The following is a 56,558-nucleotide window of genomic DNA, read 5'->3' on the forward strand; positions in this document are numbered from 1 at the left end:
TGCTGCATGAAGCTGACCGGCGCAAAGAGGCCCACCAGCAGCAAGAGCGCGCCGCCGCCGGCCAGCATGGTGACCTGGCTCTTGGTCTGCGCCTTGAAGGCCTCAACCTCCTTGGCGCGTTTTTCCTCCGGTGTCAGCTCCGGCACGGCCTCCTTGGGCTTGGCCGCAATGGCCTGCACCTTGGGCGGCGGCGGCGGGAAGGTGATCTCGCCCTCGAACGTGACGGTGGCACCGCGGATCACGTCGTCTTCCATGTCGTGATTGACCTGACCGTCTTTCTCCGGCGTCAGGTCAGCCATCATGTGGCGGATGTTTGTCGCGTAAAGGCTCGAGGACTGCGCCGCCATGCGGCTGGGGAAGTCGGTGTAGCCGATGATGGTGACGCCATTGTCGGTGACGATCTTCTCGTCCATGACGGTCAGCTTGCAGTTACCGCCCTTCTCCGCTGCCAGGTCGACAATGACCGAGCCGGGCTTCATTGCGGCAACCATATCCTCGGTCCACAGTTCCGGCGCCTCGCGGTTCGGGATCAGCGCGGTGGTGATGACAATGTCCACCTCCGGGGCCAGCTCGCGGAACTTGGCCAGCTGTGCTTCGCGGAACTCCGGGCTGGAGACCGAGGCATAGCCGCCGGTGGCAGCGCCGTCCTGCTGCTCCTCCTCGAAGTCGAGATAGACGAACTCGGCGCCCATCGACTCGACCTGCTCAGCCACTTCGGGGCGCACGTCGAAGGCATAGGTCACGGCGCCCAAACTGGTCGAGGTGCCGATGGCGGCAAGCCCCGCCACCCCGGCGCCGACCACCAGAACCTTTGCCGGGGGCACCTTGCCTGCCGCGGTGATCTGGCCGGTGAAGAAGCGGCCGAAGTTGTTGCCCGCCTCGATGACAGCGCGGTAGCCCGCGATGTTCGCCATCGACGACAGCGCGTCCATCTTCTGCGCGCGCGAGATCCGCGGCACCATTTCCATGGCGATGACATTGGCCTTCTTCGACTTGGCCAGCTCCATCCCCTCTTCATTCCCTGCCGGGTTGAAGAAGGAGATCAGCGTCTTGCCCTTGGTCAGCCGCTTCAGTTCGGTGGCATCGGGCTGACGAACCTTGGCGACGATATCCGAGGCCTTCCACAAGGCTGCCGGGGTCTTGATGACCTCAACGCCTGCCGCCTCATAGGCCGCATCGGAAAAGCCCGCAGCGGCGCCCGCCCCGGCCTCAATCGCGCACTCATAGCCCAGCTTCTGCAGCTGCTTCGCCGAATCCGGCGTCATCGCAACCCGGTTTTCACCCGGGAATGTTTCTTTTGGTGTACCTATTTTCACCTTTTGGTTCCCCTCGTCTTGCCCGCGCCAGCAACGCCCGGGTTCGGATCACAATAATTCTCTCTACATTGCGCAATATTATTGCGCAAGGATTTTGCCGCATTGCCGCAAAGTTATGCCGCATCGCCGCATTGACGTCACACCCAGCGGCGCACTTTCTTCTCGTACCGGGCCCACTCCGCCCGGAATTCGCGCCGCATCCGGTTTTCCTCCGGGATGACAAAACGCTTCTCCAGCAGCCACAGGAAGATGGGGATCAGCGGCAGCGACAAGACCGCATCGAACCACAGGATGAGCCCCGCCAGGATCAGCACATCGCCCAGGTAGATCGGGTTGCGGCTGCGGCTGAAGATGCCCGATTGCACCAGCCGGCTGGGCGTCCGGTGCGGGATCACGGTGGTTTTCTGGCGCCGCATTTCGGTGATTGCCAGCAGTGCCAGCACGATGCCGCCGCCGGTCAGGATGCCCGCCAGAAATTCCGCCCAGGCGCCGCCAAAGGAAACACCCAGAGCAAAATGGTCCGCTTGCAGCCAAGCCGCGGCAACAAAGACAGCCAGCCAGACCGGCGGCACATCCAGCCACCGCATCACGCTCTGCCCTCTTGCAGACATCTGTTTGAAACACCACGCATCGCGGGCAACCTTCCTTTAACCGGCCTGCTCGTCCAGCCCGCTTTGGCCGGGATTGAAAGAAAAGGACAATTTGCCCCACATGCCGCGAAAACGGCGAATCCGTTCCCGCTTGCGGCATGATCCTGCATAGTTTCGTCCGGATGCCTATGTATTTCTTCGTGTACTGTTTGGCATCCGCAGCCCGGTTGCCTGCGCGGCCGCCTCAGAAGCACGTATTTCGTCCCCCAAAGCGGCCGTGACGGCACGGCGGTCTTGCCAGATGGCCGCCCCTCGATAGGCTGACCGGAAAACAGGGAGGCCGGATATCATGACTTTGCAAGGCAAACACGCGCTGGTGACCGGCGGCGGCACCGGGATCGGGCTGGCAATTGCCCGGGCCTTGGCGTCGGAGGGGGCGCAGGTCACCATTACCGGACGCAGGCAGGAAGTGCTGGAGGATGCTGCAACAGAAGGGCTGCATCCGCTGATAATGGACGTGCGCGACGAAGAGGATGTGGCGGCCAAAGTGAACGTGGCGGTGGAGGCCCGCGGCCCGGTCCAGATCTGCGTCGCCAATGCCGGCGTTGCCGAAGGTGCGGCGCTGCACAAGACCTCGATGGAGTTCTGGCGCAACATGATGGCAACCAACCTGGACGGTGCCTTCCTGACCATCCGCGAGTGCTTCACGTCAATGCGGCAGACCGATTGGGGGCGGGTTATTACCGTCTCATCTGTCGCGGGCCTGCGCGGGCTGAAGGGCGGCGCCTGTTACACCGCCAGCAAACACGGGCTGGTCGGGCTGACCCGCGCCCTCAGCGAGGATTACCTGGGCACTCCCTTCACTTTCAACGCGCTGTGCCCCGGCTACGTGGACACCCCGATTGTGGAGCGCAACATCACCTCCATCGCCCAGCGCGCCGGTATGAGCGCGGTGGAGGCACTAGACGTGATGGTCAATGCCAACCGCCACAAGCGGCTGATCGAGCCGGAGGAAGTGGCCGCCGCCGCCCTGTGGCTCTGCGGGCCCGGGTCCGGATCGGTCAACGGCCAGTGCATCGAAATCTCGGGCGGTCAGATGTGATGGACCGCAAGGATTTCAATGAGTTCTGCGCCACCTTTCCAGCAGCCGAACATGTGGTTCAATGGGGCAACGCAGACGTCTGGAAGGCGGGCGGCAAGCTGTTCGCCGTCTGCGGCTGGGCCGATGGCAGGGATGCCTTCACCTTCAAGGCCGGCGACATCGCCTATGAGGTGCTGCAAGAGCGCCCCGGGGTCCGACCGGCGCCCTATCTGGCGTCGCGGGGCATGAAATGGCTGCAGCAGTTTGATGAAAACGGGCTGACGGATGCGGAACTGAAGGAGCAGATCACCCTGTCCTATCAGATGGTCACAGCCAAGCTGTCAAAGAAGAAACGCGCCGAGTTCGGGATACCGGATCCGCAGCCGGCGGGCGGCTAGGCACTGGACAGAACGTCCAGGATAGGATAGCAAACCGGCAAAGCTTCAAGCTTAAAATACCCATCAGACGCGAGGCCCTCCATGACCGATTTTGCCGCAACCAAGGCGATGTTCGACCTGCCCGAAGGTGTGATCTATCTGGATGGCAACTCGCTGGGCCCCCTGCCCCGCGCTGCCAAAGACCGTGTCGGGTCGATGATGCAGGACGAATGGGGGCAAATGCTGATCACCGGCTGGAATAAGGCCGGCTGGATGGACAAGCCCAAGGCGCTGGGGGACAGGATCGGGCGGCTGATCGGGGCGGAGCCGGGCCATGTGGTGATGGGCGACACGCTGTCGATCAAGGTCTACCAGGCGGTTGCCTCGGCACTGGAGCTGAACCCGGGCCGCAAGGTGGTGCTGTCGGACAACGGCAACTTCCCAACCGACCTCTATATGGCCAGCGGGCTGCTGAAGTCGCTGGGGCCGGACTATGAGCTGCGGGTGGTGGACCCGGAAGCGGTTGAAGACGCCATCACCGATGAGATCGCGGTACTGATGATCACCGAGGTGGATTACCGCACCGGCCGCAAGCACGACATGAAGGCGCTTACTGAAAAGGCCCACGCCCATGGCGTTCTGACGGTCTGGGATTTGGCCCATTCTGCTGGCGCGGTGCCGGTGGATCTGGCCGGGTGCAAGGCGGATTTCGCCGTTGGCTGCACCTACAAGTATCTGAATGGCGGCCCCGGCGCGCCGGCCTTCATCTACGTCTCGCCGCGCCACGCGGAGACCGCCCGCCCCGCCCTGTCGGGCTGGCTGGGGCATGAGGCACCCTTTGCCTTCGACCTCGACTACCGGCCCGGCAGCGGCATCGACCGGATGCGCGTCGGCACCCCGCCGATCCTGCAGCTGACCGCGCTGGAGGCCGCAATGGATATCTGGGACATGGCGGATATGGACGCGGTGCGCGCCAAGTCCATTGAGCTGTGCGACCTGTTCATTGCCCTGGTTGAGGAAAGCTGCCCGCAGCTGGAGCTCGCCTCCCCCCGTGACCCTGCGTTCCGCGGCAGCCAGGTGTCGTTCAAGTTCGACGAGGGCTATGCCGCGATGCAGGCGCTGATCGCCCGCGGCGTGATCGGCGATTTCCGGGCGCCGGATATCATGCGGTTCGGCTTCACCCCGCTGTATATCGACGAGGGTGACGTGCGCACGGCGGCTGAGATCATCACGGATGTCATGACCAACGCCCTGTGGGACCGGCCGGAATACATGGTCCGCCACGCGGTCACCTGATGCGCCTGCGCCGCGCATACCATCTGCCGCTCTGCCGCCCGGCGGGCTGGGTCGCGCTGTGGCGTCGCCTGGCCCAATGCGGCACCCTGAACCGGAGGACGCATTCCTTTCCCTGACATATACTGACACTAGGAAAAGGAACGATCCGATGAGCAAACCCTACGATCCCGCCGAAGACGGCGCCCAGATGTCCTTTGACGGGCGCATGTCCTATGGCGATTACCTGTCGCTCGACATGCTGCTGAACGCGCAGAAGACATGGACCAATACCCATGACGAAATGCTGTTCATCATCCAGCACCAGACCTCCGAGCTGTGGATGCGGCTGGCCATTCACGAACTGAGCGCCGCCCGCGAGCGGCTTCTGGGCGGTCAGGCGCGGCAGGCGTTCAAGATGCTGGCGCGGGTGGCGCGCATCTTTGAGCAGCTCAATTCCGCCTGGGATGTTCTGCGCACCATGACGCCGTCCGACTACACTGCGTTCCGGGATGAGCTGGGCCAAAGCTCCGGCTTTCAGTCCCATCAATACCGGCAGATCGAATTCATGCTCGGCAACCGCAACAAGGCGATGCTGCGCCCGCACGCCCACCGCCCGGACATTCTGGCGCTGCTGGAGGCGGAACTGGAGCAGCCGTCGCTTTATGATGTGGCGCTGAAGGCGCTGGCGCAGAGCTTTGCGCTGCCGGATGAGGTGGTGAACCGGGATGTGTCGGAGGCCTATCAGCCGCATGAAGCGGTGCAGGCCGCCTGGACCGAGGTCTACCGCGACACCGAAACCCATTGGGAGCTCTATGAGCTGGCCGAAAAACTGGTGGATTTCGAGGACTACTTCCGCCGTTGGCGTTTCAACCATGTGACCACGGTGGAGCGCGTCATCGGCTTCAAGCGCGGCACCGGCGGCACTGGCGGCGTCAGCTATCTGAAACGGATGCTGGAGGTGGAGCTGTTCCCCGAGCTGTGGCACCTGCGCACCGAGCTTTGAAACTTCGGCGGGTCGGATACTCCGGCCCGCCTCACCGCGGCGTCAGCCCCGCCCCGGCAAGGGCCGCCAGCTGGCGCACCCCGTCCTGGTAAGCCTCGTAATCCGCGGCAGTTTGCTTGATCCCCTTCAATGAGGCGCAGAGGGTCCGGGCAATCACCGACGCCTCGCCGCTCAGCACCGCCCGCCCGGCCGCAGCCTCCTGCTTCAGCCAATCCGCATAGATCCCGCTCAGGGCAGCCTCGCCCTCGGCGATCACTTCGCCCGCAACGCTTTTGGTGATCTCGAACAGCTCCATCCCGTGCGGTGAGGACATCATCATTTGCACGCCCTCCCCGGCCTGGCCCTGGAACGCCGCCAGCAGCCGCTCCGGCAGCGGCCCCGGTTCTGCCAGCGCCGCCCGCACCCCGGCAGCCGCGTTGCCGTAATAGGCGGCCACCAGCGCCCGGAAAATCGCGTCTTTGTTCTTGAAATGCAGGTACAGCGCAGGCCGCGACATGCCCGCGCCCTTGGCGATGTCATCCATCGAGGTCTTGCGGAACCCGTAAGTTGAGAACGCCATCCAGGCGGCCTCGAGGATTGCCTGCTGTTTCGGATCAATGCCTGCCATGTTCATATTTCCGCTTCTGACATTGTTTGTAAAAAATGTCAATTGACACACTGACAAAACTCGTTATTTTTGTCAGAAGCACAGCAACGGAGTCCCGCCATGCCAACAGACCTGCGCATCAATGGAAAAACCCATCAGGTGAATCTGCCTGATGATGTGCCCCTCCTCTGGGTTCTGCGGGATGAGGTCGGCCTCACCGGCACCAAGTTCGGCTGCGGCGTGGCTGCCTGCGGCGCCTGCACCGTGCATATTGACGGCGAGGCAGTACGCTCCTGCCAGGTGGCGCTTTCGGACGTGTGGGGAGAGGTGACCACGATCGAGGGCCTCGGCACGCCGAGCGCCATGGCGGCAATCCAGCAGGCCTGGGTGGAGCATCAGGTAGCCCAGTGCGGCTATTGCCAGTCCGGCCAGATCATGCAGGCGGCGAGCCTGCTGGCAGAGAACCCGGCGCCCTCCGATGCGGAGATTGACGAGGCGATGCAGGGCAACCTGTGCCGCTGCGGCACCTACCCGCGCATCCGCGCAGCCATCCATTCTGCCGCCCAGAAGATGCAGGAGGCGTAACCTATGGCCAGTTTCAAGAAAATTGCCCGCCGCAGCTTCCTGATCGGCTCTGCCGCCATTGTCGGCGGCGTTGCTTTCGGCGCCTATTACGTCAGCCGACCGGCCCCGAACCCGCTGAAACCGGCAGATGGCGAAGCGGCGTTTAACCCGTTTGTGATGATCTCACACGAAAAGATCACTCTGATCGCCCCCCGCGCCGAGATGGGCCAGGGCGTGCACACCACCTGGGCCGCATTGATCGCCGAGGAACTGGACGTGACTCTGGACCAGGTTGAGGTCATCCACGGTCCGGCCGCCACCGCCTATTACAACTCCGCCTTGCTGGGGGAAGTGATCCCCTCCAAGGGATACGACAAGTCCCGCTTTGTGCATTCGCTGGGCGAGGCGCTTGGCCATGCGGGCAAGCTGATGGATATGCAGGTCACTGGCGGCTCGTCCTCGATGAAGGACGGGTATGAACGGATGCGGGCCGCGGGCGCCTCTGCCCGGGAAACGCTGAAGCTTGCCGCCGCCAACCGGCTGGGCATTGCCAGCAGCCAGCTGTCGACCAAGGACGGCAAGGTAATTGCCCCCGGCAGCATCGAGATTGCCTATACCGATCTGGCTGCTGAAGCCGCCGGGCTGGAACCGGTCGAGGCCCAGTTGCGCCACCGCAGCGAGTGGAAACTGCTGGGCAAAGCGCAGCCGCGTGTGGACATGCCCGGCAAGGCCACCGGCACCGCAGAGTTTGGCATCGACGTGCGTCTGCCCGGGATGAAGTTCGCAGCCCTCAAGGCGAACCCCCACCTTGGCGGTGCCATGAACGGTTTTGATGCCAGCGAAGTACTGCAAATGCCGGGCGTCGAGCAAGTTGTGGACCTGGGCAATGCCTTTGCCGTGGTTGCAAACAACACATGGCTCGCCATCCAGGCCGCCGAGGCGGTCGCCGCAGACTGGGGGCCTGCCCCCATTCCGGACACGCAAGCGGAAATCCAGGACGCCATCCGCGCGGCCTTTGACGCTGAGCCGAACTCCACCCTGCGCGACGATGGCGATGTCTCCGCACTTCCCCAAGGGGCGCAGGAAGTCTCCGCCGAATACGAGGTGCCCTTCCTTGCCCACGCGACGATGGAGCCGCTGAACGCCACCGCACTCTACGACGGCAGCAAACTGCAGCTCTGGAGCGGCAACCAGGGGCCGCTTCTCACCCGCAACCACTGCGCCGATGCGTTGGGGATCGACCCTGAACAGGTCGAAGTGAACACCTCTCTGATGGGCGGCGGCTTCGGGCGGCGCGGCGAGATGGACTTCTCGGTCTATGCCGCCAAGCTGGCGCGGCAGATGCCGGGCACCCCGGTACAGCTCACCTGGAGCCGGGAAGAAGACATGACCCATGATTTCTACCGCCCCGGTGCCATGGCCCGGATGCGGGGCGCGGTGAAGGACGGCAGCGCGGTCCTGCTGGACGGTCAGATCGCCAGCCAAGCGCTGACCCCGCAGCTGATGAGCCGCTGGTTCGGCATGACACCTGCGGGTCCCGACACAACACTTGTCGACGGCGCCTTCAACCAGCCCTACGGCATCCCCAACTACCGCATCCGCGGCCACGCCGCGGACCTGCAGGTCCCGATCGGCGCCTGGCGGTCTGTCGGGGCGTCCTTCAACGGCTTCTTCATGGAAAGCTTCATGGACGAGATGGCCCATGCGGCCGGAGCCGATCCGCTGGAATTCCGGCTGGCCCTCACACGCCAGGAATGGGCACCTGCAGCCAAGGTGCTGGAAGCGGTCAAGGAGATGTCCGGCTGGACCGGCAACACGCCTGACGGCGTGGGCCGGGGCGTTGCCATGACCTATAGCTTCGGCACGCCCGTGGCACAGGTGATCGAGGTGACGGCGGAAGGCGGTCTGATCCGCCTCAGGAAGGCCTGGATCGCCGCCGACCTGGGCATTGCGCTGGATCCGCAGAACCTGGAAGCACAGATGTTCGGCGGCATGGCCTATGGGCTGTCAGCTGCCATGTTCGGCGAGATCACCTTTGCCGAAGGTGCGGCGGAGCAAGGGAATTTCCCCGACTACGACGCCATCCGCATGCACACGATGCCTGAAGTGGAGGTGCGCATTCTGGAAGAGCAATCGCATATCAGCGGCGCAGGCGAGCCCGGCACCCCGCCAGCGGCTCCGGCGCTGGCCAATGCGCTGTTTGACCTCACCGGCAAACGCGCCCGGCGGCTGCCGCTGATGCATGACTTCGATCTGCTGATCTGACACCTGCGCGGCCTGCCCTGCCGGGGCGGGCCGCAAATTCTCAGGCGAGCGGTTTCACCATGCGGTAGTTGTGGAGCGTCACACCGCGGCGCTCCACCTCACGCCGCCGTTCAACGGCAAACCCCTGCCGCTCAAAGAACCCGCGCGCGGCCTCGCTGGCATTCACGTATAACTGCACCAGCCCTTGCCTTTGCGCTGCGGCCTCCAACTGCCCGTACAAGGCTGCTGCAACGCCCTGCCCCGCAGCCCGCGGATGGCAGAACAGCATGTCGATATGGCCGTCTGCCTCCAGGTCGATGAAGGCCGCAGCAACATCCGCCTTGTCCGCGGCCACCCACAGCTTGCGGCCATCGCAAACCCGCTGCCGGAACAGCTCCGGCGGCGGAGCCTCCGGACACCAGGCGGCAATCTGCTCCGGAGTATAATGGCGGCTGGCAAGGCCATGCACCGCTGAATGGAATACATCCGCCAGCGCGGCTGCATCTTCAGCCCTGCCGCGCCTGACAGTGAACGCCCGCAGCCCCGAGGCAGCGCCGCCTGCACCTTCTTGTGTCATGAAAGAACCCTATGCCGTCTTCTGAAGACCAGCCTGCGGGCCGCCCGCGGCCCAGGCTTGCACCGCAGCGCCAAAGGCTTCGAACAGCGGCCGCGAAACCGGGTCCGCCGCCGCCTCCCACTCCGGATGCCATTGCACCGACAGGGTGAACCCCGGCGCGTCCTTGATATAGACCGCCTCCGGCGTGCCATCAGGCGCGTGGCCGTCGATGACAACCCGCGCGCCGGGACGCTTGATGCCCTGGCCGTGCAGGGTGTTGGTCATTACTTCCTCCGCGCCGAACAGGCGGTGAAACACCCCGCCGGAGCTGAATTTGACCGTATGGCGCAGGGCGAATTTCTCCTCCAGCGTGCCGTCCGGCGGCATCCGGTGATTCATCCGCCCCGGCAGGTCGCGGATTTCCGGGTGCAGGGTGCCGCCCATCGCCACGTTCACCTCCTGGAAACCGCGGCAGATGCCCAGAAACGGCTGGCCGCGCTCCACGCAGGCGCGCACCAGCGGCAGGGTGATCGCGTCGCGTGCCCGGTCAAAGGCACCATGCGCCTCCGTCTCGGCCTCGCCATATTCATTGGGATGCACGTTGGGCCGCCCGCCGGTCAGCAGAAAACCGTCGAAGGTATCCAGCAGTTCCGCCACCGTCACGAACCGCGGGTCCGAGGGGATCATCAGCGGCATGCAGCCCGCCACCTCGGCGATTGCCTCGGAATTCATCGTCCCGCCCGCATGCACGGGATACTGATCGTTCAGCAGATAGGAATTGCCGATGATGCCTACTTTGGGTCGCGCCATGATCTGCCTGTAAATCCTTGTCCTTTAGAAAAACCTAGCTCTGCCACTGCCCGGGTTCAACAGTTCCTGCGGCGCAACAGATTGTTCACATGCGCACACGCCTCCGCCTCAACTGCCCTCCTGGCCTGCCACATTGCCGCCGGACACGACAGTGATCACCTTGCATCTCTGGCCGCCTGCAGCCCGGTAGCTGTGTTCGAAACCCGCATCGAAGTAGACCGAGTCGCCCTTCTGCAGCACTTCGGTTTTGCCATGAATGGACAGTTGCAGGCTGCCCTCGATGACATAGAGCATCTCCGCGCCCTCGTGGCTGTGCGGCTTGCTTTGCACCGCCGTTGCCGGAAACTCCGCCAGATAGGCCTGAAACCGGCTTTTCGGGACCGGGAAATCCAGGCTTTCAAACAGGTAGGACACCGGCCCGTCGGTCTTGTCCCCCAGTTTCAGGCGGTCGCGCGCCCGCACCACCTCAAACACCGGATCCTCCTCTCCGGGGCCAAAGAAATGATCCAGCCCGACGCCAAACACCAAGGCGATGCGCAGCAGCGTTGCCAGTGTCGGGAACACCTGCCCGCGCTCGATCCGCGACAGCATGGCCGCCGACAGGCCGGTATGCTCCCCCAGCTGCGCCAGCCCCATGTCCTTGGCCAGGCGCAGGGTCCGTACTTTCGGACCGATTCGATAGGCCTCCAGCCCGTCCTGCAGGGTGTCTGACAGCGCTGTCCGGTTCACGGTTTCACCTCCAGAGCAAACTTGCGCTCTTGATTTTAACATCATGCAAAAATTATGCACATCACACAAATGTGCACTGTATGCAAAATTCTTGCATGAAAAGCTGCATTCACCAAGGGGCTTTCCGCTCCTGCCAGTGACAGAAAGGATCATCCAAGATGTTTAACCGCCCTTCCCTGACGGCTCTCGCAATCGCCATCGGACTGGCCCTGCCTGCCGCCGCGCCTGCCGCATCCAAGGACATTGTCGACACTGCAGTTGAAGCCGGCAGCTTTGAAACCCTGGCCGCCGCGCTGACCGCCGCGGACCTGGTGGGCACGCTCAAGGGCGACGGGCCTTTCACGGTCTTCGCCCCGACTGATGAAGCCTTTGCCGCCTTGCCCGAAGGCACGGTCGAAAACCTGCTCAAGCCGGAAAACCGCGAGCAGCTGACCCAGATCCTCACCTACCACGTTGTGCCGGGCAAGGTGATGTCGTCCGATCTGAGCGATGGGATGAAAGCGGAAACCGTGATGGGCAAGGAGATTACAGTCTCCATGAACGACGGCGTCAAAATCAATGACGCGACAGTGACCACCGCGGATATCGAAACCGCAAACGGCGTCATCCATGTGATCGACACCGTAATCCTGCCCTAATAGCGGCCTTCCCCTCTTGCCCTTAGTTTAGGGCAGTAAGACCGCTTGCAGAGCATCCCCTCCCGTCCCTGCGGGAGGGGCACTTTTTCAGATTTCGCCCTTGAGGCCCGCAGCTTCGATGCCCGCCATAGCCGCAATGGCGTCGTTGTCCGAGGTATCGCCGGTCACGCCGACCGCTCCGATCACTGCGCCATCGGCACCGCGCACCAGCACACCGCCGGGCACCGGCACCACCTGGCCGCCGTAAACGCCATTCACCGCTGCCATAAAATAGGACTGCGCCTCTGCCCGCGCCATCTGGGCGCTGCCGGCCATTCCCAGCATCACCGAGCCATAGGCCTTACCGTGGGCAATCGGGAAGCGGCCCGGCGCGGCGCCGTCTTCACGCTCAAATGCCTGCACATGGCCGCCGGCGTCCAGCACCACTACCGACAGCGGTTTCAGGTTCAGCTCATGCCCCTTCTCCAGCGCCACGCGGATGATGGTGCGCGCCTGCTCCAGTGAAATCCCAGCCATCAGTTCAGCCTCCTCTCCTGACGTTACGGAACAGAAAAGGAGGCCAAAAGGCCCCCTTTGACTACCCCTTTTTGCAGGGAAACTGTTTCATCCGGTCAGTTTGCCGCGGTCAGGCCGCGGCTTCCTGGGCCTTCAGCTCCAGCCGCCGGGCGTGCAGCACCGGCTCGGTATAGCCAGAAGGCTGCACCCGCCCCTTGAAGACCAGATCGCAGGCCGCCTTGAAGGCGATGGTGTCATACCCCGGTGCCATTGCGCGGTAGGTATTGTCGCCGCGGTTCTGCTCATCCACCACCTTGGCCATCTTGCGCAAAGAGCCCATCACCTCCTCTTCCGAGACGACGCCATGGTGCAGCCAATTGGCGATGTGCTGCGCCGAAATCCGGCAGGTGGCGCGGTCCTCCATCAGGCCGACATCATTGATGTCCGGCACCTTGGAGCAGCCGACGCCCTGATCCACCCAGCGCACCACATAGCCCAGGATGCCTTGCGCGTTGTTGTCCACTTCGCGGGCAATCTGGCGCGGGGTCCATTTGCGGTAGGTGGCCAGCGGGATTTCCAGGATACCGTCCACATGGGCGCGGCGGCCGCCCTCTTTCAGCTTGGCCTGCACCGCCAGCACATCCACCTTGTGGTAATGCAGCGCGTGAAGTGTGGCGGCAGTCGGGCTCGGCACCCAGGCGCAATTGGCGCCGGATTTCGGATGCTCGATCTTCTGCTCCAGCATCGCCGCCATCATGTCGGGCATCGCCCACATGCCCTTGCCGATCTGCGCCTTGCCGGACAACCCGCATTCCAGGCCAATGTCGACGTTCAGGTTCTCATAGGCGCCGATCCAGCCCTTGCGCTTGATGAAATCCTTGCGGCTGAACGGCCCCGCCTCCATCGAGGTGTGGATCTCGTCACCGGTGCGGTCGAGGAAGCCGGTGTTGATGAAGGCCACCCGGTGCTTGGCGGCACGGATGCATTCCTTGAGGTTCACCGAGGTGCGGCGCTCCTCATCCATGATGCCGATTTTCACGGTGTGGCGCGGCAGGCCCAGGATATCCTCGACCTTGCCGAAGATGCGGTCAGTGAACGCCACTTCCTCCGGCCCGTGCATCTTGGGTTTCACCACATAGACAGAGCCATGGGCAGAGTTGCCGCCCTCGCGCTTCAGGTCGTGTTTGGCGATCATCACGGTGATCAGCGCGTCCAGCAGGCCCTCGTATGCCTCGTTTCCGTCCTGATCCAGCACCGCCGGGTTGGTCATCAGGTGGCCGACATTACGCACCCACAACAGGGCGCGGCCCTTGACGGACATGGCGGATCCGTCCGGGGCGGTATAGCCGAAGTCCGGGTTCAGGCGGCGGGTGATGGTCTTGCCGCCCTTCTCCAGTTCCGCCTCCAGATCGCCCTTCATCAGGCCCAGCCAGTTGGAATAGGCCTGCACCTTGTCCTCGGCATCGACGCAGGCGACCGAATCCTCGCAGTCCATGATCGCCGACATCGCGCTTTCCAGCCGCACATCGGCCAGCCCGGCCTGATCGCGGGCGCCGATGGCGTGGGCGCGGTCAAAGACCAGCTCCACATGCAGCCCGTTGTTGCGCAGCAGCACCGCTTCCGGCGCCTTTGGGTTGCCGCGGTAGCCTGCGAATTTCTCCGGCTGCGCCAGCGGCAGGTCGTCGATCAGCAGCTGGCCGTCCTGCACGTGATAGCGGCGCACGTCGGCGTGGCTGGCGCCATTGATCGGGAAGGCCTCGTCCAGAAACACCCGCGCCCGCGCCACAACCCGCGCGCCGCGGCCCTTGTCATAGCCGCCCTTGGGGGCCGGGGTGCCCATCGCGTCAGTGCCATAGAACCCGTCATAAAGGCTGCCCCAGCGCGCATTGGCCGCGTTCAGCGCGTAGCGGGCATTGGTGATCGGCACCACCAGCTGCGGCCCCGGCACCTTGGCAATCTCCGGGTCCACGTTCTGGGTTTCGATCTCAAAATCGCCACCCTCCGGCAGCAGGTAGCCGATCTCTGTCAGAAACGCCTTGTAGGCCTCGTGGTCATGCGGCTTGTCGCGGTTGGCGATATGCCAGGCGTCGATTTTGGCCTGGATGTCCTCGCGCTTGGCCAGCAGCGCCCGGTTTTCCGGGCCAAAGGTGTTCACCAGCTCCGCCAGGCCTTTCCAGAACGCCTCCGCCTCGATCCCGGTGCCCGGCAGCGCCTGCTTCTCGATGAACTCCGCCAGCTCCGGCGCAACCTGAATTCCCTGTTTTTCGACCCGGTTCATGCTCTGCTCCTTCCGGCGGTACACCACTGTATGCTGACACCTGTCTAGGATAGAGGTTTCCGATCGGCAACAAAACAGGCGCCTTGTGAAACCGAACTCAATTTCTTGATTTTCAAGAAAGTGCTGCGGATTTTCCGGAAGCCGCATTTCAACCGCCAATCCGCTTGCAGTCCCGCCCCTATCCTCTACACCTGAAAAGAAGCAGTGCAGAGGAGAACGAGAATGGCCAAAGACACGCCCCAGACCTTCTACCTGAAAGACTACACGCCCTTTGGCTATGACGTCGAAAGCGTTCACCTGACCTTCCGCCTGGCGCCGGAAACCACCCGCGTCCTGAGCAAAATCCGCTTTGCCCCGAAACCGGACGCGGCAAACAAGACCTTCTTCCTGCACGGCGAGGATTTGCAGCTGATCTCGGCCAAAATCGACGGCCAGGCGGTGACCCCGGAACTGGTCGAGGGTGGCCTGAAATGCGATGTGCCCAGCGCCCCCTTCACCTGGGAAGCCGAGGTGGAGATCAACCCGGCCGGCAATACCGCGCTGGAAGGGCTATACATGTCCAACCGCATGTACTGCACCCAATGCGAGGCCGAGGGCTTCCGCAAGATCACCTATTACCCCGACCGCCCCGACGTGATGTCCACCTTCACCGTGCGGATTGAGGGCGACGAGCCGGTGATGCTGTCAAACGGCAATCCCATGGGCCAGGGCGAAGGCTGGGCCGAATGGCACGACCCCTGGCCGAAACCGGCCTATCTGTTTGCGCTGGTGGCCGGCGATTTGGTGAACCATCCCGGCAGTTTCACCACCATGTCCGGCAAGGAGGTGGAGCTGAACATCTGGGTCCGCCCCGGCGACGAAGGCAAATGCGCCTTTGGCATGGAGGCGCTGAAGAAGTCGATGAAATGGGACGAGGACGTCTACGGCCTGGAATACGACCTGGAGCTGTTCAACATCGTCGCCGTCGACGACTTCAACATGGGCGCGATGGAGAACAAAGGGCTGAACATCTTCAACTCCTCCTGCGTTCTCGCGTCGCCCGAAACCTCCACGGATGCCAATTTCGAACGCATCGAGGCGATCATCGCCCATGAGTATTTCCACAACTGGACCGGCAACCGCATCACCTGCCGTGACTGGTTCCAGCTGTGCCTGAAGGAGGGCCTGACCGTCTTCCGCGACGCCCAGTTCACTGCCGACATGCGCTCTGAGCCGGTGAAACGGATCGACGACGTGATTACGCTCCGCGCCCGCCAGTTCCCCGAGGACAACGGCCCGCTGGCCCATCCGCCGCGCCCCGAAGCCTTCCAGGAAATCAACAACTTCTACACTGCCACCGTCTATGAAAAGGGCGCCGAGGTGATTGGCATGCTGAAGCGGCTGGTGGGCGATGACAACTACTACAAGGCTCTGAAGCTCTATTTCGAGCGCCACGACAGCCAGGCCTGCACCATCGAGGACTGGCTGAAAGTGTTCGAGGATGCGACCGGCCGCGATCTCCAGCAGTTCAAGCTGTGGTACAGCCAGGCCGGCACCCCGCGGGTCAAGGTCTCGGAAGATTACGCCGATGGCACCTATACTCTGACATTTGAGCAATCGGCGCCGCCGACGCCGGGCCAGCCCGACAAGGCGCCGCGGGTCATTCCGGTGGCGGTGGGCCTGTTGTCCCCCAACGGCGGCGAGGTGCGCGGCACAGAAGTGCTGGAACTGACCGAAGCCAAGCAAAGCTTCACCTTCGGCGGCCTCGCCTCCAAGCCGGTTCCTTCTATCCTGCGTGAATTCTCCGCCCCGGTGATCCTGGAGCGCGAGACCACCAACGCCGAACGCGCCTTTTTGCTGGCCCACGACACCGACCCGTTCAACCGCTGGGAGGCCGGCAATGCGCTGGCCAAAGAAACCCGCGTGGCGATGGTGCTGGACGGGGCCGCGCCCGATGCCGCCTATCTCGACGCGCTGGAAAAACTGGTGCGCGACGACGATCAGGATCCGGCGTTCCGCGCCCTGGTGCTGTCGCCGCCCAGCCAGTCGGACATTGCCCAAACCCTGCATGAGCGCGGCTATACCCCCGATCCGCAGAAGATCTACGACGCCGCAGAGACCTTCGCCCAGACCCTGGCGCAGCAATTGGAAACCAGCCTGCCCCGGCTCTATGCAGCCACCACCGTCGAAGGCCCCTATTCCCCGGATGCCGAAAGCGCCGGCAAACGCGCCCTCAATGGCCGCATCCTGTCGCTGCTGACCCGGCTCGACGGCGGTGAACAGGCCGCGCGCCAGTATGCCTCTGCCGACAACATGACCCAGCAGTCTGCCGCGCTGGCTGCCCTGATGAAGGCGGAGAACGGCGAAACGCAAAGCCAGGCGTTCTTTGATCAATGGCAGGACGACCGGCTGGTGATGGACAAGTGGTTTGCCCTGCAGATCGCCTGCGCCGCGCCGGAGAAGACAGCTGCAACCGCTGCGGCGCTTACCAAACACCCGCTGTTCGACATGAAGAACCCAAACCGCTTCCGTGCGGTGATGGGGGCGCTGGCCGGCAATCACGCGGGCTTCCACCATTCCAGCGGCGAGGGTTATCAGTTGCTGGCCGACAACCTGATCGCGCTGGACAGGCTGAACCCGCAGACCACTGCCCGCATGTGCGCCGCCTTCCAGACCTGGAAGCGCTATGATGCAGGGCGCCAGTCGATGATCCGCGCCCAGCTGACACGTATTGCGGATACAGAAGGCCTCAGCCGTGACACCAATGAAATGGTGACCCGGATCCTGGATGCCTGAAACGCCTGTCACACCAGTCCCGGCGGAGGACTATAGCTTCTCCCGCCGGGGCCGCTCCCGGGCGGCCATTATTGCAACGGGCGGCTGGCTGGCTGCCCTTCTGGTGCTGTGGCTGGTGCTGGACGCCGCCCTGTGGCTGGTGATCCTTCTGGCACTTCCCGTTCTGCCTGCCATTGCGGACCTGATCCGCAACCCGCTGTCCGGGCTGAATATTTCCCAAGACCGGATTGAATGGTTTACCGGTAAGCTGACCGGACAGGCGCAGCTGGATGAGATAGACCACGTGCGGTTCGACACCCGCTGGGACTTCTCGGTGCGCGCGACGCTGGTCCTGCGCAACGGAAAGCGAATCCGCCTGCCGCAGGAGGCCACCCCGCCGCACGGCGAAGCCGATGCCGAATTTCAGAAGCGCGGCATCCGCACGGAACGCCACCATTTCACGGCGTTCTGAAAGCCTCCGTCAATCGCGCGGCAAAACCATTTTGGATTTTAAACAGCCTTGCGCGGTTAACCGCCCAAGCGCGTTAACTTCCTCAGTGCCGCCATCTTTGCGCCCCATTGCCTGACGAAACTGTGAACAACGATAAGCTGCCACGTATCAGGAAGCACAAATGCTCACACAGTCTCGACAGGCACGGGATCTTCTGTCCCGCATATCAGGCCTGGTTTCCAGCCGGTCCCGGCCTGCTGCGCGCCAGGTCCCAGCCCCTTCACCAGCCCCTGCCGCTGCCGGTCAGAATCCTGCACGGCGGCTCGAAGACAGCCTGTCCATCCCGGTCCGCAGCGAACACGGCGACCCCGAGTGCATCGCGGCCCAGGACCGCGGCCAGTTCCTGGCCCGCCAGGAGCTGTGGGAAGATCTGTCGCAGCAGATCCGCGACGCTGACGAGACCCGCGCCGCCGCCCGATGCGGCCTGCCGCTGGCCGATCTCATCGCCTATGGCGCCCGCGCCGATGTGGTGACAGCAACCGAACATGCCCTGACCGAAAGCCAAAACGCCGGCAGCCGCGCCCTGATCCGTGGCCTGATGGCGTTTGAGGCGCTGCGGGCAGAGAACCGCCACGATCCGTATCTGACAGCCCTGGTGGCGCTGGCCCATATCGATATCGGCTGGGCCTGGCGCGGCACCGGCGGGCAGGATACGCCACCCCCGAACCAGCGCCGCTGCGCCGCTCATTTCGACCGTGCCGCGGCCCTGCTGGACCCGATTGCGCAGTCCAGCCAGAACAGCCCGTTCCTGCTGGCGGCGCAATGCGCGCTCTATGCCGGCCGCCGCAGCGGCACCATGCAGGTGGCAGACGCCTACAGCGCGCTGATTGATCTGGCCCCCGGCAACCACCGCCACATGCGCGCGCTTGGCACACAGATGCTGCCCGGCGCTTCAGGCTCCTATGCCGCGCTGGAGCTGGAAGCCCGCCGCACCGCTGCCCGCACCGAACAGACCTGGGGCGCAGGCGGCTACGCTTGGGTCTATTTTGACGCCATCTCCATCGACGATCAGGCCTGCGCCCGCGTCGACACCCAGTTCTTTCTGGACGGGCTGCGCGACATCGTGCGGGCCAACCCCTCGCAGGAGATGATCAACCTGCTGACCGCCTATTGCACCGTTGCCCTGTCCAAGGGGCCGGACCGGGACCCGCAGGGTGACAGGCAGAGGCTGAAGATCGCTGAGGCCGCAAACTGGCTGATCCGCGATCACCTGAGCGAATTGCACCCGCTGGTCTGGGCCCACGCAGAGGAAGGCTTCGACAACAGCACCCGCATCCGCTCGGTCAGCCGCTTCGCCGCCCGCGGTCACGCCGGCGCGCTGCAAGCAATTGCCGCCCAGTTCCGTGAGGAAATCGAAAACGGCCAGCAGGTTGCCTTTACAGAACAAGGCCTGCAGCTCACTTCAGCTTGAAGATTTTTTTTTGAAAAGAAAAACGGGGCCGCGGCCCCGTTCCATCATTTCTTCTTGAAGGCATCCATCAAAGCCGCGCCCAGCGCCCCTGTGCCTTGGCCGGAACCCTGATCACGGCTCTGGCCGCCCTTGGGTGCGGCAGGCGTCCTGCCCTTGCCGCCTCCCTGATGCCCGCCCGGCTTGCCGCCACGGCGCGGTCCCGCGCCCTTGGCCGGGCCGCGGGCGTTCCGCTCCTCCTTGGCTGAGGCGCCCCCGTCCTTCTTCATCGTCAGCCCGATCCGCTTGCGCGGCACATCCACCTCGGTGACCGTGACCTTGACCACCTGGCCGGTCTTCACCACCTCATGCGGGTCCTTCACAAACCGGTCGGCCAGCTGGCTCACATGCACCAGACCATCCTGATGCACGCCGATGTCGACGAATGCGCCAAAGGCCGCGACATTGGTCACTGTGCCCTCCAGCACCATGCCAGGCTTCAGGTCGGTAATCTCCTCCACCCCGTCCTTGAAAGAGGCCGTCACGAAAGACGGGCGCGGGTCGCGGCCCGGTTTTTCCAGTTCCTGAAAGATGTCGCGCACGGTGGGCAAGCCTACCTCTCCGCCCACAAAATCCTCCACCCGCAGGGACTTCAGCGCCGCGCCGTCGCCCATGATCTGGCGGATATCGCGCCCGCAGGCAGCGACGATCTTGCGTGCCACATCATAGCTTTCGGGGTGAACTGACGAGGCATCCAGCGGCTCCTTGCCGTCGCGGATGCGCAGGAAGCCCGCGCATTGCTCAAACGCCTTGGGGCCAAGCCGCGCCACCTTCAGCAGTTCCTTGCGCGAGCTGAATGCGCCGTTCATGTCGCGGTGCGCCACAATCGCCTCCGCCAGGCCGGGGCCAAGGCCCGAGACATGAGAGAGCAGCGGCGCCGACGCCATGTTGAGGTCGACGCCAACTGCGTTCACCACGTCCTCGATCACGGCCTCCAGCGACTTCGACAGCTTGTGCTGGTCCACATCGTGCTGGTACTGGCCGACACCGATGCTCTTGGGCTCGATCTTCACCAGTTCCGCCAGCGGGTCCTGCAGGCGCCGGGCAATCGACACCGCGCCGCGCAAGCTCACATCCAGACCGGGAAACTCCCGCGCTGCCAGTTCGGACGCGGAATAGACCGAGGCGCCGGCCTCAGACACCACCACTTTGGTCGGCGCCTTGATCTTGGCAGGCAGATGTTTCAGCACCTCCGCCACCATCCGCTCCGTCTCACGGCTGGCGGTTCCGTTGCCGATGGCGATCAGCTCCACGCCATGTTCGGCAATCAGTTTCACAATCGACACCTGCGCGCCGCGCAGATCGTTCTTCGGCTGGAACGGGTACAAGGTCTCTGTCGCCACCAGTTTGCCGGTTGCATCAACCACCGCCGCCTTGACGCCGGTGCGGATGCCCGGGTCCAGCCCGAGGGTCGGCCGCGCACCGGCCGGAGCTGCAAACAGCAGGTCCTTGAGGTTGCGGGCAAAAACCTGAATGGCGTCTTCCTGCGCGCGGCCGCGCAGATCGCCCATCAGTTCCAGCATCATCGAGAGGCTCAGCTTCACCCGCCAGGTCCAGCCCGCGACCTTGCGCAGCCACTTGTCGCCTGGGCCATTGCCGCCCGCGCCCAGCTCCGCCGCGACCATTCCTTCCGCCCGGGCCACGCCCTCTTCCGGCTCCGGTCCCACGTCCAGCGTCAGCACGCCTTCGTTTGAGCCGCGAAGCATCGCCAGCGCCCGGTGCGAGGGCACATCCGCCCAGCGCTCCGAATGCGCAAAATAGTCAGAGAACTTGGCGCCCTCCTGCTCCTTGCCCTCAATCACCTTAGCGGTCAGCACCGCCTCCCGCTGCAGGAACTCCCGCAGCCGCCCCAGCAGGGAAGCGTTTTCCGTCAGCCGCTCGGTCAGGATATCCCGCGCGCCGTTCAGCGCGTCCTTCACCGTGGCCACGGCCTCGGTGATATACCCTTCCGCCAGCTTCTCCGGATCGGCACTGCGGTCGCCCAGGATGGCATCTGCCAGCGGCTCCAGCCCGTTTTCCTTGGCGATCATCGCTTTGGTGCGCCGCTTGGGCTTGTAAGGCAGATAGATATCTTCCAGCTGCGCCTTGGTCTCCGCTTTGGCGATCGAGGCCGCCAGATCATCGGTCAGCTTGTCCTGCCCCTTGATCGACTCAAGGATGGCGGCGCGGCGCGCTTCCAACTCCCGCAAGTACGCCAGCCGTTCCGCCAGGGTGCGCAACTGGGTGTCATCCAGCCCGCCGGTTGCCTCCTTCCGGTAGCGTGCGACAAAGGGGACCGTGGCGCCTTCATCCAGCAGCGCAACCGCGGCGCTCACCTGCTTGGCGACGGCGCCGATTTCCGTGGCAATGGTCTGGCTGATGCGGGCGGATGTGTCCAAGGCGGCCTCCTGTTGAACTGCTCGGGCTGCCAGTTCTAGCCCTCCTGATGCACCCCGCCAAGAGGCTGAATCTGCCCCAAGCGAACCATTGCGAAGGGCCGCGTCCGTCCGAGGGTGGACGCGAAGCGCCCGCCCGTGGGGGCGGACGGGCGCTGCCCGGGCTTGCAGCCCGTGCAAAATAAGGGCTATCCGCACCGCGCAGAATTTTCTCCGTCACCTGCCCTCTTGCCCCTGCGCGCCGCCGGGCCTAGAACGCTGTGCAACTGAAAATGACATTGTGCCGGTGAAACATCGCACCATGCCACTGCAACTGACATTCGGATACGGCGGAAAACCATGCTCGACCTGACATATGAACTCCCCAAGCCCAAGGTGATCGCGGGCGCCAAGCATGACTGGGAACTGGTCATCGGCATGGAGGTGCACGCCCAGGTCAGCTCCAATGCCAAGCTGTTCTCCGGTGCCTCCACCAAGTTCGGCGCCGAGCCGAACTCCAACGTGGCTTTCGTGGACGCGGCGATGCCCGGCATGCTGCCGGTGATCAACGAATACTGCGTCGAACAGGCCGTGCGCACCGGGCTGGGGCTGAAGGCCGATATCAACCTGTGGTCCGCCTTTGACCGCAAGAACTACTTCTACCCCGACCTGCCGCAGGGCTACCAGATTTCCCAGCTTTATCATCCCATTGTAGGCGAAGGCGAAGTGCTGGTGGAACTGGGTGACGGCACCGCGCGCAACGTGCGGGTTGAGCGTATCCACATGGAGCAGGACGCGGGCAAGTCGATCCACGACATGGACCCCAACATGTCCTTTGTCGACCTCAACCGCACCGGCGTCTGCCTGATGGAGATCGTCTCCCGCCCCGACATCCGGGGCCCAGAGGAAGCCGCCGCCTATATCGCCAAGCTGCGCCAGATCATGCAGTACCTGGGCACCTGCGACGGCAACATGCAGAACGGCAACCTGCGCGCCGACGTGAACGTCTCGGTCTGCCTGCCGGGCCAGTATGAGAAGTACCAGGAAACTCAGGACTTCAGCCACCTCGGCACCCGCTGTGAGATCAAGAACATGAACTCCATGCGCTTTATCCAGCAGGCAATCGAAGTCGAGGCGCGCCGCCAGATCGCCATCATCGAGGGCGGCGGCAAGGTTGAGCAGGAAACCCGTCTGTACGATCCGGACAAGGGCGAAACCCGCTCCATGCGTTCCAAGGAAGAGGCGCATGACTACCGCTATTTCCCCGACCCCGACCTGCTGCCGCTGGAAATCGAGCAGGCCTGGGTTGATGATATCGCCGCCAACCTGCCGGAGCTGCCGGACGAGAAAAAGGCGCGGTTCATCAACGACTTCGGCCTCTCAGACTATGACGCATCGGTACTGACCGCAGACGTGGAATCGGCGGCCTTCTTTGAGGAAACCGCCAAGGGCCGCAGCGGCAAGCTGGCTGCAAACTGGGTCATCAACGAGCTGTTCGGCCGCCTGAAGAAAGAAGACCACGCGATCACCGAATCCCCGGTCTCTCCGGCCCAGCTGGGCGGCATCATCGACCTGATCGCCTCTGACGCCATCTCCGGCAAGATCGCCAAGGACCTCTTTGAGATCGTCTATACCGAAGGCGGCGACCCGGCGCAGATCGTCGAGGAACGCGGCATGAAGCAGGTGACGGATACCGGCGCCATCGAGACTGCTTTGGACGAAATCATCGCCGCCAACCCGGCGCAGGTGGAGAAGGCCAAGGTGAACCCGAAGCTGGCGGGCTGGTTTGTCGGCCAGGTGATGAAGGCCACCGGCGGCAAGGCCAACCCCAAGGCGGTGAACGAGCTGGTCGCCAAGAAACTGGGCGGCTGATCCGCCGCACATCCGATACCGGAAGGGCGCCCCAAGCGGCGCCCTTTTTCGTGCCGGAAACGGGGGTGTCCTGCGTGCACCCCCTGTACACCCCCTGTGCACCGGGCGGTGCCTTTCCCCGCCACTGCAGCGGAATTCCCCGACTTGACCTTCGCCGCGCCAAGGGCTTTCCTCCCGCCAAAATCCCGGAGGTTTCATGCAGCCCAATTTCGATCAGGAACTTGAGGACCGTCTGGTCCGCTACGCCGCCATAGACAGCCAGAGCGACGAGACATCCGCCGCCACTCCCAGCACTGAAATCCAGTTCGGCATGCTGAACCTGCTGGTGGCGGAGCTGCAGGAGATGGGAGCCGCAGACGTGACGCTGACGGATTACGGCGTGGTGCTGGCGACCATTCCCGCCACAGCGCCGGGGCCGGCCATCGGACTGCTCGCCCATGTGGATACCGCGCCCCAGTTCAATGCCACCGGCGTCAAGCCGCGGGTGATCAAAGGGTATGACGGCGGTGATATCACCTTCCCCGACAATCCGGACCTGGTGTTGTCGCCGCAGAAATCCCCTTATCTGGCCTCCAAACAGGGCGATGATCTGATCACCGCCTCCGGCCTCACCCTGCTGGGCGCAGACGACAAGGCGGGCGTCGCCATCGTCATGACGCTGGCGCAGCACTTGCTGGCAAACCCGGAGATCCAGCATCCGAAGATCCGCCTCGCCTTCACCCCGGACGAGGAGATCGGCCGCGGGGTCGGCGAACAGCTGCCCAAGGACCTGGGTGTGGACTTCGCCTATACGCTGGACGGCGGCGACGCAGGCGAGATCGTCTATGAGAGCTTCTCTGCCGACCGCGCGGTGGTGAGTGTGAAGGGTGTGTCGATCCACCCCGGCTGGGCCAAGGAAAAGATGGTCAACGCCGCGCACCTGGCCGCGAAGATCGTGCAGACCCTGCCGCAGGCCACCATGACCCCGGAAACCACCGCGGGCCGCGAAGGGTTCATCCACATCACCGACATGAACGGCGGGTCTTCGGAGATGGAGATCAAGCTGATCCTGCGTGACTTTGAACTGGACGGGCTGGCCGCCAAGGGCACCCTGCTGCGCAGTGTCTGCGAGGCGGTGCAAGCCACTGAGCCGCGGGCGGAAATCACCTGTGAGATTTTCCCGCAATACCGCAACATGCGCTATTGGCTGGAAAATGACATGACGCCGGTGGAGCTGGCGCTGGCGGCCTGCCGCGCGCATGGGATCGAACCGATCTCTGCCCCGATCCGCGGTGGCACAGATGGATCGCGCCTGACTGAATTCGGGGTGCCGACACCCAATATCTTCACCGGCATGCAGAATGTGCACGGGCCGCTGGAGTGGATTTCGGTGCAGGACATGGCCAAAGCCACGGAGGTCTGTCTGACCCTGGTGCAGATGGCGACGTCAGAGGGCTGAAACAGCCCAGAAACCGGAATTCTGCGAAAATTCCGGCTCGGAAAACACGTGTTTTCCGGGCCGTTTTCCGCGCCGGAAAACGGCGAAGGACCGCGCATTGCCCAAACGCCCTGCCCCTTGACCGCCCCCCCCATTCCGCTAAACCTGCGCTCAAGACAGGAGACGTTCATGCAAGCATTTGAATACAAGGTTGTCCCCGCCCCGGCCAAGGGCACCAAGGCCAAAGGGGTGAAGACGCCGGAAGCGCGCTTTGCCAATTCGATCGAGATCCTGCTGAACGAGATGGCCGCCGAGGGCTGGGAGTTCCAGCGCGCCGAGCTGCTGCCGAGCGAGGAGCGCTCCGGCATGATGGGCTCGGCCACCAACTGGCGCAACGTGATGGTGTTCCGCCGCGCGCTGGCGACGGACAAGCCTGCTGAGAAGGCCGCGAGCACCCGCAAGGAGCCTGCCGCACCGTCGGTGGAATTCCGTCACAGCGAACCGGAAACACCGCGGCTGACGGCGGCCGCAGGCGACCCGGAGGCACCGCCGGAAGCGGAACAGGTGCCCGGCCCCGGCGCTGCAAAAATGCAAGCCGATGACGGGGTTGAGGAGCTGAGCCCGGTCTCCGGCATGACCGCCGCGCTGAAGGCACGGGCCGGGATCAAGGACGGCGATAAAGAGTAAGCTCTTGGAAGGGCGGGCAGATTGCCCGCCGCTTTTTGGTCTCAGGCGCCGATGTCCAGCGCCAGCGCGTGGATGCGCGGCACGATGTCCCCCAGCGCCTTATGCACCGCGCGGTGCTGCTGCACCCGGTTCATGCCCTGAAAGGCCCCGGCACGGATCCGCACAGCGAAATGGCTCTCGCCTGAGCCATCGTCGCCTGCGTGGCCTGCATGTTTGTGGCTTTCGTTGACCACTTCCAGCGCGGTTGGCGCAAAGGCCGCCTGCAGCGCCGCTTCCATTTCCTGCTGAACGCTCATTTTCCGCTCATCCCCATCTTTTTTGCCTGCGCCCCCTTCAATCTGGCGCCCCTTAGACTAAACTGCTGCCTCCGAGTCGAACAGATGCGTCTAGAAGGTGCGCCCATGTCCAAATCCGATCCCTTTGGCTTCGATATGTCCGTCCGCTCCGCCAAGAAGAAGAACCCGCGCGGGCGGCGCGCAGCCAGCGGTGCCTCCGAGACGTCCCAGCGCGTGTGCGACAAGGACGGCTGCGAGGAGGCCGGCAAGTTCCGCGCGCCCAAAGCGCCGGATGTGCTGGATGACTTCTTCTGGTTCTGCCAGGAGCACGTGCGCGAGTACAACAACCAGTGGAACTTCTTTGAAGGCACCACCGAGGCAGAGATGAACGCGCAGCGTTCCAAGGATAAGGTCTGGGAGCGCGAGACCAAGCCGCTGGGCGACCCGGAGGCGCGCGCCTGGGCACGGCTGGGCATCGAGGACCCGCATCAGGTGCTGGGCGCCAATGCGACGCAGAATCCGGGCCGCGCGGCCAAGGCGGGCCGCCGCCTGCCGCCCACTGAACGCCGCGCCATCGAGATCCTGGAAGCCAAGGACGACTGGTCCAAGGCCGACATCCGCAAGGCCTACAAGAAGCTGATCAAGGTGCTGCACCCCGACATGAACGGCGGTGACCGCAGCCAGGAAGAACAGCTGCAGGAGGTCCGCTGGGCCTGGGACCAGATCAAGGACAGCCGCAGCTTCAAGTGAGCCAGAGGCGGATTTCCGGAAACCGGGGCGGCAGCAGCCGCCCTTTTTTCATTGCCGCGCCATAGGTTGCGATGGGCGGTCTTTTGCCGAAAGTTTATGATAGAAATTTTATTTCTTTGACGCATACCGCCCTGACCGGTTACGCAGGGGCATGCCGGGCGCAGCTGTCCCCCCAAAAGCGCGACATAACCGGCAAAACGCGCCCCCTGCTGCCCGGCTGGGGGCGCTTTGAATTTCCCCTGCAGCGCTGAACTGCCTGGTCGGCCCGCTCTGGCCCGTCCAGTTGCGGATCAATCGCACGTTCAGCTGGCTTCCGGCGCGACTTTCCCTTGCCCTTGGCGGCCAGATCAGGCACCAATCCCGCGAATTGGCCCCTGACAGCAGGGAAGAGGGATAAGGACCGACTGCGATGACCGACGGATTTGTGGATATGGATGCGAAACCGACCGAAACGATTTCGGTGCGCGATGTGTTCGGGATCGACACTGACATGACGGTCAAGGGCTTTGCCGACAGCTCAGAGCGCGTCCCGGCGATGGACCACACCTACAAGTTCGACCCGGAAACCACGCTGGCGATTCTGGCGGGCTTCAGCCACAACCGCCGCGTGATGATCCAGGGCTACCACGGCACCGGTAAATCGACCCATATCGAACAGGTTGCGGCGCGGCTGAACTGGCCCTCCGTGCGGGTGAATCTGGACAGCCACATCTCCCGGATCGACCTCATTGGCAAGGACGCGATCAAGCTGCGCGACGGCAAGCAGGTGACTGAGTTCCACGAGGGCATCCTGCCCTGGGCGCTGCGCAACCCGGTTGCGATCGTGTTCGACGAATACGACGCGGGCCGCGCCGACGTGATGTTTGTGATCCAGCGGGTGCTGGAGCATGACGGCAAGCTGACCCTCCTGGACCAGAACGAGATCATCACCCCGAACCCGTTCTTCCGCCTGTTTGCGACTGCCAATACCGTTGGCCTGGGCGACACCACCGGGCTTTATCACGGCACCCAGCAGATCAACCAGGCGCAGATGGACCGCTGGTCGCTGGTCTCGACCCTGAACTACCTGAGCCATGACGCCGAAAGCGCCATCGTTCTGTCCAAGGCGCCGCATTACAACACCGCCGAGGGCCGCAAGAAGATCTCTCAGATGGTAACCGTTGCAGACCTCACCCGCACAGCCTTCATGAACGGCGACCTGTCGACCGTGATGTCGCCGCGGACGGTGATCAACTGGGCCCAGAACGCCGAGATCTTCCGCAATGTGGGCTATGCTTTCCGCCTGTCGTTCCTGAACAAATGCGACGAGCTGGAGCGTCAGACCGTGGCCGAGTTCTACCAGCGCTGCTTTGACGAAGAGCTGCCGGAAAGCGCCGCCAGCGTGAGCCTGGGGTGATGTCGCTCCCTTCCGACATCTTTCCGGCTCAACAGACACCTGAAGCTCTGGAGCAGGCCTCTAGCCTGATCCAGAGAATCGAGTTGGAACTTGATGAAGGGAACAGCGATCCTCCTGCACTGCAAAACCTGCAGCAGCTGACAGGCAACGTGTCACTGAAAGCAGAAGACTACTTTCAGATCTCCAGTGCTATGGGATACGACGACGCGGCGGAACTTGCTTTCTGTCCGACCGCACGAAGAATCGAAAATCTCCAATTCGAAGACTTTCTGCGCCTTTGCGAGATTGTTCTGCAAAACACAGCAACTCCCCAATTCGAGTATTGGTTCGAAGTGTTTTGCTTGAATGCAAATTCGAGCAATGCAGGCGACCTTATTTTTAGCCCACCACAAGAGTGGATTGAGCGCTTGGCCTCTAAAGGGGAAATTGCCAGCGAAACGACACGGCTAACTTTTCAGCCCACTGCTAAGCAGCTTGCAACTGAGGCATGGAAAAGTGATGCGATCCTTTTGTAGGGTAACAAAATGAAAAAGCCGAACGACAACCCAGCCGATCCGTTCAAGAAGGCGCTGGCCGAAGCCACCAAGGTGATGGCCGACGACCCGGAACTGTCGGTCAGCTATACGGTCGACCCTTCGGGCCTGTCCGGTGACAACATGCGGCTGCCGCAGGTCTCCCGCCGGATGACCCGCGAGGAGGTGCTGCTGGCCCGTGGCACCGCGGATGCGCTGGCGCTGCGCCACAAGTTCCACGACGACGCTACCCACGCCAAATACGTGCCGCAGGGCGAAATGGCCCGCGATCTCTATGAGGCGATGGAAACCGCCCGCTGCGAGGCGATGGGCGCGCGGCATATGCCCGGCACCGCGTCGAACATCGACGTCAAGATCCGCAACGAGTCGATCCGCCGCGGCTATGACCAGATGAAGTCCTCCTCCGAGGCGCCGCTGGCTGCCGCCGCGGGCTATCTGGTGCGCCATCTGGCAACCGGCCGCGAGCTGCCCGAAGGCGCGGGCAACATCATGGAGCTGTGGCGCGGGTTCATCGAATCCCAGGCCGGCGGCACGCTGGAGAACCTGGACGAAACCATTGCCGACCAGGCCGCCTTTGCCAAGCTGGCACGGCAGGTAATCTCCGACCTTGGCTATGGCGACCAGTTGGGCGACGACCCGGATGAGCTGGACGACGAGGCCAATGATGAGGCCGAGGACAACGCCGAGGAGCAGCAGGATCCGGACAGCACCGGCCAGGACGATAGCGAGGAGGAGCAGGCCGACGCCTCTCCTGAGCAGAGCCAGGAGCAGCAGCAGGACGAGAGCCAGGCCCAGGTCTCGATGGACGAAATGGCCGACGATGATCTGGCCGAGGACACCGAGATGCCCGATGGCGAGGCGCCGCTGGAGCCGCCTGCCCCGCCGCCGGTCTCTGACGCCGACCCGGACTACAAGGTGTTCCTGGATGCCCATGATGAGGAAATCAACGCCGAGGAACTGGCCGAGCCTGCCGAGCTGGAGCGCCTGCGCGCCTATCTCGACCAGCAGCTGGAGCCGCTGAAGGGCGCCGTCAGCCGCTTGGCCAACAAGCTGCAGCGCCGCCTGCAGGCGCAGCAGAACCGCAGCTGGGAGTTTGACCGCGAAGAAGGCATCCTGGATGCAGGCCGCCTGGCGCGGGTGGTTGCCAACCCGACCACGCCGCTCAGCTTCAAGGTCGAAAAGGACACCGAGTTCCGCGACACCGTGGTGACGCTGCTGCTCGACAACTCCGGCTCTATGCGCGGCCGCCCGATTTCCATCGCGGCGATCTGCGCCGACGTGCTGGCCCGCACGCTGGAGCGCTGCAACGTGAAGGTTGAAGTCCTCGGCTTCACCACCCGCGCCTGGAAAGGCGGCATGGCGCGCGAGGCCTGGCTGAACGACGGCCGCCCGCAGCAGCCCGGCCGCCTGAACGACCTGCGCCACATCATCTACAAGGGCGCCGACGCCCCGATGCGCCGCACCCGCGCCAATCTGGGCCTGATGATGAAAGAGGGCCTCTTGAAGGAAAACATCGACGGCGAGGCGCTGGAATGGGCGCACCGGCGGATGGTGGCGCGGCGCGAGGCCCGCAAGATCCTGATGGTGATCTCCGACGGCGCGCCGGTGGATGATTCGACGCTGTCAGTGAACCCGGCGAACTATCTGGAGAAGCACCTGCGCGACGTGATTGCGATGGTGGAGAAGCGCAAGCAGGTGGAGCTGCTGGCGATTGGCATCGGCCATGACGTGACCCGCTATTATGAGCGTGCGGTGACGATCACCGATGTTGAGCAGCTGGCCGGCGCCATGACCGAACAGCTGGCCGCCCTGTTCGACAGCGACCCGCGCGCCCGCGCCCGGGTGATGGGCATCAAACGGGCGAGCTGATCCTGTAGCGGACAAAGGCAAGGGCGGGCTCCCGCGCCTGCGGCCTGCATCTGCAGATGCCGTCCTCAGCCTTGGGCATGGCCGCGCGCTGACGCTCGCGGCGGCGCCGGATGCCCTGCATCCGGCGCGTGGCCCAACGAGCCGCAGCGCATCTTGGATGCGCCAAGGACGGGCGGGAGCCTCGCCCGATTCAAGCCTTCCCGCTTGTTCCGTCAGGTCCCGGCAAATCTCTCTGCCGCCGCCCTTGCCAGCCGCAGGGGTATTTGGGACAAGAAGGGGCGCGCGGCTGCTCAGCCCCGCGCCTTTTCTTTGCTGCGGCACTCAGGGTTTCCCCTGCTGCCGCCCCGCCCCATTAGCAGGAGAGACGCCGATGTATCAGACCTTCGATGTGACCGCCCGCCCGGACCAAGGCCCGCCCCGTCTGGCTGCCCTGCGCAAGGAACTGGCGGCGGAAGGTCTCGATGGATTCCTGGTGCCGCGCGCCGATGCCCATCAGGGCGAATACGTGGCGCCGCATGATGAGCGCCTTTCCTGGCTCACCGGCTTCACCGGCTCCGCAGGCTTTTGCGCGGTGCTGCGGGAGATTGCCGGCGTCTTCATCGACGGCCGCTACCGCACCCAGGTGAAACGGCAGGTCGCCACGGACTATACCCCCGTGCCCTGGCCCGATGTGCAGCTGGCGGACTGGCTGAAAGAACAGCTGCCCAGCGGCGGCAAGGTGGGCTTTGATCCCTGGCTGCATGCTGCGGGACAAATCACCTCGCTGGAAAAGGAGCTGAAGGGCAGCGGCATCACCCTGGTTCAATGCGATAACCTGGTGGACCGGATCTGGGCGGACCAGCCCGCGCCGCCGATGAACCCGGTGGCCGCGCACCCGCTGGACTACGCAGGCGAAAGTGCGGCGGACAAATGCGCGCGGCTGGCCAAGGGACTGCGCGAGGCAGGCCAGGCGGCGGCGGTCATCACCCTGCCCGACAGCATCATGTGGCTGTTGAACATCCGCGGCAGCGACGTGGCCCGCAACCCGGTGGCGCATGGCTTTGCCATCCTGCACGATGACGCGCGGGTGGATCTGTTCATGGCTGCGGAGAAGCTGGACGGGCTTGAGGGCCACTTTGACAGCTCCGTCACCGTGCATTCGCCGGAAGACTTCCTCAAAGCCACTGCAGCACTCAACGGGTCAGTCGCTGCCGACTCCGGCACCGTGCCGCAGATCGTGGCGGACAAGCTGGGCGAACGGCTGGTGCCCGCAGGCGACCCCTGCGCCCTGCCTAAGGCCCGCAAGAACGCCGCCGAGATCGCGGGCAGCGCGGCAGCGCATCTGCGTGACGGTGCCGCCATCGTGGGAATGCTGGCCTGGCTGGATGCGCAGGCACCCGGCACCATTACCGAGATTGATGTGGTGAAGAAGCTGGAGAGCCTCCGCAGTGCCGACCCTGCCCTGCGCGACATCAGCTTTGAAACCATCGCAGGCACCGGCGAGAACGGCGCCGTCATGCATTACCGCGTGACTGAGGAGACCGACACACGGCTGGAGGACGGCCACCTGCTGGTGATGGACAGCGGCGGCCAGTATCTGGACGGCACCACCGACATCACCCGCACCATCGCCATCGGCACGCCCGGCGAGGAGGAGCGCGCGGCCTTTACCCGCGTGCTGCAGGGCATGATCGCCATGTCCCGCCTGCGCTGGCCCAAGGGGCTGGCGGGCCGCGACATCGAATGCATCGGGCGGATGCCGCTGTGGCTGGCAGGGCAGGATTTCAACCACGGGCTTGGCCACGGCGTCGGAGCTTACCTGAGTGTGCATGAAGGCCCGCAGCGGCTGGCGCGCACCAGCCATGTGCCGTTTGAGCCCGGCATGATCCTGTCCAATGAGCCGGGATACTACCGCGAGGGTGCCTTTGGCATCCGGATCGAGAACCTTCTGGTTGTTGAAACCGCCCCGGCCCTTGACACCAGCGACGCAGAGCGCGACATGCTGTGCTGGCGCACGCTCACCTTTGCCCCGGTTGACCGGCGGCTGGTGAATGCCTCCATGCTGACAGCAGACGAGAAAGACTGGCTCGACAGCTACCACCAGGAGGTTCTGGCAAAAATCGGCCCGCAGCTCAGCCCCGCCGCAAAGGCGTGGCTTGATGCCGCAACCGCCCCCTTGTGACACGGCAGTGTTACATAGGCTGAACACAAGACGACAAGACCGAAGAGAATGGGAAAACACGCATGACCACTATCCGTATCCGCAAGGCCGAAGGCACCTGGACTGTCCGCTCAGGCGGCGCCGTATTGGGGGAAACCTCCAATGCACTGGAGCTGTCGGAGGGCGATCTGGATCCGGTCATCTATTTCCCGCGCGAAGACATTGCGATGGCGTTCCTGGACCGCACCAGCAAGACCACCCACTGCCCGCACAAGGGTGACGCCAGCTATTTCTCGATCGCCAACAAGTCCTCGGTGACCGAAAACGCCGCTTGGAGCTATGAGGACCCCAAGGATGAAGTTGCAGAGATCAAGGGCCACCTGGCCTTTGTGCTGAGCGACTCCGTCAAGGTGGAACAGGTCTGAACCGCCCGCCCGGCTTCACTGCGGGAGTTTCGCGCAGCTGCGGCCGTCCTGCCAGACGGCAATAAGTTAAAAAAACAAGCACCGGTGCCTTGGCGCCGGTGTTTTCACTTGGGGGTTCTTAGGCCGACAAAGCCCTGCCGCTGTCCAAAACAGCGGCTGTCTGCCGTCCGGCACAATCTAAGGGGATCAGGTCAGGACGGCCCGGCTGAGGTTCAGCCTGGCTTGCTCCAAAGAGTCGCCTGCACCGAGAATATCCGTTTCGCGCGCACATTGGATTGCGTAGTTGATTGCCGCTTCCAGTGCTGCCCGTTCGTTTTCCCGCTCGTCCGCCTTGTGTTTCGCACCAGCCTCTTGCGGGCCAGTTTCGAAGTTTCGCATTTTGGTTGCCTGCCGATGTGAGTGTTTTTGCGACTTATTCACGTATTGTTGAGTCAGACTTTGATGCAGAGCAATGCGCAGATTAATTAATCCTTAACCTGTATCCAAAATCTCACATATCCGGGGAGCAACGCGGAAAGTTTCCCCTAAACCGGCACGGGTTTGCACTGGCGCCGCTGCAACTGCTCTGCCTGCCCTACCTGTGCTCCTCGGCGGCGGTGGCGGCCAGGGCGCGGTTGTAGGCCTTCAGCGCGTCCACATGATAGAGCGCACCGATGACCTGCTCCTTGCCGTCCTCTTCCATCACCACAGGCAGATAGGGCACATCGGCCCGGTCGAAAACCGGCATCGCCGCCTCCAGCGAGGCAGCCGCACGGATGCACAGCCCCTCCTCCACCAGCGCCTGGCAGTCCTCCGGGCTGGCGCAGCGGCTGTCGCCCATCGGCCGCATCACCGCGCCTGCGCGGATCAGCGCCAGCAGATAGGCCTGCGGCCCGGCGGCGCAGTGAATGTCGCGGCGCTCCAGCTGGGTCAGGAAGAAGGACCGGTCCACCAGCCGCGAGGCCAGCGCGGTGGACATGGAAACCGACACCATCACCGCCAGGCCAATCTGCCAGTCGCCGGTGAGTTCAAACACAATGAGGGTGGTTGAAATCGGCGCACCCAGCACCGCGGCGGCCACTGCCCCCATGCCGGCAAAGGCGTAGAGCGTGTGGGTGCCAGACACATCCGGCAGCACCGAGGTGGCGATCAGGCCGAAGGCCAGCCCGGTCAGCGCGCCGATCATAAGCGAGGGCGAGAACACCCCGCCGCCCATGCGCCCGCCCATGGTGATGGCCACGGCGGCGGTCTTGACCACGGTGAAGATCACCGCCTGCCCCAGCAGCAGTCCCCCAGTGAGGGCCAGAACCGTGGTTTCATAGCCGACGCCGATGATATGCGGGAACCAGACCGCAATCACACCCAGCATGGCGCCGGACACAGCAGGGCGCAGCCAGCGCGGCAGCATCAGGCGTTTCTGCACCGCATTGCCCACCTTGTCGGCAAAGAAGATCGCCCGCATCTGCGCGACGGCCACCAGGCCGCAGATCAGCCCGAGGATCAGGAAGGCGGGCAGCTCCACATAGAACTGCAGCGCACCCGGCGTATTGAGGGTAAACTCAGTCACGTCGCCGTATTCCAGCCGGTTGATCACGGTGCCCGCGACCGAGGCCACCACGATCGGCGCAAAGGCGTTGACGGAGAAATGCCGCAGCACCACCTCCATCGCAAACAGCGCGCCCGCAATCGGCGCGTTGAAGCTGGCAGAGACACCCGCGGCCACCGCACAGCCCAACAGGTCGCGCCCGGTGATACCGTCGGCGTTGATCCGGTTGCTGACCCAGGTGGAAATCACCCCGGCCAGGTGCACCACCGGCCCTTCCCGGCCCGTGGACCCGCCTGTGGAGAGCGTGATGAAGGACGCCAGCGCCGAGGCCAGACCCTCCTTGTGCTCCACCCGGCCGTCATGCAGCGCAGCACCTTCGATCACATCGGCAACAGAGCGCACACGGGCATCCGGTGTGAAACGGTCGAGGATCAGACCCACCACCAGCCCGCCGCCCGCGGCGATGCTGACCAGCACATACCATGGCAGATCCTGCGCGTAGGAATGCAGGTAGTCGACATCCGGCGCGCCATAGACCCAGGCCTGCAGCGCCGCGATCCCCTTGCGGAAGAACAGCGCGGCAAAACCGGCGGCGATGCCGATCAGGAGCGCGATCAGCCAGAACTGGAACTGGCTGGGGCCGCGGTGGCGCAGCACCCGCCAGATGTCCTTGAGGCCGGCCAGCCATTGCAGGAGAATTGCGGAAAGGGACGAACGGATTTCTTGCACCATAACCTGTCAGCGGGTCTTTTTGTTTTCTGTGGCCCCTAGCTGCCACAGTCCGGTTAAAGAACCCTCACCCAGGCTATGGAACCGGCGGGTCATCCCGCCAGCAGCGCGCGGGCCGCAGCGCGGGCCTCCTCGGTGATGGTATCACCGGACACCATCCGGGCAAGCTCATCCACCCGCTCGGACTCGGCCAGCGGCACTACCTGCGACAGGGTCATGCCGTCGACCACCTGCTTGCGCACCTGCCAGTGATGGCCGCCAAGGGCCGCCACCTGCGGCGAGTGGGTCACCACCAGCACCTGGCCGCTGCCAGCCAAGCTGCGCAGGCGCCGGCCCACGGCATCTGCCGTTGCCCCGCCGACGCCGCGGTCGATCTCGTCAAAAATCAGCGTCTTGCTGGAATCCTCACCGCGCAGGCAGACCTTCAGCGCCAGCAGGAACCGGCTCAGCTCGCCGCCGGAGGCAATCTTGTTCAGCGGGCCTGCCGGCGCGCCGGGGTTGGTAGCCACGGTAAAGGCCACCGCATCCATGCCTTCCGGGCCGGGCTCTGCCGAGGTGATGCGCGTCTCAAACACCGCGCGTTCCATCTTGAGCGGTGCCAGTTCTGCCATCACGGCCTTATCCAGCGCCGCAGCGCTTTGGCGGCGCACCGCGCCCAGCTGCTTGGCGGCCTCGGTATAGGCCGCCTCCGCGGCCTTCAATGCTGCCTCCTGGTCGGCCAGATCCTGATCGCCCGCGTCCAATGCCGCCAGCTTGCTGCGCAGCGTTTCTGCGTAGCCTGCCAGCTCATCCGGCTGCACGTCGTGCTTGCGCGCCAGGCCACGGATCGCGAACAGGCGCTCCTCGCAATCTTCCAGCTCACCAGGATTGAAATCAAGGCTGTCCAGCACCCGCTCAACCCCGTCCTGGGCATCGCCGAGTTCAATCATCGCGCGGCTGAGCGCCGCCAGCGGCTCATCCAGCCCGCCCTCGGCCTCCTGCCCCGCGACGCCTTCCAGCCAGCGCTGCGCCTCGCCCATTGCCGCCTCAGCACCCTCGCTCAGCAGCGCGTGGGCGCGGGCAATGTCGCCGCGGATACGCTCTGCCGCCTGCATCTGGCGGCGGCGGGTATCCAGCGCCTCATCCTCGCCCGGCTGCGGGTCCAATTTGTCCAGCTCCCCCACCGCGTGGCGCAGGAACTCTTCCTCGGCACGTACCGCTTCCAGCGCGGCGCGTGTGGCCGCCACTGTCTTGCGCGCCTTGGCAGCATCGCCCCAGGCGCTGCGCACAGAGGCCAGCAGCGCCTGCACCCCGGCGTATTGGTCCAGCAGCGCCATATGGCCGCGCGGGTTCAGCAAACCGCGGTCGTCATGCTGGCCGTGCAGTTCCACCAATGTCTCCGACAACGCCCGCAGCACCTCGCCCGAGCAGCGGCGGTCGTTGACCCAGGCAGTCTTGCGCCCCTCGGCGGTGTTCACCCGGCGCAGGATCAGCTCATTGCCGCCCGGCAGCCCGGCCTCTTCCAGAATGGCATGTGCGGGATGGCCTTCGCCCAGCTCGAACTCCGCCAGAACCTCGCCCTGGCTTGCCCCCTGGCGCACCAGTTCGGCGCGGCCGCGCCAGCCCAGCACAAAGCCGAGGCTGTCGAGCAGGATGGATTTTCCTGCCCCGGTCTCGCCGGTCAGCACATTCAATCCGGGCTGAAAGTTCAGCTCCAGATGATCAATGATCAGGATATCCCGGATATCAAGCGCGCGCAGCATTGCCCCGCCCCATTGCCGCGGCGGCCGTTACAGCCACCGCCCCTTGATCGTCTGGCGGTAAATCTGGCTCAGCCAGTTGTTGCCGCGGTCCTTGGGCTTGAGCCCATTTGCGGACAGCAGTTTGTAGCTGTCCTCGTACCAATCGGTGGACTGGAAGTTATGGCCCAGAATGGCCGCCGCAGTCTGTGCCTCGGCGGTCAGGCCCAGCGACAGGTAGGACTCGACCAGACGGTGCAGCGCTTCCGGCGTGTGGCTGGTGGTCTGGAAGTCCTCCACCACCACCCGGAAGCGGTTGATCGCAGAGGAGTAGTGGCCGCGGCGCAGGTAATAGCGGCCGATCTCCATCTCCTTGCCCGCCAGGTGGTCAAAGGCCAGGTCGAATTTCAGGATCGCCGAATTGGCATATTCACTGTCAGGGTAGACCTCGATCACGGTGCGCAGCGCCTGCAGCGCCTGGAAGGTCAGCCCCTGGTCACGGCCCACTTCGTCGATCTGGTCATAATAGCTAAGCGCCAGCAGATACTGGGCATAGGCTGCGTCTTCATCCGCCGGGTAGAAGTCGATGAACCGCTGCGCGGCGGCGCGGCTGTTCTCGTAATCCTTGACCTGATGATAGGAGAAGGCCTGCATGATCACTGATTGCTTGGCCCATTCTGAATAGGGGTACAGGCGCTCGATCTCGGAAAAGTAATAAACCGCATCCTTGGGACGGCGGTTGGCCAGTTCGAACTCGGCCCGCTCATAAATCTGATCCGGCGGGAAGGCTTCGACCGACTCGCCGCGCTTCACCGCGCCGCCGTCGCCGCCGCAGCCTGCAAGGGCCGCCATCAAAAGGACTGCGCCGAGGGTTTTGGCTCCTGCCCTGATGCCGTTCATTGTGCCTCACCTCACCGTCATTGCCTTACGGGTGTATGCCCCGGTTATGCCGTCTCTAGCATATTCAAATGGCGCGCAAAACGCCTTTCGACACTTCCGCACTCACATGGCAGAGAAAGCCGTCCATGGTCAAGGCTGCCCTGCCGTTCCCGCCCCGTACCGCGCCGCCGCACAGGAAAAGACCCGGGACACTCACGTCCCGGGCCAGTCTGTCCGCTCGTAGTTTGGTCTTCTGCCTTATGCCACGCGGCGCTGCTCGGCCGGGATTTCCGACCAGATCAGCCCCTGCCCCGGCAGCCGTGCGGTCATCGCTGCATCGCAGGCGACGGCCCGGACCGCATCCGGCTGCGCAAACAGGGCCCGCAGCAAAGTGTTGGTCAGCGCGTGCCCCGCGCGCTCGCCAACGTAGCGCCCCAAGATCGGCCCCCCAGCCAGTGCCAGATCCCCCAGTGCATCCAGCATCTTGTGGCGTACAGGCTCGTCCGAGTGGCGCAGACCTGCGCCGCTCTCGACACGTTCGCCATCAAACACAACGGCGTTTTCGCCCGGCTTGCCGCCGAGAGCGAGGCCGTTGGCCTGCATTGTTTCGACATCTGCCTGGCGGCAGAAGGTGCGGCTGTCGCACAGCTCACGCGCAAAGCTGCCATTGCGCATGTCCAGAACCTTGCTCTGGCGGCCGATGGCGGCCTCGGCAAAGTCGATGTGGAATTCGATGGTCAGCCGATCGCTGGGCAGCAGGGTGGCGCGGGCGCCATCCTTCTCCACCGTCACCGGCTTCAGAATTTCATAAGCCATGATCGGTGCGCCCAGGCGCTGCACGCCGTGCTGCATGATGCCGCGCACGAACGGTGCCGAGGAGCCATCCACGATCGGCACTTCCGGGCCGTCGATTTCGATCAGGGCATTGTGCACACCACAGCCGGCGAGCGCCGCCATGATGTGCTCAACAGTGGAAACGCTGACGCCTGAGCCATTGACCAGGCGGGTGCAGAGCGGGCTGCGCTCCACCAGATCCCAGCGGGCCGGAACCACGGTGTTGCCCAATGCAATGTCGGTGCGCTTGAACACGATGCCGTGCCCCGCCGGAGCCGGGATCAGAACCATGCGTGCGGGTTTGCCGGAGTGCAGGCCGACCCCTTCGAATGCCACCGATGCTTTGAGCGTATTCTGCACGTTGCGCCTCATTCCACTGTTTCCGGCCTCGGGGGCCGTGTTGCGGATGAGAGTTAAGGTTTTGCTTAAAAACGCACAACTCAATCTTTGTAACGGATTGAAACATGGATGTAACAGGTCGGCAAAACACCGCTCAGATCACCGCAATAGCTTGAAATACAAAAATAAAAAGCCGCCCGAAGGCGGCTTTTCAAGCGCGATATGTGATGCTTCAGTTTGCCTGGCGGCGCAGGAAAGCGGGGATTTCGATGCGTTCCTGATCCGGATCCGCCTGCTGCTGCTGTGCCTGCTGCGGCTGGGCTGCCGGTGCGTGCGCGTGCATTGCGGGTTGCTGGCGGACCGCCTGCGGCTGCTGTTTCGCGGCCGGGGCGTCATTGCTGCCGGTCATCCGGTGGATCAGCGAATTCAGGCCAAAGCGGCGCTGCCCTTCCGGCTGCTGCTGCTGCGTTTGCTGCTGTTGCTGCGGCGCCTGGGCTGCAGGGGCTGCAGGACGCACGGCCTGCGGAGCCTGTTGCTGCTGCGGCTGCTGCACCCGCTGGGCGGCGGCCTGCAGGCGCTCCAGCGCTTGCGGCGACGGGGTGCCCGGCGCGGGCGCCTTGGGGGCGACAAAGGCCGCTTGCGGAGCCTCTGCAACATCTGCCTGCGGACGGAACTCCGGCACCTGCGGCTGGTAGGCGGGGGGCGGCAGGCCGTCGTCGTCCAGCTGCTCAACTTCTTCAAACACGTCTTCTGCCTGCTCCTGAGCGGCAGCCTGCTGCACGTTCAGCTCTTCGAACAGCGACGGCTCTTCCAGAGCGGCGGCGGCAGGCGCTTCCTGCACTGGTTCAGGCGCGGTCTCAGCGGCGGCGGGCTGCTGAACCGGAGTTTCCAGCTCCAGCGGCGCGGCGCGGTTTTCCTCGACGCTGACGGTCTGGCGCAGCGGCGCCGACATCGGGCGGCGCGGTACCGGCATGTCGGTGTTGACGTCGGTTGCGTCGATGCCGGTGGCAACGACGGAGACCCGCATCTTGCCTTCCATGCCGGTATCCAGGGTGGAACCGACGATGATGTTGGCATCCGGGTCCACTTCCTCGCGGATGCGGTTGGCGGCCTCGTCCAGTTCGAACAGGGTCAGGTCGTGCGAGCCGGTGATGTTGATCAGCACGCCCTTGGCGCCTTTGAGGCTGATTTCGTCCAGCAGCGGGTTGGCGATCGCCTTCTCGGCGGCCTGGACCGCGCGGTCCTCGCCCTCGCCCTCGCCGGTGCCCATCATCGCCTTGCCCATCTCGTCCATCACGGCGCGGACGTCGGCAAAGTCGAGGTTGATCAGGCCCGGGCGGACCATCAGGTCGGTCACGCCTTTGACGCCCTGGTACAGCACGTCATCGGCCATCGAGAACGCCTCGGTGAAGGTGGTCTTCTCGTTGGCAAGGCGGAACAGGTTCTGGTTCGGGATGATGATCAGCGTGTCGACCACCTTCTGCAGGCTTTCGACACCGGCCTCGGCCTGGCGCATCCGCTTGAGGCCCTCGAACTGGAACGGCTTGGTGACAACACCAACGGTCAGCACACCCAGTTCCCGCGCGGCCTGCGCGATGATCGGCGCGGCGCCGGTGCCGGTGCCACCGCCCATGCCCGCGGTGATGAAGCACATATGCGCGCCCGCCAGGTGGTCGACGATCTGTTCGATGCTTTCCTCAGCTGCGGCAGAGCCGACCTGCGGACGGGCGCCTGCGCCCAGACCTTCGGTGACTTTGATGCCCAGTTGCACGCGGCTTTTGGCAGCGCTCTGCTGCAGCGCCTGCGCATCGGTATTGGCCACGACGAATTCGACGCCATCCAATTCCTTGGCGATCATGTTGTTGACGGCATTGCCGCCAGCGCCGCCGACACCGAACACGGTGATCTTCGGCTTCAACTCTTCATTCCCGGGCATCGAAAGGTTCAACGTCATGCTCATACCGCCTGTGTTACCTGCCCTTCCCGCAAAGGGCTTATTCCTGTCCTATTCACCATAATCTACCGCGGAGAGGGTGTTTCGTCATCCTAAAAAGCACGACGAACCACAAAATAAGGCCTCATTCTAAGGCAAAAACCGCGGTATTTCGCCGTCCCTAGCAGATATTGCGGATTGAGCACAAGCCACACACAACAAAACCTCTCCAGCCGCAAAATCGCTTTGCAGAGGAGGTCGGTTCCGAAACTTGGCTGGCCACTGCCCGGCCTGCTGAATCGCCGCGTTTGCCGCGGACGTTAAGCACAACTTAACGGGTGACTGGGGCGCTGTCACGCCCTCTTTGCCCGTTCCGGCTGAATTGATTTGCGGCTTTCGTCCCGACTTTACCAGTTGTCGCGGAACCAGCGCACGGCACGGCCCAGGGTGCCTGCCGGATGGCGGCCTGCGGGCATCTCGAAATCCCACCATTCATCCTGCGGATGGGCGGCAAACAGGCACAGGCCGACGGCAGAGGCAAAGCCCGGCCCGGTTGCCGATTGCGGCAGGCCATGGACGCGCAGCGGGCGGCCCAGGCGGACCTGCTGGCCCAAAATGCGGCTTGCCAGCCCGTCCAGCCCCATGATCTGGCTGGAGCCGCCGGTCAGCACGATCTGCTGGCTCGGCAGGTATTCGAACCCGGCTGCATCCAGCCGCGCCCGCACCTCTTCCAGAATTTCCTCGACGCGGGGGCGCATGATGCCGATCAGCTCTGCCCGGCTGACGGTGCGGCGGTCGTGCTCCCAGTCGCCGGTGTCGCCGCCGATGTCGATGATTTCCCGGTCGTCGGCGCCGGTGGCATGCACCCCGCCGTTGAAGGTCTTGATCCGCTCCGCATTGGCCAGCGGCACCCCCAGCCCCATCGAGATGTCACTGGTGATGTGATCGCCACCCAGACGCACCGCGTCGGCATAGATCATATGCTTCTTCATGAAAATCGAGATCGAGGTGGAGCCGCCGCCCATGTCGATACAGGCCGCGCCGAGCTCCTGCTCATCCTCGACCAGCGCCGAGAAGCCGGAGGCATAAGCCGAGGAGGCGATCCCCGCCAGCTCCAGGTCGCAGCGCTGGATGCAGCGCACCAGGTTCTGCACCGCTATGGCGTCCACCGTCAGCATGTGCATGTCGACCGCCAGCGTCTGCCCCATCTGGCCGCGCGGATCGCCCAGGCCGGAGCGGTTGTCGAGCGCGAAGTTCACGGGCTGCGCATGCAGCACCTCGCGCCCCGCCCCGTATTCCGGCACCTCGCAGGAGGCCAGCACCTGCGCCACCTCATGCTCGGAGACCACCTGCCCCTCAAGATCCAGCCTGGCATCCAGCCCGTAAGAGCGCGGATTGGCGCCGGAGAAACAGGCGATCACGTGATCAACCCGCACCTCTGCCATCTTCTGCGCCGCCTGCACCGCAGTGCGGATCGCACGCTCGGTCTCCTGCATGGCGTTGATCTCGCCGAACTGCACGCCGCGCGAACGGGTTGTGGCGGCGCCGATCACCCGGAACCCCGACTGCCCGGCCAGGGCGCCGATGGAGCCGTCCTCGCTGAGCCGCCCGGTGCCGTCAAAGCGCAGAACCAGGCAGGCGATCTTGGAACTGCCCACGTCCAGAATGGCCACCACGCCGCGCTGCATCGCCTGGCGGCGCATCTGCCGCATCGCCCGTTGCGATTGATAAAGATCTGTCATGTTACTGCCCGCCCCCGTTCAACTGCCGGATCCGCCACCAGTTTTCCACTGAGTTTTCGGTCATCCGCACGGTGGGGCGCCCAGCCAGACGCATATCCACCGCTGCCACATCGCGTTCCAGCAAATCCTGTACTTCACTGACCGCCAGCACCCGCTCCAGCGCCCGGACCGGGTTCTGCGCGGGCAGCATGATGCGCTGCTTGCGGTCCAGCACCACGTCCCAGCGCCGTTCGCCGACACGCACCAGTCCGCGCAACCGCGGCCCCAGCGGTTTTGCTGCCGCAAACAGCCGCAGCGCCTGCGCCGCATGCTTGGCCGCCCCCTTGCCCGCGATCAGCGGCAGATCCGGGTGCAAGCTGCGGCGGCCCAGCTCGGCCACGTGAATGCCCTGTTCGTCCAGCAGCGCCAGCCCCTCGCGGCTGCGCCAGATCAGCGCCGGCTCGCGCTCCTCCACGTCAACCTGCAGGATGCCGCCGGGGCGGATCCTGACGCTGGCAGCCTTGACCGGGTCCAGCCCGGTGATCACGTCGCGGATCTGCTCCAGGTCCAGATCGAAGGAGCTGACCGGGAAGTCCAGCGGCACCACTTCGCGGATGTCGCGCGCCACACTGGCGCCGGCACCATCGACCGCCATCACCTTGACCATGAATTCCGGCCGTTCCTGGATCGCGGCGCGGGCGTCATTATAGAGCCCCACCAGCGTATCGCGCCGGGCCTCGTCCGCCAGATAGGCGCTGCCCGCCGCAAACACCAGGCAGAACGGCACCCCGAAACGCAGGCCAAAGCGGATGCCCGGCGTCAGCATCCAGCGCTGCAAACGGTATTTCAGCCGCGACGGTGCCGGATCGCACCGTCCCTCACCACCGCTGCGCCGGAACCGGTCCTTCAGCGGTTGCATGAGGCATCCTCCACCATCCAGGCGCAGAGCTGGCCAAAGGTCATGCCGCAGTGGGCCGCCTGTTCCGGCGCCAGCGAGGTCGGCGTCATGCCGGGCTGAGTGTTTGTTTCAAGCAGCACAAGGCCGCTGGCGCCGCGCGCCTCATCCCAGCGGAAATCGGTGCGGCTGACACCGCGGCAGCCCAGCACCTCATGCGCCTTCAGCGCGTATTCCAGGCACAGGTCGAAGATTTCCTGCGGCACATCGGCGGGCAGCACGTGGCGCGAGCCGCCGGGCTTGTACTTGGCGTCATAGTCATACCAGCCGTCGGTCAAAATATCGGTGACGGTCAGCGCCCGGTCGCCCACCACGGTGGTGGTCAGCTCGCGTCCCGGCGCATAGGTCTCGACCATCACCTCGGCGGGCATTTCCTCCGACAGCTGCGGCGGGCCGTTGGCCGCCTCGTGCACGATATAGATGCCAACGCTGGAGCCCTCGTTGTTGGGCTTCACCACATAGGGCGGCGCCATCACGTGGCCTGCGCTCACGTCATTCTTGGCAAACAGGCCGCTTTCGACCACCGGCAGTCCGGCGGTGCGGAAAACCTCCTTGGAGCGCTGCTTGTCCATTGCCAGCGCCGAGGCCAGCACCCCGGAATGGGTATAGGGGATCTGCAGCCATTCCAGCACGCCCTGGACGCAGCCATCCTCGCCCCAGCGCCCGTGCAGGGCGTTGAACACCACATCTGGCTTGATGTCCAACAGGCGCGCGTGCAGGTCAGCGCCCGCATCCACCTCAACAACCTCGAACCCCTCACCGCGCAAAGCGGCCGCGCATTCACGGCCGCTGGACAGCGATACCTCGCGTTCGGCTGACGGTCCGCCCATCAGCATCGCGACTTTCGGGAGTGCCCTGCTCGACTTACTCACCACAAAACGCCTCAATATACGCGGGGCTTTTTGCCCCTGTTTCTTGGGACCCCTTGCAGGCCCGCCTTATCATTTTGCGCCGGGCTGATCCCGGCTGATTATTGCGGGGCTCGGCGCCCCTGAAACCGGCGGTGCTTTGCCGCCTTAGCGGCACCGTAACGCCCAAAATCTTACCGGCGTGTTAACAGTGCCTTTACCACGGTTAAGATTTCCGCTCCCCGGATCTGTGTCAGACCCTGTTCCTGCTCAAGCTGCCATTGCAGAAGCCTTTGCCGGCGCTCAAGATTTCCGGTTATTCGGGAAGCGGATCACCTATCCGCATGATTTCCCACTCTAGCGTGATGCCGGAATCTTCGTAAACCTTTTTCCGCACATCTTCGCCCAGCCCTTCCAAATCTGCGGCAGTTGCGCCACCGGTGTTGATCAGGAAGTTGGAATGCTTCTCGCTCATCTGCGCGCCGCCGCGCCGCGCGCCGCGCATGCCTGCGTTGTCGATCACTTTCCAGGCCTTCAGGTCATGCACATCATCGGCGCGGCCAGTAGAGGAGAACCCCGCCGGATTGCGGAAGGTGGAGCCGGCCGAACGGTCCCTTGTCGGCTGGGTTTCGTCCCGCTTTTGCAATTGCGCCGCCATCCGGGCGTGCAGCTCCTCCGGGTCGCCCTTGGGTCCGCGCAGGGTGGCGGAGACCAGCACCGCCCCCTCTGGAAACGCCGTCTGGCGGTATTGGAAAGCCAGCTCTTCCGCGCTGATCTCGCGGACCTCGCCCTGGCGGGTGACGATGGTGGCCGACACAAACACATCTGCGGTGTAGCTGCCATAGCAGCCCGCGTTCATCCGCACCGCACCGCCGATGGAACCGGGAATGGTGCGCAGGAAGGTGAGGTCGATTCCCGCATCCGCGGCTTTCTTCGCCACATGCGCGTCCAGCGCCGCAGCGCCCGCGGTCACCGTATCACCCTCAGTTTCGATGCTGTTAAAGCCGCGGCCCAGCCGGATCACCACCGCCCGCATGCCGCCGTCGCGCACGATCAGGTTGGAGCCGACCCCCATCGGAAACACCGGCACGCCCGGCTCCAGCTGGCGCAGGAAATCTGCCAGATCGTCAATATCCGCGGGCTGAAACAGATGCTCCGCCGGTCCGCCGACCCGCAGCCAGGTCAGCTCCGCAAGCGGTTTCTGTCCGGTAAGGCGGCCACGCACCGCCGGAAGAATGATTTCACCTTGCGCCGCCATCGCCGTTTCCGTCCCAAATTCCATCCTGCAAGCGAGCACAGTCCGTAGACCAGGTGGCCGATGAAATAAAGGGATAACACGGTTTGGCGGCCAGTCTCCGCCGCAAACAACAGCAGGCCAGCCAGCAGGACCAGCACCATAAGCCAGATTACTGAGGCAACAATGGCCGCAGCCGCCTGCCTGGCCCGGGCAAGATTATAAAACGCCGCCAGCCATACGGCACCGAACAGCAGCCAGATTACAGTAACAGCAGCCAAAAGAGGCCTCCACCGCCAGCGGAAACGCGCTGGCGTCAAACAGGGTACACTGGGTATTCCCGTCTGATTATCAGGCCATCCGGAAGAAAAGGTTAAGCTTTCCCCAACGGCGGCCTTTTTGCGGAGGTTTACATTCCCAGCGTGCGCCTGACCCAGCGCCCGAAATACAGTACCGGCCAGCGCAGCACCGACATCCCGGCCAAGAGAACAACCAGCCCCCACCAGGGACCGTTCTCATAGGTGACATAGCCCAGCAGCGGAATGCCCAGCGCAATCAGCACATAGGCGCGCCGCCAATGGTTGTCGCGGCTGGGGATCATCGCCAGCACATTGGCAGCCAGCGCCCAGACGGCGGCCAGGGTCAGCGACAGCGTCATACCCCTAGCGCCCCAGCCGTTCCGGCAGGCCATTGGCCCAGGTGCTGATGGTGCCGGCGCCGAGGCAGACAACCATGTCGCCGGGCCGCGCCTGCTCGCGCACCAGGCGCTCCAGGTCTTCCTCGTTCAGGATGGCGCGGGCGTGGCGGTGGCCGTGGCGGATCAGGCCTGCCACCAGGTCATCGCGGCTGGCGCCCTCGATCGGGTCCTCCCCGGCAGAGAACACTTCGGCAATTGCCACCACGTCAGCCTCATTGAAGCAGGCGCAGAAATCGTCGAACAGGTTGGACAGGCGCGAGTAGCGGTGCGGCTGGTGCACCGCGATCACCCGGCCCTCGCTGGCCTGGCGCGCCGCTTTCAGCACCGCGGCGATCTCCACCGGGTGGTGGCCGTAGTCGTCGATGATGGTGACACCGTTCACTTCGCCCACTTTGGTGAACCGCCGGTTGACGCCGCCAAAGGCCGCCAGAGCCTCACGGATTTCGACACTGTTCATGCCCAGATGCCGCGCCACTGCCACCGCAGACAGCGCGTTGGAGACATTGTGGTCCCCTGGCATCGGCAGTGTGCAGCCCTCGATCACCCGGTCCTCGGCCTGCAGCACCACGTCGAAATGCGCGACGCCCGCCTTGTAGGTCAGGTTCACCGCCCGCACGTCCGCCTGCGCGTTGAAGCCATAGGTGACCACCCGGCGGTCGGAGATCCGGCCCACCAGCGCCTGCACCTCCGCGTGGTCGGTGCAGCAGACAGCGATGCCATAGAACGGGATGTTGGAGACAAACTCCAGGAAGCCGTCGCGCAAGCGGTCAAAGTCGCCCCAGTGCTCCATATGCTCCGGGTCGATATTGGTGACAACGGCAATGGTTGCGGGCAGCCGGTTGAAGGAGCCGTCGCTCTCATCCGCCTCGACCACCATCCATTCGCCCTGCCCCATCCGCGCGTTGGAGCCATAGGCGTGAATGATGCCGCCGTTGACGATGGTCGGGTCGAAGCCGCCGGCCACCATCAGCTCTGCCATCATGGTGGTGGTGGTGGTCTTGCCGTGGGTGCCAGCAATGGCGACGTTGGACTTGAGCCGCATCAGTTCCGCCAGCATGTCGGCCCGGCGCACCACCGGCAGGCCGCGCAGGCGGGCCTCGTCCAGCTCCGGGTTGCCCGGCTTGATCGCCGAGGAAATCACCACAACCGCGGCTTCTTCCAGGTTCTCTGCCTGCTGGCCCACGAAAATCCGCGCGCCCAGCTTCTCCAGCCGCTGAGTGATTTTGGAGGATTTCAGGTCCGAGCCCTGCACCATGTAGCCGAGGTTCAAGAGCACCTCGGCGATGCCCGACATGCCGATGCCTCCGATACCCACGAAATGGATCGGGCCGACGTCGCCAGGCAGTTTGGTTGCAGGGTTCATAACGTTTATCCTTCCTCGGCCAGTTGCTCCACCAGTGCCGCCAGACGTTCGGCGGCATCGGGAACCCCGGCGCTCAGTGCAGCGGTTGCCATCTGGGTGGCAGCCTGCGGGTTACTCAGAATCGCGCCCATATGCTCTGCCAGCACCGGGATATCAAGGGCGCTTTCGGGAATCATCACGGCAGCATTGGCATCAACCAGCCCGCGGGCGTTGGCGCTCTGGTGGTCGCCTGCAGCGGCGGCAAAGGGGATCAGGATCGACGGCCGCCCGATGATCGAGATATCGGCAACAGAAGACGCGCCGGAGCGCGAGATCACCAGCTGCGCCTCTGACATGCGGGCGGGCACATCGGTGAAAAACGTCTGCACATCGGCATTTATGCCGTGCTCTGCATAAAACGCATTGACCCGTTCCAGGTCCTCCTCGCGCGCCTGATGCGACACGCGCAGGTGCTGGCGGATGCCCTCCGGCAGCGCCGCGACGGCAGCAGGCACCACGTCAGAGAGGATGCGCGCGCCCTGACTGCCGCCCATCACCAAAAGCGACATCGGGTAATCGCCCGGCGGAATATAGCCGGCCCCTGCCCGCTCCTTCACCGCGCTGCGGACCGGGTTGCCCACATGCTCATGCGCGACACCTTCCGGCAGCGTGGTCGGCCAGGTGCCGCAGGCGACGCCCGCGACGCGGGTGGCAAAGATCTGGTTGACGCGGCCCAGCACGCCGTTCTGCTCATGGATCATCCGCGGCAGCTTCAGCAGCGTTGCCGCGCCCAGCGCCGGGATTGACGGGTAGCCGCCAAAGCCGATCACCGCATCGGGGCGGTCACTGCGCATCTGCATCGCCATCGACAGCACGCCGCCGGCAATCTTCGGCGCCACCAGCGCCTTGGCCAGCAGCCCGCCGCGGGCAAAGGTGGCAGAGGACACCTGGGAGATTTCAACCGCGCTGGGGAAGGACGCGGTGTAGCGCGCGCCGCGCGCATCGGTCGACAGCTTCACCCGCCAGCCGCGCGCCAGCATCATCTCGGCCAGCGCCTGTGCAGGAAACATATGGCCGCCGGTTCCCCCGGCAGCCATCAAGAGCATTTTCTGTGCCATCGCAGCTGGTCTCTTTTCTATCTCGTCAGCGGCCGCGGCCGTTCAGGTAATCGGCAATCCCGCCCTGCGGGCGCGTCCGGGTAAAGGCCAGGAGCATACCCACCGCGATCCCGGTGGCAATCAGCGAAGATCCGCCATAGCTGACAAACGGCAAGGTCATGCCTTTGGCGGGCAAGAGCCGCACTGCAACCCCCATGTTGATCATCGCCTGAACGCCGAACATGCACACCAGGCCGGTGCCCGCGAGGCGGATGAAAGTATCGCGCTCGCGCATCAGCCGGAACAGCGACCGCACCACGATGGAGGCGTAAAGCGCAATCAGCACCGCCACCAGCACCAGCCCGTATTCCTCTGCCGCGACGGCAACGATGAAGTCGGTATGGGCATCGGGCAGCGACCATTTCACCTGCCCCTCGCCGACGCCGACCCCGAACAGCCCGCCCTCGCGGATGGCGTTGGTGGCATAGCCCAGCTGGGTAGTAGGATCGACATCCGGGTTCAAGAAGCCGTCGATGCGGCGGGCGAAGTGTTCGGAGCTGTTATACGCAAAGACGCCGCCCATCACGACCACGGCGGCCATGCAGACCAGCAGCAGCATCGGCGCGCCCGCCACGAAATACATCACCCCCCAGCCGAACAGGATCAGGCTCGCCTGGCCGAAATCGGGCTGCAGAACCAGCATCATCACCACCATCATGCACAGCGCGAAGGACATCAGCGTGCCCGGCGGGCCGTTGATCTGCTGGCTGGCGGCAATCATCCAGGCGGCGACCACGATGAAACCGGGCTTCAGGAACTCCGAGGGCTGCAGCGAAGCAAAGCCAAGCGAGTACCAGCGCACTGCGCCCTTGCCGAAATCGGTGCCAAAGATGGGCAGGAAAGCCAACGCGACAAAGGCCAGGGCGAAGCCGACCACCGCCAGCCGCCGCACCAGCACCGGCGACATCACTGAGGTCATCAGCATCGCCATCAGCGCCGTCAGGCCGAAAACCGCCTGCCGCTGCACATAGTGGAAATTGCTGAACCCGTTCCTTTCTGCCAGCGGCACTGAGGCGGCAAGCCCCAGCAGCAGTCCGATCACGAACAGCATCAGGATGCAGGACATCGTCCATTTATCCAGCGTCCGCCACCACTTGGGAAGAATCGGCTCACCAGCCTGCACGGGAACCGCGCCATAGACCATCTCAGTCATGGGAATACCGCCACTATATGCCTCGTTCCGCCCCATTTTTCGGGGTCTCACAGAAACTGTAACGAAACGTGAGCCGCGGCGCCAGAAAAAGAACACAGTTCGGCAAGAATCCACCGCCCGCACGGCGGGCCATCTTGACAGGCAGGAAGCTGCCCGCGCGCCAGCGCCAATCCGCCGGACCGCGCCCGCCGGCCTGCCTCTTGCGCCGCTGCCGGTTCCGTGGTGGATGCGCGCCATGCGGATAAACACCCTGATTCTCGGCGCCGGCGCGGCTGGCATGATGTGCGCGGCCCACACCGGCGGCAGCACTTTGGTGATCGACCACGCCAAGGCGCCGGGCGAGAAGATCCGCATTTCCGGCGGCGGCCGCTGCAACTTCACCAACATGTATGCGGAGGCCAAGAACTACCTCTCCGCCAACCCGCATTTCTGCAAGTCAGCGCTGGCGCGCTATACCCAGTGGGATTTCATCGAACTGGTGGACCGCCATGGCATCGCCTGGCACGAGAAGACCCTGGGCCAGCTGTTCTGCGACGGCTCCTCCAAACAGATCATCGCCATGCTAACGCAGGAGATGGCGCAGGCTGGCGCGGACCTGTGGCTTCACACTTCCGTCGAGACGGTGGAGCAGACCGCGGACGGCTACCGTGTCCAGCTCCTGCGCGAGGGCAAGTCGCAGACTGTCACCTGCCGCAACCTGGTGCTGGCCACTGGCGGCAAGTCGATCCCCAAGATGGGCGCCACCGGCCTCGCCTATGATCTCGCCCGCCAGTTCGGGCTGGAGGTTACCGAAACCCGCGCTGGCCTGGTGCCCTTCACCTTCCCCGACGGGCGTTTCCAGCCGCTGGCCGGCGTCTCCCTTTCCGCTCGCCTCAGCAATGCGCGCACCAGCTTTGACGAGGCCCTGCTGTTCACCCACCGCGGCCTCTCGGGCCCTTCCGTCCTGCAGCTCTCCTCCTACTGGCGCGAGGGAGAGGAGATCACCGTGAACCTGATCCCGGAAACTCCGCTCTATGACCTTTTGCGCGAACAGCGCCAGGCCGAGGGCCGCCGCGACCTGACCACCGAGCTGTCCCGCCACCTGCCGGGCAAACTGGTGGATTTCCTGAAGCCGCAACTGGACCTCAAGGGCCGCCTCGCAGACCAGTCCGACGCCGCGCTATCCGCCCTTTGCGAGGCGCTGCAAAGCTGGCGCCTGCTGCCCGCGGGCACCGAGGGCTATCGCACCGCCGAAGTCACCTTGGGCGGCATCTGCACCGACGGCCTGTCCTCCAAGACGATGGAGGCCAAAGCCGCCCCCGGCCTTTATGCGATCGGCGAAGCAGTGGATGTGACCGGCTGGCTCGGCGGCTACAACTTCCAATGGGCCTGGGCGTCGGGCCATGCCGCGGGCACTGCCATCGCCGCCGGCAGATGAAGCCGGCTTGACTTTGGGCGCGGGACCGCCCATTTAGTTACCATGATAACATAAATGGAGCCTATGATGACCAGCCCCTTTCAACTCGTCGCCAGGATCACCCCGAAACCCGAGCACATGCAGGATGTCCGGCAAAGCCTGCTGGATGTTCTGGAGCCGACCCGCGCTGAAGCCGGCTGTCTGAAGTTCCGCTTGCTCGAAGGCCGCGATGGCACTTGCTTTTACCTTGACGAAGAATGGGCCAGCGACGACGCCCTGGCAGCGCATTACGCGGCGGATTACATCACCCCGGTCTTCGCAAAATACGAAGCCTGGCTGGCCAAGCCGGTGGAAATCCACAAGATGACTGCCCTGGCCTGACCCTCATGTTCTTCCTCAAGGAACTGCCATCGCAGCAGATGGTCGGCACCTACGCCGAAACCTACGGCACCGATCCTGCACATATCACCAGCGCGCTCTTGATGATGCGCCGCGCCAGCCTGCTGATCCGCAGGCTCGATGCCTATTTTGCCGCGCATGGCCTGTCGCAGCTGCGCTTTCTGGTGCTGATCGTTATTGACCGGGAACCTGAACGCCAGTCGCTGACGCCAAATGAGATCGCCAGCCGCATAGATGTGTCAAAACCGGTCATGACACGCACCCTGCAATCCCTGCAGCAGAACGGGTTGATCAGCCTTGCGGCCAGCCAGACCGACAAGAGGTCCAAAGAAGCCGCGCTGACAGCGGCAGGGCGGCAGCAGCTGCAAGATGCCCTGCCCGGCTATTTCAGGATTCTGTCGGAGGAAATGGCCCACCCGCCCGCCGCCGGGGATTGAGCCTCCGGCCTGCTGTTTGGGGATTTTCCGCTTGGGTGAGCCTGAAGCCCTCCGCCCTCACCTGCCAGACTTTACCCGGCCAGCTCTGCCACCTCCGCCAGCAGCCAGCTGCGGAAGGCGGCAATGGCCGGCGCGTCGCGGCGGGCCTCCGGGTAGACCAGCCAGGCTGAAATATCGTCCTCTGTCACCAGATCGAAGGGCTGCACCAGCGCGCCGCTTTCGATCAGCCCGCGGGCATAGGCCGGTGTCATCAGGCAGGCGCCCTGGCCTGCCAGGGCCGCCTGCACCTCCAGCATCTGAGTGCCAAGGCTGTGCCGCTCCGCCCGTTTCGGCGGCGCAACCCCGGCAGCACGGAACCACATGCCCCATGCCGGGTCGCCCGCATCCACCAGCGGCACCCGCAGAAGGTCGGCGGGTTCTTCGATGGGGCCATAGGCCTCCATCAGCGCCGGTGTCAGCAGCGGCGTGTAGCTGGCGCGGATCAGCAGGTCGGCGGCCAGCCCCGGCCAATTGCCGCGGCCTACCCGGATGCCCACGCTGGCCTCGCCGGCCAGCAAGTCGGCAACCCGCGGATTGACGTCGACCCGGGTGGTGATGCCCGGGTGCGCCACCTGGAACAGGCCCAGCCGCGGCGCCAGAATAAAGGCGGCAAAACTGGTAATGGTGCTAATCACCAGTTCCTCGCCACCGCTGCCGCGCACCTCCGCCCAGCCCTGCCGCAGCAGGTCCAGCGCCTCACCGGCATGGCGCTGCAGCGCCTTGCCCGCGGCCGTGGGCTCCACCCCGCGCGGCAGCCGTTTGAACAGAGGCTGCCCGGCCCGGTCTTCCAGCAGCTTGATCTGATAGCTGACCGCCGCCTGCGTCATCGCAAGCTCCTCCGCCGCGCGGCTGAAACTGCCCAGCCGGGCCGCCGCCTCTAAGACGCGCACCGCCTGCAGCGGCGGCAAGGGGTTTACAGAGCGATCCATAAACACAGCTTATACCAAGGCCGCTGAGATTCAATTGGTCATTGGCGCAGCAAGCGCCCACATCTTGTTCACACAGAACAAGGATCGCCCCCATGTCTGAAATGCTTTCACAGATGAACCTCTGGCACGCTATCAGCAGAGTTTTTGTCTCGCACCCGCGCGAGGACGCCTCCGCCAGCCAGGCTGCCGGCCAGCAGCTGGCCCGCAGGCGGCTTAACCACCTGCCAGAGCATCTGCTGCGGGACATCGGCCTGTGAGCCGGCCTGTGAGACTAGCCCTGGAAATCAGCCAGGCCGTCCTGCTGCCGGCCGCTTCGCTCACTCTTCGATGAACACCTTGTTGTTCGGGGTCACACCGCGGGTATAGGTGCAGAAGGTGTCATGCGCCTCGGGCGTGGTGGTGTGGATCTTGATATTGGTGATCACCTCCACCGCACCGAACTCCAGGCAGGCTTTCTCCGCGGCTTTGACGATCTCCAGCAGGTGATCCAGCTCCCCCTTCATGGTGGTTTCCATCGCCCCCACCTGAAACGGCACGCCTGCGGATTTCACTACGGCAATCGCCGCGTCCACCGCCTCGAAGTTGTTGCCCTCGCGCAGCCGCGGAATGACCTGAAAGGCCAGCATCACGGTATTTCCTGTTGCAGTGCCTGCAGTCATGCCTGTCTCCTCCTGCGGCTCATCCCAGCCGTTTCTTCACCTCAGCCACGAAATCATCGCCGCGCTGCTCGAAGTTGTCGTACTGGTCAAAGCTTGCGGCGGCCGGCGCCAGCAGCACCGTATCGCCAGGCTGCGCCTCCGCCATGGCGCGCTCCACCGCTGCGGCCATGGTGGTGCAGACTTCGGCCTCCACATCCAGCTGCAGAGCGAACCCTGCCGCCTCGCGGCCAATCACATAGGCCTTTTGAACATTGCCGGTCTGCCCCTTCAGGGCGTCCAGCCCGCCGTCCTTCTCCAGCCCGCCGCAGATCCAACGGATATTCTTGAAGGCACTCAGCGCCTTTACAGCGCTGTCCAGGTTGGTGGCCTTGCTGTCATTCACATAGCGCACGCCATCTGCCTCGGCGATGGTCTGGCTGCGGTGCGGCAGGCCGGGGAAGCTGGCCATGGCGTCACCGATCAGCCGCGGCGCCAGCCCCAGGGTGCGCGCCGCCGCATAGGCCGCGCAGGCGTTCTGGTGGTTATGCGCGCCCGGCAGGCCCATCATCTCCCGCAGGTCGATCGAGGCCGCCTGCCGCCCCTTGCGGTATTCGCTCAGGAAGCCTTTGCGGGCAAAGACCTGCCAGCCCGGCCCGGTCAGCTTGCGCGCGGCGGAAATGCGGATCACCCGGTCGTCGCCCATTCCTTCCGACAGCTGGCCTGCCAGGAACAGCCCCTCATCCTCGTCGATGCCAATAACGGCGCGGTCCGGCCCGCCCTCGGCAAACAGGCGGCGTTTGGCCGCAAAATAGCCGCCCATGCCGCCGTGCCGGTCCAGATGGTCAGGAGACAGGTTGGTGAACACCGCCACATCCGGCGTCAGCGCGCGGGCCAGCTCTGTCTGGTAGCTCGACAGCTCCAGCACAACCACGCCGCCCTCACCGGGCGGATCAATGTCCAGCACACCGCGGCCGATATTGCCCGCCAGCTGGCTCTCTCGCCCCGCCTCTTGCAGGATGTGGTGCAGCAGCGCCACCGTGGTCGACTTGCCGTTGGAGCCGGTGACAGCCACCACCCGCGGCGGCTGGTCGTGCAATTGCCAGTCGGCATCGGCAAAGGAGCGGAAGAACAGCCCGATGTCATTGTCCACCGGCACCCCACCCTCCATCGCGGCGCGGATCACCGGATTGGGTTTCGGGTAAAGATGGGGAATGCCGGGCGACGTGATTAGCGCCGCCACGTCATCAAAGGCACCGGCTTTGTGAAGATCGCGGCAGGTGAAGCCTTCCGCCTCCGCCGCCTCCCGCGCTGCCGGGTTGTCGTCCCAGCACAGCGGCACTGCACCGCCTGCCCGCAGGGCCCGTGCGGTTGTCAGGCCTGAGCGTCCAAGACCCAGCACCGCCACCTTGGCGCCCTCATATCCTTTGACCGGGATCATCACCTGCCCTCCCATAGACCTATTGCCAGAACCGCTATCCGATCCGCTCAGCCTTTGCCAGAGCCGTCAGATTGACAAGCCCCGGCCCATGCCGGAGATTCCGCGCAAATCAAGAAGGAAGGATCGCCCCGTGGCTGCGGATATGCAGGTTTTGCTCGACCGGATCAGTGCTGAGATGCAGGGCCGCACCGACCGCGGCGCCGTCGCCAGCTATATTCCGGAACTGGGGCAGGTTGACCCCAACCAGTTCGCGATTGCAGTGGCCACTGCCGAAGGCGGCCTGTTCCACGCGGGCGATGCGCTGACAAGGTTTTCCGCCCAAAGCATCACCAAGGTGTTCACGCTCGCCATCGCGCTTGGCCGCTCTGGCGACCAGCTGTGGAGCCGTGTCGGGCGCGAGCCCTCGGGCACCGCCTTCAACTCCATCGTCCAGCTGGAGCATGAGCGCGGCCGCCCCCGCAACCCCTTCGTCAACGCAGGCGCTATCGTCACCACGGATGAGCTGCTGGCCGGCCGCGCCCCCAAAGAGGCACTGGCGGAAATCCTGGCCTTCTTCCGCGCCGCCGCAGGGGACGAGGACATCCACATCAACAAGGCGGTGGCCAGCTCGGAAACCCGCCACGGGCACCGCAACTTTGCCCTTGCCAATTTTCTGGCGTCTTTCGGCAACCTGAAGAACACGCCGGAGAAAACACTGGGCACCTATTTCCACCAATGCGCCACCGAAGTGACCACGGTGCAGCTGGCCAAGGCAGGCCGCTTCCTGATTGGCGGCGGTGCGAAACCGGCATTGGTGTCGCAAGGCAGGGTGCGGCGGCTCAATGCGCTGATGCTGACCTGCGGCCATTACGACGGCTCGGGCGAGTTCGCCTACCGCGTCGGCTTGCCCGCCAAGAGCGGGGTCGGCGGCGGTATTCTGGCGATTGTGCCGGGCAAAGCCAGCATCGCGGTCTGGTCGCCAGGGCTGGACCACAACGGCAACTCCAAACTTGGCACCGAAGCGATGGAGCTGCTGGCCCGCGAGATGGACTGGTCGGTGTTCTGATCCGGTTGCTCCGAGCCCCCCTGCACAGCCTGCGCAGAGCGGTGCCGGGAAGGCGCCAAAACGTCCCTGGCACCTTCCATTTCAATCCAGTCTACGGCCTTAATTGAACCGGACACCAAATCGCATAGAGTTTGAAACCCCGCGTCCACCACCGAGGGCGGCGCCCGGCCCGGCGGGGTGGGAAGCGAAGCGCCCGCCCCG

51 protein-coding genes are annotated in these 56,558 nt (G+C 64.3%); 24 read left to right on the forward strand and 27 right to left on the reverse strand.

The genetic code is table 11. The annotated features are described in order from the left end of the window. Both RA25_RS20610 and RA25_RS20615 read right to left on the reverse strand, forming a co-directional pair. On the reverse strand, positions 1 to 1,316 hold a 1,316-nt coding region (locus RA25_RS20610), incomplete at its 3' end, for a Re/Si-specific NAD(P)(+) transhydrogenase subunit alpha (protein WP_039174807.1). Between the two features lie 137 nt (positions 1,317 to 1,453). Next, positions 1,454 to 1,903 carry a methyltransferase family protein gene (locus tag RA25_RS20615; RefSeq protein WP_039174780.1) on the reverse strand — a complete coding sequence of 150 codons (450 nt, stop codon included), beginning with the start codon at positions 1,901 to 1,903 and terminating at the stop codon, positions 1,454 to 1,456. A gap of 352 nt (positions 1,904 to 2,255) precedes the next feature. Between RA25_RS20615 and RA25_RS20620 the strand changes: the two genes are divergently transcribed. The 4 genes from RA25_RS20620 to kynA all read left to right on the forward strand — a co-directional run bounded on the left by RA25_RS20620 (position 2,256) and on the right by kynA (position 5,642). Further along, positions 2,256 to 3,008, forward strand: coding sequence for an SDR family NAD(P)-dependent oxidoreductase (locus tag RA25_RS20620; protein ID WP_039174781.1), 753 nt, complete (start codon positions 2,256 to 2,258; stop codon positions 3,006 to 3,008). After that, on the forward strand, positions 3,008 to 3,385 hold the full coding sequence (locus RA25_RS20625) for an MmcQ/YjbR family DNA-binding protein (protein ID WP_039174782.1): 378 nt from the start codon (positions 3,008 to 3,010) through the stop codon (positions 3,383 to 3,385). Before RA25_RS20620 ends, RA25_RS20625 begins: the two co-directional genes overlap by 1 nt. Positions 3,386 to 3,466: 81 nt before the next feature. Then, the gene (kynU, locus tag RA25_RS20630; protein ID WP_039174783.1) at positions 3,467 to 4,660 is read left to right on the forward strand and encodes a kynureninase; all 1,194 of its coding nucleotides are present in this window, start codon (positions 3,467 to 3,469) and stop codon (positions 4,658 to 4,660) included. A 148-nt stretch (positions 4,661 to 4,808) separates the two neighbouring features. Then, a complete protein-coding gene (kynA, locus tag RA25_RS20635) occupies positions 4,809 to 5,642 on the forward strand; it encodes a tryptophan 2,3-dioxygenase (protein ID WP_039174784.1) in 834 nt (277 codons plus the stop codon). A 31-nt stretch (positions 5,643 to 5,673) separates the two neighbouring features. On the opposite strand, the gene RA25_RS20640 is transcribed toward kynA, so the two are convergent. Beyond that, on the reverse strand, positions 5,674 to 6,255 hold the full coding sequence (locus RA25_RS20640) for a TetR/AcrR family transcriptional regulator (RefSeq protein ID WP_039152190.1): 582 nt from the start codon (positions 6,253 to 6,255) through the stop codon (positions 5,674 to 5,676). A gap of 93 nt (positions 6,256 to 6,348) precedes the next feature. Here RA25_RS20640 and RA25_RS20645 point away from each other — a divergent pair, with 93 nt between their 5' ends. Both RA25_RS20645 and RA25_RS20650 read left to right on the forward strand, forming a co-directional pair. Beyond that, complete coding sequence (locus RA25_RS20645) at positions 6,349 to 6,813, forward strand: (2Fe-2S)-binding protein (protein ID WP_039174785.1); 465 nt, start codon at positions 6,349 to 6,351, stop codon at positions 6,811 to 6,813. 3 nt (positions 6,814 to 6,816) lie between these two features. Then, positions 6,817 to 9,057 (forward strand): xanthine dehydrogenase family protein molybdopterin-binding subunit, encoded by a 2,241-nt coding sequence (locus RA25_RS20650; protein ID WP_039174786.1) that lies wholly within the window; start codon positions 6,817 to 6,819, stop codon positions 9,055 to 9,057. 40 nt (positions 9,058 to 9,097) lie between these two features. Here RA25_RS20650 and RA25_RS20655 read toward each other — a convergent pair whose 3' ends face one another. From RA25_RS20655 to RA25_RS20665, 3 genes are all read right to left on the reverse strand, one after another. Then, positions 9,098 to 9,613, reverse strand: coding sequence for a GNAT family N-acetyltransferase (locus tag RA25_RS20655; RefSeq protein WP_052254325.1), 516 nt, complete (start codon positions 9,611 to 9,613; stop codon positions 9,098 to 9,100). Between the two features lie 9 nt (positions 9,614 to 9,622). After that, positions 9,623 to 10,402, reverse strand: a complete 780-nt coding sequence (locus RA25_RS20660; protein WP_019296833.1) for a gamma-glutamyl-gamma-aminobutyrate hydrolase family protein — start codon at positions 10,400 to 10,402, stop codon at positions 9,623 to 9,625. 108 nt (positions 10,403 to 10,510) lie between these two features. Beyond that, positions 10,511 to 11,131 carry a helix-turn-helix domain-containing protein gene (locus RA25_RS20665; RefSeq protein WP_152612259.1) on the reverse strand — a complete coding sequence of 207 codons (621 nt, stop codon included), beginning with the start codon at positions 11,129 to 11,131 and terminating at the stop codon, positions 10,511 to 10,513. Positions 11,132 to 11,289: 158 nt separating this feature from the next. Between RA25_RS20665 and RA25_RS20670 the strand changes: the two genes are divergently transcribed. After that, a complete protein-coding gene (locus RA25_RS20670; protein WP_039174787.1) occupies positions 11,290 to 11,769 on the forward strand; it encodes a fasciclin domain-containing protein in 480 nt (159 codons plus the stop codon). Between the two features lie 87 nt (positions 11,770 to 11,856). Here the strand turns inward: RA25_RS20670 and RA25_RS20675 are convergent, their stop codons facing one another. Together RA25_RS20675 and RA25_RS20680 are read right to left on the reverse strand one after the other, a co-directional pair. Continuing rightward, positions 11,857 to 12,285, reverse strand: coding sequence for a GlcG/HbpS family heme-binding protein (locus RA25_RS20675; protein WP_019296836.1), 429 nt, complete (start codon positions 12,283 to 12,285; stop codon positions 11,857 to 11,859). A gap of 109 nt (positions 12,286 to 12,394) precedes the next feature. Next, complete coding sequence (locus RA25_RS20680) at positions 12,395 to 14,542, reverse strand: malate synthase G (RefSeq protein WP_039174788.1); 2,148 nt, start codon at positions 14,540 to 14,542, stop codon at positions 12,395 to 12,397. Positions 14,543 to 14,764: 222 nt separating this feature from the next. Here RA25_RS20680 and pepN point away from each other — a divergent pair, with 222 nt between their 5' ends. The 3 genes from pepN (at position 14,765) to RA25_RS20695 (ending at position 19,218) form a co-directional block, all read left to right on the forward strand. After that, positions 14,765 to 17,317 (forward strand): aminopeptidase N, encoded by a 2,553-nt coding sequence (gene pepN / locus RA25_RS20685; RefSeq protein ID WP_039174789.1) that lies wholly within the window; start codon positions 14,765 to 14,767, stop codon positions 17,315 to 17,317. Continuing rightward, positions 17,310 to 17,768, forward strand: a complete 459-nt coding sequence (locus tag RA25_RS20690; protein WP_039174790.1) for a hypothetical protein — start codon at positions 17,310 to 17,312, stop codon at positions 17,766 to 17,768. Before pepN ends, RA25_RS20690 begins: the two co-directional genes overlap by 8 nt. Positions 17,769 to 17,928: 160 nt before the next feature. Continuing rightward, positions 17,929 to 19,218 carry a hypothetical protein gene (locus tag RA25_RS20695; RefSeq protein ID WP_039174791.1) on the forward strand — a complete coding sequence of 430 codons (1,290 nt, stop codon included), beginning with the start codon at positions 17,929 to 17,931 and terminating at the stop codon, positions 19,216 to 19,218. 44 nt (positions 19,219 to 19,262) lie between these two features. On the opposite strand, the gene RA25_RS20700 is transcribed toward RA25_RS20695, so the two are convergent. Further along, complete coding sequence (locus RA25_RS20700; protein ID WP_039174792.1) at positions 19,263 to 21,632, reverse strand: Tex family protein; 2,370 nt, start codon at positions 21,630 to 21,632, stop codon at positions 19,263 to 19,265. Between the two features lie 336 nt (positions 21,633 to 21,968). Between RA25_RS20700 and gatB the strand changes: the two genes are divergently transcribed. The 3 genes from gatB (at position 21,969) to RA25_RS20715 (ending at position 25,584) form a co-directional block, all read left to right on the forward strand. Further along, positions 21,969 to 23,480 (forward strand): Asp-tRNA(Asn)/Glu-tRNA(Gln) amidotransferase subunit GatB, encoded by a 1,512-nt coding sequence (gene gatB, locus RA25_RS20705; RefSeq protein ID WP_039152206.1) that lies wholly within the window; start codon positions 21,969 to 21,971, stop codon positions 23,478 to 23,480. A 196-nt stretch (positions 23,481 to 23,676) separates the two neighbouring features. Beyond that, positions 23,677 to 24,918 (forward strand): peptidase T, encoded by a 1,242-nt coding sequence (gene pepT, locus RA25_RS20710; protein WP_019294974.1) that lies wholly within the window; start codon positions 23,677 to 23,679, stop codon positions 24,916 to 24,918. Positions 24,919 to 25,086: 168 nt separating this feature from the next. Beyond that, positions 25,087 to 25,584: a DUF4177 domain-containing protein gene (locus RA25_RS20715; RefSeq protein ID WP_039174793.1), complete on the forward strand. Its 498-nt coding sequence runs from the start codon at positions 25,087 to 25,089 to the stop codon at positions 25,582 to 25,584. A gap of 41 nt (positions 25,585 to 25,625) precedes the next feature. Here the strand turns inward: RA25_RS20715 and RA25_RS20720 are convergent, their stop codons facing one another. Continuing rightward, on the reverse strand, positions 25,626 to 25,880 hold the full coding sequence (locus RA25_RS20720) for a BolA family protein (RefSeq protein WP_039152211.1): 255 nt from the start codon (positions 25,878 to 25,880) through the stop codon (positions 25,626 to 25,628). Positions 25,881 to 25,985: 105 nt separating this feature from the next. On the opposite strand from RA25_RS20720, the gene RA25_RS20725 reads away from it, so the two are divergent. The 6 genes from RA25_RS20725 to RA25_RS20750 all read left to right on the forward strand — a co-directional run bounded on the left by RA25_RS20725 (position 25,986) and on the right by RA25_RS20750 (position 32,972). Continuing rightward, the gene (locus tag RA25_RS20725) at positions 25,986 to 26,609 is read left to right on the forward strand and encodes a DnaJ domain-containing protein (RefSeq protein ID WP_039152212.1); all 624 of its coding nucleotides are present in this window, start codon (positions 25,986 to 25,988) and stop codon (positions 26,607 to 26,609) included. 409 nt (positions 26,610 to 27,018) lie between these two features. Beyond that, a complete protein-coding gene (gene cobS / locus RA25_RS20730; protein WP_019298280.1) occupies positions 27,019 to 28,005 on the forward strand; it encodes a cobaltochelatase subunit CobS in 987 nt (328 codons plus the stop codon). Further along, the gene (locus tag RA25_RS20735) at positions 28,005 to 28,520 is read left to right on the forward strand and encodes a hypothetical protein (RefSeq protein WP_039174794.1); all 516 of its coding nucleotides are present in this window, start codon (positions 28,005 to 28,007) and stop codon (positions 28,518 to 28,520) included. The genes cobS and RA25_RS20735 overlap by 1 nt, the downstream gene beginning before the upstream one ends. Positions 28,521 to 28,529: 9 nt before the next feature. Beyond that, positions 28,530 to 30,407 (forward strand): cobaltochelatase subunit CobT, encoded by a 1,878-nt coding sequence (gene cobT / locus RA25_RS20740; RefSeq protein ID WP_039174795.1) that lies wholly within the window; start codon positions 28,530 to 28,532, stop codon positions 30,405 to 30,407. A 370-nt stretch (positions 30,408 to 30,777) separates the two neighbouring features. Continuing rightward, positions 30,778 to 32,568, forward strand: a complete 1,791-nt coding sequence (locus tag RA25_RS20745; RefSeq protein ID WP_039174796.1) for an aminopeptidase P family protein — start codon at positions 30,778 to 30,780, stop codon at positions 32,566 to 32,568. Between the two features lie 62 nt (positions 32,569 to 32,630). Next, positions 32,631 to 32,972, forward strand: a complete 342-nt coding sequence (locus RA25_RS20750) for a DUF427 domain-containing protein (RefSeq protein ID WP_019298283.1) — start codon at positions 32,631 to 32,633, stop codon at positions 32,970 to 32,972. 186 nt (positions 32,973 to 33,158) lie between these two features. On the opposite strand, the gene RA25_RS20755 is transcribed toward RA25_RS20750, so the two are convergent. The 14 genes from RA25_RS20755 to ftsW form a co-directional block, all read right to left on the reverse strand. Beyond that, positions 33,159 to 33,350: a hypothetical protein gene (locus RA25_RS20755; protein ID WP_039152219.1), complete on the reverse strand. Its 192-nt coding sequence runs from the start codon at positions 33,348 to 33,350 to the stop codon at positions 33,159 to 33,161. Positions 33,351 to 33,546: 196 nt separating this feature from the next. Continuing rightward, positions 33,547 to 35,229, reverse strand: coding sequence for a chloride channel protein (locus RA25_RS20760; protein ID WP_019298285.1), 1,683 nt, complete (start codon positions 35,227 to 35,229; stop codon positions 33,547 to 33,549). 89 nt (positions 35,230 to 35,318) lie between these two features. Continuing rightward, positions 35,319 to 36,968 carry a DNA repair protein RecN gene (gene recN / locus RA25_RS20765; RefSeq protein ID WP_039174797.1) on the reverse strand — a complete coding sequence of 550 codons (1,650 nt, stop codon included), beginning with the start codon at positions 36,966 to 36,968 and terminating at the stop codon, positions 35,319 to 35,321. 27 nt (positions 36,969 to 36,995) lie between these two features. Further along, complete coding sequence (locus RA25_RS20770; protein ID WP_019298287.1) at positions 36,996 to 37,844, reverse strand: outer membrane protein assembly factor BamD; 849 nt, start codon at positions 37,842 to 37,844, stop codon at positions 36,996 to 36,998. A 237-nt stretch (positions 37,845 to 38,081) separates the two neighbouring features. Beyond that, positions 38,082 to 39,029, reverse strand: coding sequence for a UDP-3-O-acyl-N-acetylglucosamine deacetylase (gene lpxC / locus RA25_RS20775; protein WP_019298288.1), 948 nt, complete (start codon positions 39,027 to 39,029; stop codon positions 38,082 to 38,084). 199 nt (positions 39,030 to 39,228) lie between these two features. Further along, complete coding sequence (gene ftsZ / locus RA25_RS20780) at positions 39,229 to 40,950, reverse strand: cell division protein FtsZ (protein WP_029205043.1); 1,722 nt, start codon at positions 40,948 to 40,950, stop codon at positions 39,229 to 39,231. A 386-nt stretch (positions 40,951 to 41,336) separates the two neighbouring features. Continuing rightward, a complete protein-coding gene (gene ftsA / locus RA25_RS20785; RefSeq protein ID WP_039152224.1) occupies positions 41,337 to 42,671 on the reverse strand; it encodes a cell division protein FtsA in 1,335 nt (444 codons plus the stop codon). Position 42,672: 1 nt separating this feature from the next. After that, positions 42,673 to 43,569 (reverse strand): cell division protein FtsQ/DivIB, encoded by an 897-nt coding sequence (locus RA25_RS20790; protein ID WP_039174798.1) that lies wholly within the window; start codon positions 43,567 to 43,569, stop codon positions 42,673 to 42,675. Next, a complete protein-coding gene (locus RA25_RS20795) occupies positions 43,557 to 44,441 on the reverse strand; it encodes a D-alanine--D-alanine ligase (protein ID WP_241477455.1) in 885 nt (294 codons plus the stop codon). The genes RA25_RS20790 and RA25_RS20795 overlap by 13 nt, the downstream gene beginning before the upstream one ends. Before the next feature lie 328 nt (positions 44,442 to 44,769). Beyond that, entirely contained in the window at positions 44,770 to 45,711 is a 942-nt protein-coding gene (murB, locus tag RA25_RS20800; RefSeq protein ID WP_039174800.1) for a UDP-N-acetylmuramate dehydrogenase, read from the reverse strand. Positions 45,712 to 46,096: 385 nt separating this feature from the next. Next, complete coding sequence (locus tag RA25_RS20805; protein ID WP_019298294.1) at positions 46,097 to 46,345, reverse strand: DUF2484 family protein; 249 nt, start codon at positions 46,343 to 46,345, stop codon at positions 46,097 to 46,099. Positions 46,346 to 46,349: 4 nt separating this feature from the next. After that, on the reverse strand, positions 46,350 to 47,747 hold the full coding sequence (murC, locus tag RA25_RS20810) for a UDP-N-acetylmuramate--L-alanine ligase (RefSeq protein ID WP_039174801.1): 1,398 nt from the start codon (positions 47,745 to 47,747) through the stop codon (positions 46,350 to 46,352). A gap of 5 nt (positions 47,748 to 47,752) precedes the next feature. Then, positions 47,753 to 48,844, reverse strand: coding sequence for a UDP-N-acetylglucosamine--N-acetylmuramyl-(pentapeptide) pyrophosphoryl-undecaprenol N-acetylglucosamine transferase (locus RA25_RS20815; protein ID WP_019298296.1), 1,092 nt, complete (start codon positions 48,842 to 48,844; stop codon positions 47,753 to 47,755). Between the two features lie 25 nt (positions 48,845 to 48,869). After that, on the reverse strand, positions 48,870 to 50,036 hold the full coding sequence (gene ftsW, locus RA25_RS20820; protein WP_039174802.1) for a putative lipid II flippase FtsW: 1,167 nt from the start codon (positions 50,034 to 50,036) through the stop codon (positions 48,870 to 48,872). A gap of 235 nt (positions 50,037 to 50,271) precedes the next feature. On the opposite strand from ftsW, the gene RA25_RS20825 reads away from it, so the two are divergent. From RA25_RS20825 to RA25_RS20835, 3 genes are all read left to right on the forward strand, one after another. Further along, positions 50,272 to 51,453 (forward strand): NAD(P)/FAD-dependent oxidoreductase, encoded by a 1,182-nt coding sequence (locus RA25_RS20825; protein ID WP_039174810.1) that lies wholly within the window; start codon positions 50,272 to 50,274, stop codon positions 51,451 to 51,453. A 66-nt stretch (positions 51,454 to 51,519) separates the two neighbouring features. Then, a complete protein-coding gene (locus RA25_RS20830) occupies positions 51,520 to 51,813 on the forward strand; it encodes a putative quinol monooxygenase (protein ID WP_039174811.1) in 294 nt (97 codons plus the stop codon). Between the two features lie 5 nt (positions 51,814 to 51,818). Then, complete coding sequence (locus RA25_RS20835; RefSeq protein ID WP_039174803.1) at positions 51,819 to 52,268, forward strand: MarR family winged helix-turn-helix transcriptional regulator; 450 nt, start codon at positions 51,819 to 51,821, stop codon at positions 52,266 to 52,268. Between the two features lie 71 nt (positions 52,269 to 52,339). Here RA25_RS20835 and RA25_RS20840 read toward each other — a convergent pair whose 3' ends face one another. Next, a complete protein-coding gene (locus RA25_RS20840; RefSeq protein ID WP_039174804.1) occupies positions 52,340 to 53,236 on the reverse strand; it encodes a LysR substrate-binding domain-containing protein in 897 nt (298 codons plus the stop codon). A gap of 92 nt (positions 53,237 to 53,328) precedes the next feature. On the opposite strand from RA25_RS20840, the gene RA25_RS22855 reads away from it, so the two are divergent. Beyond that, a complete protein-coding gene (locus tag RA25_RS22855; protein WP_152612260.1) occupies positions 53,329 to 53,493 on the forward strand; it encodes a DUF1127 domain-containing protein in 165 nt (54 codons plus the stop codon). A gap of 60 nt (positions 53,494 to 53,553) precedes the next feature. On the opposite strand, the gene RA25_RS20845 is transcribed toward RA25_RS22855, so the two are convergent. Continuing rightward, entirely contained in the window at positions 53,554 to 53,895 is a 342-nt protein-coding gene (locus RA25_RS20845; protein ID WP_039174805.1) for a thiamine-binding protein, read from the reverse strand. Between the two features lie 19 nt (positions 53,896 to 53,914). Further along, on the reverse strand, positions 53,915 to 55,312 hold the full coding sequence (gene murD / locus RA25_RS20850; RefSeq protein WP_039174806.1) for a UDP-N-acetylmuramoyl-L-alanine--D-glutamate ligase: 1,398 nt from the start codon (positions 55,310 to 55,312) through the stop codon (positions 53,915 to 53,917). Between the two features lie 130 nt (positions 55,313 to 55,442). Between murD and RA25_RS20855 the strand changes: the two genes are divergently transcribed. Continuing rightward, on the forward strand, positions 55,443 to 56,357 hold the full coding sequence (locus tag RA25_RS20855; protein WP_039152251.1) for a glutaminase: 915 nt from the start codon (positions 55,443 to 55,445) through the stop codon (positions 56,355 to 56,357). Positions 56,358 to 56,558 lie beyond the last annotated feature (201 nt).

It is taken from the genome of Leisingera sp. ANG-S5 (genome assembly GCF_000813925.1).
Taxonomy (GTDB): domain Bacteria; phylum Pseudomonadota; class Alphaproteobacteria; order Rhodobacterales; family Rhodobacteraceae; genus Leisingera.

What these genes read in the sequence shown, in the direction of transcription:
- murB (WP_039174800.1), bottom strand. Translation starts at nt 45,711, where the DNA reads ATGGCGGCGCAAGGTGAAATCATTCTTCCGGCGGTGCGTGGCCGCCTT.
- RA25_RS20760 (WP_019298285.1), bottom strand. Translation starts at nt 35,229, where the DNA reads ATGGTGCAAGAAATCCGTTCGTCCCTTTCCGCAATTCTCCTGCAATGG.
- pepN (WP_039174789.1), top strand. Translation starts at nt 14,765, where the DNA reads ATGGCCAAAGACACGCCCCAGACCTTCTACCTGAAAGACTACACGCCC.
- RA25_RS20790 (WP_039174798.1), bottom strand. Translation starts at nt 43,569, where the DNA reads ATGCAACCGCTGAAGGACCGGTTCCGGCGCAGCGGTGGTGAGGGACGG.
- RA25_RS20720 (WP_039152211.1), bottom strand. Translation starts at nt 25,880, where the DNA reads ATGAGCGTTCAGCAGGAAATGGAAGCGGCGCTGCAGGCGGCCTTTGCG.
- RA25_RS20805 (WP_019298294.1), bottom strand. Translation starts at nt 46,345, where the DNA reads ATGACGCTGTCGCTGACCCTGGCCGCCGTCTGGGCGCTGGCTGCCAAT.
- RA25_RS20840 (WP_039174804.1), bottom strand. Translation starts at nt 53,236, where the DNA reads ATGGATCGCTCTGTAAACCCCTTGCCGCCGCTGCAGGCGGTGCGCGTC.
- murD (WP_039174806.1), bottom strand. Translation starts at nt 55,312, where the DNA reads ATGATCCCGGTCAAAGGATATGAGGGCGCCAAGGTGGCGGTGCTGGGT.
- RA25_RS20690 (WP_039174790.1), top strand. Translation starts at nt 17,310, where the DNA reads ATGCCTGAAACGCCTGTCACACCAGTCCCGGCGGAGGACTATAGCTTC.
- murC (WP_039174801.1), bottom strand. Translation starts at nt 47,747, where the DNA reads ATGAACCCTGCAACCAAACTGCCTGGCGACGTCGGCCCGATCCATTTC.
- RA25_RS20615 (WP_039174780.1), bottom strand. Translation starts at nt 1,903, where the DNA reads ATGCGGTGGCTGGATGTGCCGCCGGTCTGGCTGGCTGTCTTTGTTGCC.
- RA25_RS20620 (WP_039174781.1), top strand. Translation starts at nt 2,256, where the DNA reads ATGACTTTGCAAGGCAAACACGCGCTGGTGACCGGCGGCGGCACCGGG.
- RA25_RS20695 (WP_039174791.1), top strand. Translation starts at nt 17,929, where the DNA reads ATGCTCACACAGTCTCGACAGGCACGGGATCTTCTGTCCCGCATATCA.
- kynU (WP_039174783.1), top strand. Translation starts at nt 3,467, where the DNA reads ATGACCGATTTTGCCGCAACCAAGGCGATGTTCGACCTGCCCGAAGGT.
- ftsA (WP_039152224.1), bottom strand. Translation starts at nt 42,671, where the DNA reads ATGACAGATCTTTATCAATCGCAACGGGCGATGCGGCAGATGCGCCGC.
- RA25_RS20715 (WP_039174793.1), top strand. Translation starts at nt 25,087, where the DNA reads ATGCAAGCATTTGAATACAAGGTTGTCCCCGCCCCGGCCAAGGGCACC.
- RA25_RS20660 (WP_019296833.1), bottom strand. Translation starts at nt 10,402, where the DNA reads ATGGCGCGACCCAAAGTAGGCATCATCGGCAATTCCTATCTGCTGAAC.
- RA25_RS20815 (WP_019298296.1), bottom strand. Translation starts at nt 48,844, where the DNA reads ATGGCACAGAAAATGCTCTTGATGGCTGCCGGGGGAACCGGCGGCCAT.
- ftsW (WP_039174802.1), bottom strand. Translation starts at nt 50,036, where the DNA reads ATGACTGAGATGGTCTATGGCGCGGTTCCCGTGCAGGCTGGTGAGCCG.
- cobT (WP_039174795.1), top strand. Translation starts at nt 28,530, where the DNA reads ATGAAAAAGCCGAACGACAACCCAGCCGATCCGTTCAAGAAGGCGCTG.
- cobS (WP_019298280.1), top strand. Translation starts at nt 27,019, where the DNA reads ATGACCGACGGATTTGTGGATATGGATGCGAAACCGACCGAAACGATT.
- gatB (WP_039152206.1), top strand. Translation starts at nt 21,969, where the DNA reads ATGCTCGACCTGACATATGAACTCCCCAAGCCCAAGGTGATCGCGGGC.
- pepT (WP_019294974.1), top strand. Translation starts at nt 23,677, where the DNA reads ATGCAGCCCAATTTCGATCAGGAACTTGAGGACCGTCTGGTCCGCTAC.
- recN (WP_039174797.1), bottom strand. Translation starts at nt 36,968, where the DNA reads ATGCTGCGCGCGCTTGATATCCGGGATATCCTGATCATTGATCATCTG.
- RA25_RS20680 (WP_039174788.1), bottom strand. Translation starts at nt 14,542, where the DNA reads ATGAACCGGGTCGAAAAACAGGGAATTCAGGTTGCGCCGGAGCTGGCG.
- RA25_RS20750 (WP_019298283.1), top strand. Translation starts at nt 32,631, where the DNA reads ATGACCACTATCCGTATCCGCAAGGCCGAAGGCACCTGGACTGTCCGC.
- RA25_RS20675 (WP_019296836.1), bottom strand. Translation starts at nt 12,285, where the DNA reads ATGGCTGGGATTTCACTGGAGCAGGCGCGCACCATCATCCGCGTGGCG.
- RA25_RS20735 (WP_039174794.1), top strand. Translation starts at nt 28,005, where the DNA reads ATGTCGCTCCCTTCCGACATCTTTCCGGCTCAACAGACACCTGAAGCT.
- RA25_RS20795 (WP_241477455.1), bottom strand. Translation starts at nt 44,441, where the DNA reads ATGCTGATGGGCGGACCGTCAGCCGAACGCGAGGTATCGCTGTCCAGC.
- RA25_RS20625 (WP_039174782.1), top strand. Translation starts at nt 3,008, where the DNA reads ATGGACCGCAAGGATTTCAATGAGTTCTGCGCCACCTTTCCAGCAGCC.
- RA25_RS22855 (WP_152612260.1), top strand. Translation starts at nt 53,329, where the DNA reads ATGTCTGAAATGCTTTCACAGATGAACCTCTGGCACGCTATCAGCAGA.
- lpxC (WP_019298288.1), bottom strand. Translation starts at nt 39,029, where the DNA reads ATGAGGCGCAACGTGCAGAATACGCTCAAAGCATCGGTGGCATTCGAA.
- ftsZ (WP_029205043.1), bottom strand. Translation starts at nt 40,950, where the DNA reads ATGACGTTGAACCTTTCGATGCCCGGGAATGAAGAGTTGAAGCCGAAG.
- RA25_RS20825 (WP_039174810.1), top strand. Translation starts at nt 50,272, where the DNA reads ATGCGGATAAACACCCTGATTCTCGGCGCCGGCGCGGCTGGCATGATG.
- RA25_RS20640 (WP_039152190.1), bottom strand. Translation starts at nt 6,255, where the DNA reads ATGAACATGGCAGGCATTGATCCGAAACAGCAGGCAATCCTCGAGGCC.
- RA25_RS20670 (WP_039174787.1), top strand. Translation starts at nt 11,290, where the DNA reads ATGTTTAACCGCCCTTCCCTGACGGCTCTCGCAATCGCCATCGGACTG.
- RA25_RS20655 (WP_052254325.1), bottom strand. Translation starts at nt 9,613, where the DNA reads ATGACACAAGAAGGTGCAGGCGGCGCTGCCTCGGGGCTGCGGGCGTTC.
- RA25_RS20835 (WP_039174803.1), top strand. Translation starts at nt 51,819, where the DNA reads ATGTTCTTCCTCAAGGAACTGCCATCGCAGCAGATGGTCGGCACCTAC.
- RA25_RS20845 (WP_039174805.1), bottom strand. Translation starts at nt 53,895, where the DNA reads ATGACTGCAGGCACTGCAACAGGAAATACCGTGATGCTGGCCTTTCAG.
- RA25_RS20770 (WP_019298287.1), bottom strand. Translation starts at nt 37,844, where the DNA reads ATGAACGGCATCAGGGCAGGAGCCAAAACCCTCGGCGCAGTCCTTTTG.
- RA25_RS20650 (WP_039174786.1), top strand. Translation starts at nt 6,817, where the DNA reads ATGGCCAGTTTCAAGAAAATTGCCCGCCGCAGCTTCCTGATCGGCTCT.
- RA25_RS20830 (WP_039174811.1), top strand. Translation starts at nt 51,520, where the DNA reads ATGACCAGCCCCTTTCAACTCGTCGCCAGGATCACCCCGAAACCCGAG.
- RA25_RS20745 (WP_039174796.1), top strand. Translation starts at nt 30,778, where the DNA reads ATGTATCAGACCTTCGATGTGACCGCCCGCCCGGACCAAGGCCCGCCC.
- RA25_RS20645 (WP_039174785.1), top strand. Translation starts at nt 6,349, where the DNA reads ATGCCAACAGACCTGCGCATCAATGGAAAAACCCATCAGGTGAATCTG.
- RA25_RS20755 (WP_039152219.1), bottom strand. Translation starts at nt 33,350, where the DNA reads ATGCGAAACTTCGAAACTGGCCCGCAAGAGGCTGGTGCGAAACACAAG.
- RA25_RS20725 (WP_039152212.1), top strand. Translation starts at nt 25,986, where the DNA reads ATGTCCAAATCCGATCCCTTTGGCTTCGATATGTCCGTCCGCTCCGCC.
- kynA (WP_039174784.1), top strand. Translation starts at nt 4,809, where the DNA reads ATGAGCAAACCCTACGATCCCGCCGAAGACGGCGCCCAGATGTCCTTT.